Here is a 56,597-nt window from a genome sequence, read left to right on the forward strand (position 1 = left end):
CGTTCGTGATCACCGGCGCCTCAAAAACCGCCGATCTTCTCAGTTCGGTGTATCAACTTTCAATCGCTGGCCTGTGTCAATTTACAACCGCTGGTGACACAGGCGAGCTTGAGGCGTTCCGGTGCTTCCATGACGGCGATCAGCGCCTGTTCGAGTGTCGGCGCATGCCCGGACAGCGAGTGGTCGATCCCTCCGGCCGCGTCGAGCACCGCCGAGGCTGGAGACCATTCGCGCGACCAGGCGTATTGGTATTTGCTTTCGTCCTTGGCGAAACCGGTTTTTCTGATCTTCGCCTCTTCCCCGTCGATGGCCGCCGTCATGGTGTTGTGATCCGTCTCGTACCAGGTCGTTTCGCCGATCCAATCGAACACATGAACGGTCGGTTGATAAGCGAGGGCTGCTTCACTGGCCTCTGGAACCGTTTCAGCGACGCCGACATGCCTGACATAGACGCCCTCTGCGATCAAAAGCGAATATTCCCAATGGAACTTATCGTCATCCCCCCCGCGGATATTGAGAATTACGCCTTTCTTTGGGTGATGTGACATGTAATCGTGACTTTCCAAGTCATAGCCATTCCAAAGCGTGCCGTCGATGTCGTACTCGACGAACATGCCGTAACCGGCGTGAGGCTGCAGGGTCGAGAGGAATTTTTTCGTGCTCATGCTGCCACCTCCATCCCGCGCGCCATTTCATATTCACGAAGTTGTGCCGATCGTGCGCTGACTTGATCACATAGATCTCTATCTGGCGCTCTGCGAGATGCTGTAGCGATCAATTCAAGGGCAATGCGGCAGTTGGCGGTGTCGGCGGTCGAAAACAGGGCAGCGAGGTCAACATTGGTTCCGCCAGCCAGGTTGAGAACCAGATCCCGCAGATGCTTTCCGGTTTGCGTGTCCGCCATGATCTCCCTCCGGTACCGCAAAAACGGGCTCACGTCCTTCTGCTCCTCGAGGACGGCGGCGGCGCTCTCGGCGAGCTGGTTGAAGGTGGTAACGCACTCATGCGCTTCGTCGTTGCGGTTTTTGCCGAAGCATTCGGCGAGCGTGCCGTCGTCGATCAGCTTCTGCACCTTCTGGGCGGCGAGGCACAGCTTCATCACGTTGGTCAGCGTGTAGATGGATAAACACATGGTGATGCTCCTTTCTTAGCGTGGAAAAAATCGGTGGTCAGTTGCGTTTGAATACCCAGCACTTCACGGTGGATGGCTTGGCCGGCACGTTGACGGAGCGCTGGGTGTTATAGATGGCGTGGATGGCCGAATTGACCGGCTTCACGTCGATGAACTTGCGGAAGCGGCTGGTGCGCAGCAGCTTCTTGAGGACGTTGATGTCGGGCAGCTGCTGGCGGCGGTCGGTGGCGACCTGCACCAGGTGGTTGAGGTTGATGGCGATCTCGGTCTCGTTGCGGCTGTGGTTGAGCACCGGCATGTCCGGATCGTCGCCCTCGATGTAGTCGAAGATGTCCCAGAACTCCTGCACCAGCGGGTGATCGGCGTTGATGGCCATCTGGCGCTCGACGGTCATGCAGATGATCTCGCCCTGCACGTAGTCGATCTGCTCGGCATCAAGCGGCACGATCAGGGCAAGGGCGTCGATCTTCTTTTCGTGATCGAAGTAGTTTTCCTGTGAGTACCAGCCGGCGATCTTCTCGATATCGAAGCCACGCGCGGTTCGCAGATAGGCATCGGCGGCGGCGTTGGGCGCCTCCGGCGTTTTCTTGAAGCGGTTGCCCCAGTTCTCGAACAGGTCGGAATACAGCTCCTTGACGTGGATTTCGGCGCCGCACTTGGCAATGCGGCCGCAGCGCAGCACCCACGGATGCTCCTGGTGCGTGTACATCTCTTTCTTGCCGCACGTCGGGCAGACGCCGCCGCGCATCCAGACGGCACCGTCGGCACTGCGCTTTGGCTTGAACGAGTATTCGCGTTCGATGCGGGCGAGCACTTCGCGCTTAATTTCGAGATCCATTGAGACGGCCATTAAGAAAATTTGGGTAAAAAAATCCTGTCGCGCCGGTTTAATCGATTGCCGGTGCGGTGTGTCTTGCTGCTGGGAGTAGGGGGCTTGGCTACGGCCTAAACAACGGCCTCAGCCACAACGGCTCAGCCGGAGGGCGCCATGCGCGGATGGGGGAACGACATGCCAAGCTCCAGTTGAGCGTCGGCCGGCGGCTGGGCGGCCGGGGAACGCGGAGAGAGCGGGATAAACACCTTCGGATTCGGCATCATCGACGGGGCAATGGTGCGCAAGGCAGCGAGCTGGGCAATCCAGGTGTGCGCGCAGTCCGGGTTGTTGCACTGCACCTTGGCTTCGCGCACCGTCTCGGAAAGCTGCTTTGACGAGCGAACGGTGGATTCAGACCCGCAGTGCGGGCAGAGAACACGCCACTGATTGAAATGCACCTGACTCATGCCTCTTGCTCCTTGCTGTAAACCTGCGACAGCCGCGCCTCGGTGACCTTGAGCGCCTTGTTGACGCAGTGCAGGACGTTGCAAAGGGCGACGTGCGTGTGTTCCAGTTCGCCGGCATCAACGCCGTCGAGCATGTCCGCCACGGCGTTCTGAGCTCCGGCGGAAGAATTCACCAGCTCCTTGAACATGACGAGGACGCCGTAATCCTGCGCCTCTGGCTCTGCGGCCCGGCAAACCACGCCGAGCGGGGCGAACCACGTATTGAGCAGGGCCAGACGGCTATCGGTCGGCAAGGCCGCGAGGATCGACGGGATGAAGTTCGGCGGGCAGGGGTTGGTGTCTTTGGTGACATCATCCAGCCAGCGGAAAACGCGGTCGGCGTTCGTCTTGGCGCGGGAAAAGGCGTCCCGGCTTGGCGGGTCGAAGTCGATGCCCGTAACGGCTGGGCCGCCCAGGCGATTGTGCGCTTCAACAATCTGCATGACCGCCGTCTCACGGCTCCAGCCGTTCTGCTTGCGCCACGCCTCGACGGTGTCGCGCAGGGCGCCGGTGAAGGTTTTGTGCGATTCATTCCGCATGCTCGTCTCCGCCCTTGCCGTTAGGATTTCAACGTCAGGCCCGCATCGCGGACAACGATGGGGAGGCCTTTGAGGTAAGCCTGCCGGGCGAGCGCCGAGAGCGTGATATTCAGCTCGCCGGAGAGCCGTTCCGCTTCTTCGCGCTCTTCCGGCATCAGGCGGAGCGATATGGGCTTTTTGGTCCAAAGCCCGTCCGGGTTGCGTTGTCGTTGGCTTTTCATTACAAAGCACCTTTGCACAAAGTGTTACACACACAAATTATAGGGAAGGAATATTCCCATGTCGAGCATTTATGGTGAAGAAATATGCACAATGGGGGGGCGGCTCAGATTCGAGCGTGATCGATTGCGCCTTTCTCAAGCGGCTCTGGCGGTCAAAATTGATACATCTGACCGCACGGTAAAGAAGTACGAGAAGGACGTGACAACGCCCCGCGCCATCGAGCTTTCCCGCATGCGCGAGATCGGCATGGACGTGTGGTACATCCTGACCGGTAGCCGGGGCGCCACTGGCGTTTCGACGCTCGGTGTAAGGGAGAGCTGGCCGGCTTACACCCCGGCTGAACGGCTGGCCGATTTCATCGCGACTCTGACGCTCTCTGACAAAGACGCGACGATGTTGCGCGATCTGGCCCTGCGCCTTGCTGAAGGCAACGCGGCGGCATCGTGAAGAAAAGTTCACCATGATTGTCACCGCTCAAGGCTGGCGCGAGCTTCGAGCACCAGTTGTTCCATCAGTGCGTCGCTGGCGTGCATCTTGTCCACGAAAAGCTCCAACAGGTGGGCGTGCGCGATGGTCGTGGCGTTGATCTCGCCGGGGCCGGTTAAGCCGGCCTGATCGAGCAGATCGACCAGCAGCGAGAGTGCCGCCGTTGTCTTTTTCCGCTCATTGACGGCATCGGCCAAGGCGGTAATGTGTTGGTGGGTCACGATAGGCTCCTTATAAAAACCGAGAAAGGAGCCGAACTGTCGATCAAGCCGATGGTGTGATCCCATGCTTCGGCGGAGGATCGCGCCAGGGCGGAAAAGTGCAGCACCTTCCCCGTCTGACGAATTTTTATTGAAAACGCGCGCATGCTACTATTCGACATGTCGATACCCTTTCATTAGCGTGGATTGGTTTTTGACGTCGGCCCTGAGGTGCGGGAACACCTCAGGGCTTTCTTTTGTCTGGCTACACGCCTTCAAGCGCCAACTGCGATACATCCTTCCCGAGAAATTTCACATCCGGGACTGCTTGACCGAGCACTAGGCTGATTTCGTTCAAATCTGCCAACAGCGCTTTCTGCACGAACGAATCCTTTGTCCTCGCCAAGTCGTTCAGGATCGTGCGCCGCAGCTTCAACAGCTCGATGCCTTCCTTCCGAGAGAGTTGCTTGCGCCCCGCGTAGTGCCATACGAATTCGGCAACGGCCTGTTTCATCGCTTGCGATTTTGGCTGCCCGGACTCCATCACGATCAGCAAAAAGCCGATGGGGTGATAGACCGAAGTGTCGTAATTCTTGCCGTCAGTGGTGGTCAACTTGACCACCACTGAGTGGTCGTCGATGTACGAATTTCGCTCCAAAAGCTTGCTGATCGCCCTGACAGGATCGTCGTATTCAAGCCATTCGCCGATGGCGGCGCGGGTCGCATGCGGAACGCCATCGACCATGACGGTTTGCGACAGGGCAATGTCGCCCCAGACGAATGGTGTTACTTCGGCATTACTGGCCATCAGCTTTCTCCCCGTGACAAAGTTCGCCGCCCCCTTCACGAGTGCGGCTCTCCTCTAAACGAACAGTTATTTCGGCATTCAGGCTCCTGTGGTTATCAATGGCCTTGTGAGCTAACCAGTCCTTCAGTTCTTGTGTGACGCGCAACGCAATTTGCGGCGCGGTTCTTGCGCTTCTCATGTTGCCTCCTTTCTGTAAAGCACGGTGCTACTGTAGTACGGTGCTTTATATAAGTCAAGCACCGTGCTGATATACTTTCCAGATGGCCAGAAACGAACCTCAAGTCAATTTGCGCATGCCGGAGGCGTTGAAAACAGCGCTTGATGCAGCTGCTCTTGAAAACAAACGATCTCTTACTGCTGAGATCGTCGCTCGATTACAGGCATCGTTTGATGCCGAGCAGGCAGACATCTCTGTTACTGACTTAGCGAAACTTCTCGATGCCCAGGAGGCGCGCCTGAAGGCGTGGGCGCTCTCCATCGCCTCCCACACAGGCGGCGATATTTATAAGAAATAGCATCTCAACCGGACGGCATTTAGCACGTCGTCAAAGTGTTACACTTTCCATTTCAACCAAAACGCATAGTTGCGTTGCCATGGAAGGGGGAAGGTGAATGCTGTTCGGATCAGTTCAATGGGTTAAATCAAGCGTGGCCGGTGTTCTCACGGCGGCCGCGTTGCTGTGTGCTGCCTCGGTTTCGGCCATGACAATTCCGTGTCGTGTTGTCGGGGTGACCGACGGCGACACGCTTACTTGTCTGACGGAAGAGAAGCAGCAAATCAAGGTCCGGTTGGCGCAAATTGACGCGCCCGAGAAGGCTCAGCCGTTCGGGCAGCGTTCAAAGCAGGCCCTGTCCGATCTGGTGTTCCAGAAGGACGTGGTTCTGGAAAAGGAAACGACCGACAAATATGGGCGGATGGTCGCCAAGGTTTTGAAGGACGGCAAAGACGTCAATCTTGAGATGGTTCGTCAGGGCATGGCATGGGTGTATGACCAGTACGCGCATGACCGGGAGTACTTCGCCATTCAGCAGGTAGCCAAGTCTTCGAGGGCGGGCCTTTGGTCAGATGTCGATCCGGTGCGGCCGTCCGACTGGCGTCATGGCGGCGGAAGCGCCAGCCTACAAAAAGCTTCAGCAGCGGCCCCAGCGGTTCTCGCCAAGGCAAGCGGCAAGTTCTCCTGCAACGGGAAAAGCTACTGTCGGGAAATGACTTCCTGCGAAGAGGCCCAGTTCTATCTCAACTCGTGCGGGGTTAGCCGGCTTGATCGGGATCGGGACGGGGTGGCTTGTGAAACGCTTTGCCGGTGATAATTTAACTATGAACAAAAACTCTTTTTTCGGATTGCTAGGCGTTGCTGTTTTTCCTTTTTTTATCAAAATGTCTCTTGCCGCGACTCCTGCCGAGCAACTAGCAAAAGATTCCTACGACTTTGTCGATCGAATGGAATCGATGCTCGACGGCTCTATAAAGAGCGGGAGCAAGGAAGATTTCAACCGTTTCACCTATCAGCCGACGGTGTCCATGATGCAAAAATGGCCTAAACTTGGGGAGTCCGTTTCCCATGATAAGTACATTCGTTGTTACTTTGCTGTAACTGCCTTCCGAGTGTATTCCGAAGACCAGTTCAAAGCTGGCGGCAGGTTGCCAAAATCATCCACTATAAGTAAGGATTATTTCGAGCAGAAGAAGCTGTGCAAGGCGGCGCTGCCCAAATAATCGCCGCTTAAAACTTAAGCAGCCCGGCATCTTGTTGATGGCCGGGCTTTTTTTCGCCTTATCCACAGGGTTGTTCAGTTTATTTGTGGGAGCTTGTATTACACACAAACACACAAAAACGTTGATTTGTGTGTTTTGGTGTGTATAATTACACACAAGCAACCGGGAGACGTTAAGATGAATTCGACGAAACTAATCCGGATGCTGGAAGACGATGGATGGCAGCAAATACGCACCACTGGCAGCCACCACCACTTCAAACACGCGACGAAGAAAGGACTTGTGACGGTGCCTCACCCGAAGAAGGACTTGCCAGTCGGTACTGTGAACAGCATCTTGAAACAAGCCGGACTCAAATGAGTCCGGTTTTTTACCAGATGCATCTTGTGAATATTTGATTTTTTTAGTTCGGAGTTTGTATGCAATTACCCATCGCTATTCATAAGGACGATGGGAGCGTCTACGGGGTGACCGTGCCTGATGTGCCGGGATGCTACTCCTGTGGCGACACCGTCGAGGAGGCTATCAGTAACGCGAAAGAGGCGATTTATGCCCATATCGAGACGTTATTGGAGCTTGGAGATAAACCGGAAGTAAAGTGCAGTTCTTTGGAGACTCTTTTAAAGGATCCTGAGTTTTCAGGAGCAATCTGGGGGGTTGTTGATGTGGATCTTTCTCTGCTCGATCCGAAACCGGAGCGCGTAAATATCAGCCTTCCTCGTTTTGTCTTGGCAAAGATTGATGCTTACACAAAGGCAAAGCATGAGACGCGAAGCGGATTTCTTGCCCGTGCCGCGTTGAACGAACTCGCGCATCAGGCCTGATCTTTTCGGTATTACCCAAACCCGCTTCGGCGGGTTTTTTTAAATCACTCCTCTTCAGCCACTTCCGTCGCTTTGATTTCCAGTTCCAGCCCGGTGGTGAATCCGCTGTCGCTGAGGTTGTGGGTGACTTTACTCACGATCCAGTCGGTGCTGTCGATCGCCGGTTTCCAGCCGCTGACGGTGGCGGGCAGTTCGGGGAAGAGTTCGGGGCGGCCGCGTGCCAGGGTGATGGTGAAGGTGGCGACGCCGCGCTGCAGCTTGCGCCATTCCGCCCGGGCGGCGCGCAGGGCGTTGGACTTGTTGGCATAGACGTGGCGCAACGTCTTGATGTTGTCGGCGCTCTGGCTGACTTTCGGCGTCTCGTCCTTCGCTTCGGCTTTGCCGTCGTCGGTGCCTTCCCGGTAGGTGACTTCGCCTTCCTGCCCCAGATTGCGGTCGTTGAACTTGGCCTTGGTGCCGATGTAGGCCGCTTTCGCCGCCTTGTTCTTCTGCATCTTCTTCCACTCGAGCTTCGCGGCCTTGAGCGCGGCGTCGCGGCTTTTGTGGACTTTCTCCAGCGCCTTGTACTGGCCGGTGGTCGGCGTTGATTCAGCGGTCACCGGTTCGTTGTTTTCGGCCGAGTTTTCGTCCTTGCCCCACGTGACTTCGCCCTTTACCGCCAGCTGCACGTCGTTGTAGGTGGCTTTGACGCCGGTGTAGGTTTCCCGGTCGGCGATTGAAAAGTTGTGCTGGTCGCCGGATTCGCGGGTGATGGTGACGGTGGGCAGCACGACGCCACTGGCAGACAGTCCGCCGGCGGCGGGGATGAAGAGGAGCATGCCGTTCTTGACCGTGGCGATCGCGTCGAACTGCTTGGCCAGCCGCGTCATGAGATTGACGGCGCTCTCGTTGGTCTGGTCGATGTGCTCGATGTACTGGCCGGCGAGGGTGGCGTTGATCGCCGGGGTGAGGTCGTTCTCGTCGGCCAGCGTTTCGAGGATGTCGCCGAGGGTGACGTCGTGCCAGGAGCGTTCGCGCTGGGTGGTGAGTCCGGTGCGCAGGTCGGCGCTGCGCCCACGGATGGTCAGCGTGTCCGGCGTGCCGCTGTGGCTCACTTCGTCGATGGTGTAGCTGCCTTTATAGACGAGGCCGCTGTGTTTCCAGCCGATCCAGCAGCGCAGCGTGGCGCCGCGCGCGGGCAGGTCCAGCTTGCCGTCGGTGTCGTCGAGCGAGATGTCGATCTGATCCGCTTCGAATCCCCGGTTGTCGGTCAGCGAGAGGCTGATCAGCCGGCCCTGCAGGGTGTTGGTGATGTCGGTGCCGTCGACGTCGACCGAGTAGATCGGCTGCGGATGGACGAAGTTGGTGAGGTCGGAGAGACTCATGGATTACTTGAGGTTGAGCATCGAGAGGACTTTGTTGGAGAGCTGGCCCATCAGGCTTTTTTCGTCGTCGACGCGGGTGAGTTTGAGGCTGAATTCGATCTTGCGGGCGGCGCCATCAGGGAAGAAAACCGTGTCGGTGCGACTGATCTCCTCGATCACGAAGAGGCCGTAGAAGATTCCGGTGCCCTCGATGAGCGGCCATGCCTTGCCTTCTTCTGCCATGACTTCGAGCATGGCGAGGCTGAGCTTGCCGCCAGTGAGCTCAGGGTAAAGCACGCCGGAGAGGGTGATGGTTTCGTCACCAACGCCGAGAAACTGCCGCGCCGGGCGCTTCCCGATGCGGCTGACGGACGGATGCCGCCAGCTGACCTGCCGCTGCAGCTGCTGATAAGGGACGGTTTTCAGGCCAAAGACGAAGAGGCCGAGGGCCATCATCATGGAGACTTGCGGGAGTCCGTACATGCGTTACTCCGTATCGCGCAGCCGGCTGCGCCTTGAGGCGGCCTTGCGGGCCTCGATGCGCTCGATTTCCTTGGCGACCAAGGCGGCGATAGCTTGCGGGTCGGTGCCGGGGGCTGGGTTGATGGTGATCTGGTAAGTGTTTCCGCCGCCACTGTCGGTAGCGGCTTGGTTTTGGGCGTTGCCGCGAGGCGACTGGCTGACGGGGCGATCGTCAAAGGAGATCGGTTTTTTCTCCGACTCGACCTTCTCTTTGGTTTTTTCAGCGCCGGCCATTTGCTGCCGGATGGTCGAGAACGCTTCGCTGATTGCCGGGCTTTGGGGTAACTCGCCGAACAATCGCTCGATGATGGGGGAGGATTGGATCTGGGGCTGCGACGATAGAGCGGGGAGAGCCGGCGGCAGAAGGACGTCGGTAGGCATATCGACCGCCATCGCGGCGCTGCCCAGCGTCAGTCCGGCGCCGATGCCGGCGAGCTTCTTGGCCATGTTGCCGACGGCGCTGACCGGGCCGTCTTCGCTGCCGGACAGGCCTTGCTCCAAGCCTTGCATGGTGAAGCCGCCGAATTCGGCGAAGACCCTGGATGGGCTGTGGATCCCGAGTTTTTCCTTAAAGAAGCCGGTGACCGAGTCGGCGGCGGCGCCGATCGCGTCCTTGGCGGCTTGGATGCCGGAGACGATGCCGTTAACGAGGCCGTTCATGATCTGGCTGCCGAACTCGGTGAATTTGCCGGGCAGCTCGATGCCGAAGTAGCCCATCACGGCGGCGAAGGCCGAGTAGAACAGCCCGAGCGGGCTCCAATTGACGATCAGCGCGGAGATGCCGCCGATGCCGCCGCTGACGGCTTGCTGGATCTGCGACCAGATGCCGGTGAAAAATGCCTTGATCGGCTCCCAGTTGCGGTAGATCAAGTACGCGCCGACGGCGATGGCTGTGATGGCCAGCCCGATTGGGTTCATGAGCATGGCGCGGCCGACGGCGAAGATGCCGGTTTTGATCACGCCGAAGACGGAGGTGAGCATGGTCCCCATTCCACCTATGCTGATGCCAAGGGTGGTAATGACGAACTTGATCATGGCCAATGGACCGAGGATTGTTCCCGCCACGACAGCCAAACCTCCGAGGCCGACTAAAACAAGCCCTATCACTGAGACAACCTTCATGATGCCGGAAGCAAGGCCGGGGTGTTCTTTTGCCCAAGCTTGCGTGGCCTCGGCCGTTTTGCCAATCCATTCAGTTAATGCATGAAGTTCCGGTGCAATGGATTCGCCAAAAGCAACAAGCGCGTTGGTAAAGGTTCCACTGGCGGCGTCCCACAGGTTTTTGAGCGTGCCGAGTTGTTGATTGACGCGTTCCTGCAGGCTGGCTTGTCCAGCCATTTTTGCCTGCACTTCCTTGTAACCGTCAGCCCCTTTTTCGATCATGACTGTTAGCGCCTGCAGGGTTTCTGCATCGTCGCCGAACATGGTTTTCAGAGCCGACAAGCGCTGCTGTGTGCTGACTCCGCGCAGCTTTTGCAGCTGCTCGTACATCTTGTCCATTCCGCCGAATTCGCCTTTGCCGTTGCTGAAGTCGAGATTTACTCCCGTCCCAGATAAGGCGGAGTTACCGGGCGGGTCTGGTGCAGCGAGTGCGCAATCTGTTGAAGAGCCGGCAGATCGGGGCGACGTGGTATTTCGCCCGTGAGGGGTTGATCGATGCGCTGGAGACGGGAAGGAATCAGATTTTCCTCTCGGCTTCAAAGGCGCAGGCGCATGTGTTCAAGGGGTACATCAAGCAGTTCGCGGCGGATAAGGCGGAGGTGGATCTGCAGGGCGATCCGATTGTGTTGCCGAATGGGGCGACGCTGTATTTTCTTGGGACGAACACGCGGACGGCGCAGTCGTATCACGGCAATTTGTACATGGATGAGTATTTTTGGATTCCGAAGTTTCAGGAGTTCCGGAAGGTGGCGTCGGGCATGGCGATGCATAAGCATTGGCGGCTGACGTATTTTTCGACGCCGTCGGCTTTGGGCCATGAGGCGTATCCGTTCTGGGCGGGGGAGTTGTTCAACCGGAACCGGGCGAAGGCAGATCGGGTGAAGCTGGATGTGTCGCACGAGGCGCTGCGTGATGGGCGGCTTTGTGAGGATGGGCAGTGGCGGCAGATTGTGACGGTGCTCGATGCGATGGCCGGCGGGTGCGATCTGTTCGATATCGATCAGCTGCGGCTGGATTATTCGCCGGATGAGTTCGCGAATCTGTTGATGTGCCAGTTCATCGACGATGGGCAGAGCGTGTTTCCGCTGGCGGAGCTGCAGCGCTGCATGGTCGATTCGTGGGTGGTGTGGGATGACTTCAAGCCGTTTGCGTTGCGCCCGTTGGGCTGGCGGGAGGTTTGGGTCGGGTATGACCCGTCGCATACGGGGGATTCGGCGGCGCTGGTTGTTGTCGCGCCGCCGTTGGTGGCTGGCGGGAAGTTCCGGGTGCTGGATCGCGTCCAGTTCAAGGGGATGGATTTTGAGGAGCAGGCGGCGCGGATCAGGAGGGTCTGCGATTGCTACAACGTTACTTACATCGGGATCGATGCGACGGGGATTGGGCAGGGGGTCTTTCAGTTGGTGCGGCAGTTTTATCCGGCGGCAACGGCGTTTCAGTATTCGCCGGATGTGAAGGTGCGGCTGGTGTTGAAGGCGATGGATGTGATCGGCAAGGGGCGGTTGGAGTTCGATGCGGGCTGGACGGATCTGGCGGCGTCGTTCATTGCGATCAAGAAGACGACGACGCCAAGCGGGCGGCAGATTACGTTTGAGGCGGGGCGCTCGGAGGAGACGAGCCACGCGGATCTGGCGTGGGCGTGCATGCATGCGCTGGCGAATGAGCCGCTGGAGGGCCGGTCGGCCGCGAATAGTTCTTCTATGGAGATTTTTGGATGAGTAATTTTGAGGCGTTTTCGTTCGGTGATCCGGAGTCTGTTCTGGATCGGCGTGAGTTGATCGATTATCTGGAGTGCCCGCGGCTGTCGAAGTGGTATGAGCCGCCGATCTCGATGGATGGGCTGGCGCGGTCTTCGCGGTCGTCGGTGCATCATGCGTCGTCGATGCTGGTGAAGCGGAACATCCTGACGGCGTGCTATGAGCCGCATCCGTTGCTGTCGGTGACGGATTTCACGGCGTTCGTGCATGAGTTCCTGATTTTCGGGAACGCTTACATGGAGCGCCGGGATGCGATGGCGCGCAATCCGATCGCGCTAAAGCCGACGAAGGCGAAGTACACGCGGCGTGGGCTGGATCTGAATTCGTTCTGGTTTGTGCCGCGATGGGATCAGGAGCATGAGTTCCGGCGTGGGTCGGTGTTTCACCTGATGGAGCCGGATGTGAATCAGGATATTTATGGCTTGCCGGAGTACATCCCGGCGTTGCATTCGGCGTGGCTGAATGAGTCGGCGACGTTGTTCCGCCGGAAGTATTACAAGAACGGGAGCCACGCCGGGTTCATTCTGTATATGACGGACGCGGCTCAGAATCCGGACGATGTGGATGCGCTGCGCAAGGCGCTACGGGAGTCGAAGGGACCGGGCAATTTCCGCAATCTGTTCATGTACGCGCCGAACGGGAAAAAGGATGGGATTCAGTTGATTCCGGTGTCGGAGGTGGCGGCTAAAGACGAATTCCTGAACATCAAGAATGTGACGCGCGACGACCAGCTGGCGGCACACCGGGTGCCCCCTCAATTGATGGGGATCATTCCGCACAATACGGGCGGCTTCGGCGATGCGGAGAAGGCGGCCAAGGTGTTCGCGGTGAATGAGATTCTGCCGCTGCAGGAGCGGCTGAAAGAGGTGAATTCGTGGCTGGGCGAGGAGGTGATCCGCTTCCGGCCGTATGAGTTGGCGAAGGAGACTTCGTCGAGCTGACGAGAACAGCGCCACATCAAGCCGCCCAGACCACCCTCGGCGGCATTTTTTTGCCCACCCCTTGTCTAGTGCTTAAAAAATAGGCGGCGAACTCCATCCCAGCTTTCAGCGCGCGGTCGGGACCCCGCCTCGCCCGCCCGCTTTATGGGTAGGAAATCGTGCGCCTGCACAAGCTGCCACGATGCGCAGCAGTAGCTTGGAGCGATTCGACAGATCGCCATGAGTTTTTCATGCGAATCCATGCGGCCTGCGCATGCAGCAGGGGTTTGTACGCATCAACCCACTTCGATTTTACTTTTTCAGATTCGACTTCGGAAAAAGGTAACCTCAGTAATCAATGATTTTTACATTGTGTAAGTCGTTGATTTTTCAATTTCTTATTGGTTACCGGCAATAGGTAATTTGCGGTAATCAAAAAGGTAATATTTTTCTATCATATTGATTTGTAAGGATTCTTTTGTGAGGGATTATGACTCGTTAAAAGAGTAATCTGGTTACCTATCTATTACCTATAAATTACCTTTATGCAAATATCCCAACACCGCTCGGAACAAGGCTTTGCGCTGAATGTTGATCGACGTGTTACCAATGTTACCTTTTTCCGATGGCCGACTTTCTTTGACAAACGGCCTCGCGCATACGTGAGGCGTGCGCGTATTCACTGTTGTATCATTGCGCCTCTCAAATTCTTCCTCATGACGGTACATATGACGGTATCTGCACACCTCGAAAAGCCGAAAGCCCGTAGCGGCAAGCCGTGTGGCCTGCCGTTTATAATCGAGTGGGAGTAATCCGGTTCGCAAAGCGAATGAGCATGGGGGTTTAGGCGTCGATGACTTATCAAGTACTGGCACGCAAGTGGCGTCCGAGGACATTCGAGAGTCTTGTCGGACAGGAGCACGTTGTGCGCGCGTTGACGCATGCGTTGAACGAACAGCGCTTGCATCACGCCTACCTGTTTACCGGAACGCGTGGGGTCGGTAAAACGACACTGGCCCGGATCCTGGCTAAATCCCTCAACTGCGAGACAGGTATAACAGCCACGCCGTGCGGAAAGTGTTCTGCCTGTACCGAGATCGATGCCGGGCGCTTTGTTGACCTGCTTGAGGTTGATGCGGCGACAAACACAAGAGTCGATGAAATGCGGCAGCTTCTTGAAAATGCCGTGTATGCGCCGACGCGGGGCCGTTTCAAAGTGTATGTGATTGACGAAGTCCATATGCTTTCGAATTCGGCCTTCAATGCGATGCTGAAGACGCTTGAAGAGCCGCCGGAGCACGTCAAGTTCATCCTGGCGACAACGGATCCACAGAAAATTCCGGTTACCGTGCTTTCGCGTTGCCTGCAGTTCAACCTCAAGCAAATGACCCCACCGCTCATCGCGGCGCATCTCGAGCGAATTCTGAAAGTCGAATCGATCAGTGCCGAGCCCGGTGCACTCAATCTTTTGTCACGATCTGCCGCTGGCAGTATGCGCGACGCGCTGTCTCTTCTTGACCAGGCGATTGCCCACGGTTCTGGCCGGGTTGAAGAAGTCCTCGTCAGGGAAATGCTGGGCACGGTCGATCTCGATTACTTGTTTTCCATTCTCGATGCACTAATTGCCGGTGATGCGTCAGAAATGTTGCGCGTAGCCGATGACATGACGGTACGCAGCCTCTCTTTCGATGCCGCATTGCAGGAACTGGCGAGCTTGTTTACCCGCTTGCAGGTCGCGCAACTCGCACCAAAGGCGATTGCGGAAGATATTCCGGAGAGAGCGAAAATTCTGGAGGTCGCGTCAAAGTTCGATCCCGAATATGTACAGCTTGGTTATCAGATTGCTGTTCATGGTCGGAAGGAACTGCCTTTGGCTCCGGATGATCAATCGGGCTTCGTCATGACGCTTTTGCGTCTCTTTGCCTTCAGGCCCGCTGATGCCGCAATCAGCGACCGGGGGGTAAAAACGAATGCGATAGTCGGGATGGGGGCCAGACCTGCTGCTGACGCAAGTCGTTCGCCAACAACGCAGGGAAAAAGCTCGCAGACCCCGCCTCCCGATCAAAAGACTTCCCGTTTCGGCCAAGAGAGTCCAGCGGATTACGGCGGTACTTCAAGAGAACGAGCCGTCACGGAAGATGTTGAGGCCGAAGTTTCCCGTCCGTTGCCGGTGCCTGAGACCGATGCGTTTCCTGATGCAGCTCGAGAGGGGAAAGACTGGACCGAAATTATTTCGGTGTTGAACGTCGGCGGAATGGCGCGCGAGCTCGGGCAGCATTGCCAGTTAAAAACGCTAAACGAAACGCAAGTCGTGCTTAGTCTTGCGCCCGTTCATCGGCATCTGCAGATCAAGCCGGCGCAGGATAAATTGCAGCAGGCGCTTTCCGAATACTTTGGTCGATCGTTGCGACTGGTGATCGGGCTGGAAGAAATTTCTGGCGATACACCCGCTGCCGTTGCCCAGCGGCGACGGCAAGAGCGTCAGGACGAGGCCGTTGCATCGGTCGAGCAAGATCCTTTTGTGCGTGAAGTGATCGATATCTTTGATGCAACACTGATCGACTTATCCATTAAACCTGTTTAATTTACGTGAGGTAGACATGATTAAAGGCGGACTGGCCGGCTTGATGAAGCAAGCCCAGCAAATGCAGGAAAACATGAAAAAGGCCCAGGAGCAACTTGCACTGATTGAGGTTGAAGGTCAGTCCGGGGCTGGAATGGTCAAGGTTCAAATGACCTGCGGACACGAGGTTCGCCGCGTATCGATTGACGCGACCGTAATGGACGACAAGGAGATGCTCGAAGACCTGGTGGCGGCGGCGGTTAACGATGCGATGCGCCGTGTCGATGAGACAACAAAAGAGCGGATGGCAGGCTTTACTGCAGGGATGAATCTTCCGGCCGGCATGAAGCTGCCGTTCTGATGGCGTTACCGACAGGTCTTGATGCCCTGATCGAAGCGTTGCGCTGTCTGCCCGGGGTCGGCCCGAAATCAGCGCAGCGCATGGCCTATCATCTTCTGCAGCGAGATCGGCAAGGCGCTCAGCGTCTGGCCGATTCCATGCAGTATGCGCTGAATAATCTTCGCCATTGCCAGCGCTGTAACACCTTCACCGAAGCGGAGGTTTGCGAGCGATGTCTTTCGCCAAAACGTGATCACGGTCTGCTGTGCGTCGTTGAAACGCCGGTCGACATGAACATGATGGAGCAAACGCAAGCCTACTCGGGACTCTATTACGTTTTGATGGGACGTGTTTCACCATTGGACGGCGTCGGTCCGCGCGAATTGCAGCTTGAACGGTTGCTTGCCCGGGCAAGCGATGGCGTTGTCCGCGAGGTGATGTTGGCCACCAACTTTACCAACGAGGGCGAGGTGACGGCTCACTATCTGGGCGAAATGTTGAAAAGCCGTGGGATACGGGTCACGCGTATCGCTCGCGGTGTTCCCGTCGGTGGTGAACTTGAATATGTCGACCCGGGAACCTTGGCGCAAGCGGTTCGTGAGAGAAAAACTCTTACAGAATAAAGGCTTATTCTGTTTTCTTTGAATTTGGTGATCAAGGCCGCGTATAATCGCGGCTAATTTTTTCAAATTCGTTCCTGAGCGAGAACGAAGGCGCTTGCCGCAAGAGAAGGCCGTTGATGTCGGTGCTCTGCCAATTACGGGGAGATGCTCCGGTAATTGCCGAAGCAAGCTCATCGGAAGAGTGTTGGTCACGATTTAGTAATTACCTGTTATCAGGTTTCGGCGTTGCAACCTTGGATTTAGCAATCAGATTCGAGTAATCGTGTCGTCGACGTGTTTATTAGAGGGGTAGTGGATATGATGAATCTTTATTCGGGCACAACTTGCCCGTTGAGCCAGCGTTGCCGGATCGTTCTCTACGAAAAAGGCATGGATTTCGAAGTGATTGACGTCGACCTTTTCGCCAAGCCGGAAGATATTGCGGCGGTCAATCCTTATGGCCGGGTTCCGGTTCTGGTCGAGCGGGACCTGATCCTTTATGAGCCGAACATCATCAACGAATATATCGACGAGCGTTTTCCGCATCCGCAGTTGATGCCGCCGGATCCGATCATGCGCGCCCGTGCACGCCAGTTGCTGATCACAATGGAGCGCGAGGTCTTTTCCCATATCGACGCGCTTGAGAAGAACCTGAAGACGGCGGACAAGGCCCGTCAGACCATCCGCGACCGCTTGACCGAAATGGCGCCGGTGTTCGTCAAACAGAAGCACATGCTTGGCGAGGATTTCTCGATGCTTGATGTCGCCATCGCGCCGTTGCTGTGGCGTCTCGACCACTACGGCATTGAACTTCCGAAGTCGGCGGCTCCTCTGATGAAATACGCTGAGCGTATCTTTAGCCGCCAGGGCTTCATCGATGCGCTGACGCCGTCGGAAAAGGCGATGCGCCGGTAATCGGTGCCTCTTCGAATACCCGGTCTTCATGGCCGGGTATTTTCGGCCAAATCTGATTGTGATTTACTTCTTTGCCAGGGGTTGCCGTGACTAATCCGTCCGTGAGTTTGCCTTCGACCAAGCCGTACATGATTCGCGCCATCCACGAGTGGTGTTGCGACAACGGATTTACTCCCTATCTTGTCGCGGTTGCCGACGGACGGGCGCGCATCCCCCGTGAGCATGTGCGTGATGGACAGATTGTCCTTAATGTCAGTTACGATGCGACCGGCAGTTTGACGATTTCGAACGATTCCATTTCGTTCAAGGCAAGATTCAATGGCGCGGCGCGCGATATTTTTGTGCCAATTGGTGCCGTAGTCGCAATTTATGCCAAAGAGAACGGCGTCGGGATGGGCTTTGATCTGGAAGATGATGTGACGGAGAGCAATGAATCTGCTACCTCAGGTACAGACACAGAGCACGTCGAACCCGAGCCAACTGCTCCGGCACCGGCCGGCAGGCCAAAGCTCCAGCGAGTCAAGTAACCCCTGTTGTGAATGTCGAAGTGTGTCGGGTGTTTGTGGTTTTGCATTAGCATCGCGCCCGTCGCAAAAAGAAGTCCCTTCGTTAAGTGAAAAGATTCGTCGCCCGCTCATGAGGCGTTCCAATATTTTTCCGCACCAAAAGTAAGCACTTCCGCGTGTGCGATCTTGGCAGTCAATGCGCCAAGTCCTTGAAATGTCGGATTGGCACGCCTGTTGCTCATCCGCATTCTATCTGGCCATGACAAAGAAATTCTGCGTGGCACCAATTCGGTTTCGTTATGCCTGAATTCAGGAATCCCGTTGCTGGGGAATTCTGTCGGACCTTGCAGTGTCGACGTAAAGCCGAACCTTGAATTGTTGCCAATAGACGTGTGAAAACGATTGTCAGGCGGCAAACGCGGAGTAAGCATGAATTACGCACACTACATACGGGAACTTGGTCGTGGGAGCGAAGGCGCTCGCGACATGACGCTCGAAGAATCTCAACAGCTCTATGGGGCGATGCTCGATGGGGGGGTGCCTGACCTCGAATTGGGAGCTATCGTGACGGCCTTGCGCCTGAAGGGCGAAACCGTCGACGAGATGATCGGCTTCATGGCCGCGATCAACGAAAGGCAATATTCGTTGCGACCGCCCAAGGGACGCATCCGTCCCATTGTTATTCCGACCTATAACGGCTCGCGGCGTGGCTTGAATCTGACCCCGCTGCTGGCGTTGCTTCTCCGCCGCTTTGGAATTCCCGTCCTGATACACGGGTTGATTGAAGGGTATGGCCGGGTAACGACCGCCCAGATTCTGCGCGAATTCGATCAGATGCCATGCGTCAGCCGTCTTCAGGCCCAACAAGCATTGGACGATAATGGGCTGGCGTTTGTCCCTCTTTCGGTAATCTCGCCGGGACTTAACAGCCAACTGGCTCTGCGAAGCCGGCTTGGCTTGCGCAATAGCGCACATAGCCTCGTCAAGATGCTTGATCCATTTCGCGGTGAAGGGCTTTTGTTGGCAGCCGCCACGCACCCCGATTACATCAACTTGATGCGAGAAATCTGTAATGCGCTCGGAATGCGCGCATTGTTATCGCGCGCCACTGAAGGTGAGCCTTTTGCCAATCCGAAACGGCGCCCGCGTATCGAGTATTTGCACGATGGGGTTTCCGACGTGCTTTTCGAGGCTGAGCACGACAGTCTGAAAGCGCTTCCCAATTTGCTTGAGAATTGTGACGCGAAAGCGACGGCTGAGTGGATACGGAAAGTGCTGTCGGGGGAAATTGCGCTACCGTCGCCGCTGGCGAACCAGCTTGCCAGTTGCTTGTTTGCGAGCGGTTATGCGGATGATTTCAATCAGGCAAAGGCCATTGTTGCGGTGGAAGGCTCGGGTCTTACTGTTGTATAAGCTGCCGTTTCTCATTCTGATTGAAAATTACGCCGTACTTCTTGCGCCTCCTTTTGTCATGAAGGCCGTACTGCGGTCCCGCTATAATGGTGGGGTCGCGGCGTATGTCGCTCATCCGGAATAATAATATGGAGATTGCAGCGTTATTGTTTGACCCGTCTGCATGGGTTGCTTTCTTGACGCTTACCGCCCTGGAACTCGTCCTCGGCATCGATAACATCATTTTCATTTCAATTCTCGTCGATCGGCTCCCCGAAGACAAGCGCGACAAGGTGCGTAAAAGCGGCCTCTTTTTCGCGATGTTCATGCGGATCGGCCTGCTATTACTGCTCTCGTGGATCGTCGGCGCAAAAGAGCCTCTTTTCAGCGTTTTGGGGCGTGCCGTCGCGCCGCGCGATCTGATTCTGCTCGGTGGCGGGCTTTTCCTGCTTTGGAAAAGTACCCAGGAGATTCATCAGCTACTGGAAGGCGAAGAGGGAGGTGAACTCAGGGCCGTCAAGGCTACGGTGTTCTCGGTGATATCCCAGATTATCGTTATCGACCTCGTGTTTTCCCTCGATTCGATCATTACCGCCGTCGGAATGGTCGATAAGATTGCGGTCATGGTGATGGCCGTCGTAGCTTCCGTGGGATTGATGATGCTGTTTGCCAACAAGATTGGCCAGTTTGTCACCGATCATCCGACCATCAAGATGTTGGCGTTGTCGTTTCTGGTCGTTGTGGGCGTTACCTTGATTGTCGAGGGCTTTGGCCACCACGTACCGAAAGGGTATATCTATTTCGCCATGGGTTTTTCGTTGGCCGTGGAGATGCTAAATCTGCAAATGCATAAAAAGCGTCCCGTGCCGGTTCGCCTCCGTGAGCCTTATGGTCACAACATTCCGGACTGATTGGCCTTATTCGTTTTTGAGGAAGCCTCGATGGACTTGGTCCTGCTTGTTTTTCTGATTGTTCTCAATGGCCTGCTCGCCATGTCTGAAATGGCGATTGTGTCGGCCCGCAAAGCCAAATTGCAGAATCTGGCCGAGGATGGGAGTCCGGGAGCGAGAGCGGCGCTGGATTTGAGCAATGAACCTTCCGGCTTTTTGTCGACGATCCAGGTGGGAATCACAACGGTTGGAATCCTGAGTGGTGCGATCGGCGAAAATGCGCTGGTAACGCCGCTGTCTGCATGGCTGGGCGGTTTTTCCTTGCTCTCTCCCTACGCCAATGGGTTGTCCCTGACGGTCGTTGTGGTCGGTCTGACTTATTTCTCGGTTGTCGTTGGCGAATTGGTGCCCAAGCGTTTGGCGTTGCTCGCGCCGGAACTGATCGCCTCGCTCGCAGCACGGCCAATGAACGTGGTGGCGCGCCTGGCGCGCCCGTTGGTTTGGCTGTTGTCGTCGTCTTCCAGCCTCGTTCTGCGACTGATCGGTGCGCGTCGGCGAGAGGAGCCGCCGGTGACCAACGACGAGATTAATGTGCTGATGGAGCAGGGCGCCGAAGCCGGGGTATTCCACGAAAGCGAACAGGCCATCGTGTCGAATGTGCTCCGTCTTGACGAGCAGCGCATCGCGGCGATCATGACGCATCGCAACGATATCTATTCAATCGATCTTGGCGAACCAGAGAACGAAATTCGACGCCGCTTGTCAGATAGCCCGTTCACGCGGATCGTGGTTTGCCGTGACGGGCTTGAGCATATCGTCGGAATTCTGCGCACCGCGGATTTGCTCAAGCCGGCACTGACTGGCGAACAGCTTGATATCGAACCTTTCCTGCGCGCCCCGCTCTATGTCCCTGAGGGTGTTACTACAACCCACCTGCTGGAGAACTTCCGTAAATCGCGACAGCAATGTGCGTTGATTGTCGACGAGTACGGCGAATTGCAGGGTCTGGTAACGCTGACTGATGTGCTGACTTCGATTGTCGGTGATTTACCGTCTTTCGGTACGCCTGAAGAGCAGGATTTCGTCGAACGGGATGATGGTTCGTGGCTGATCGACGGTAGCGTCGCCATCGAACGCCTGAAGAGTGTCATGCAGATCGATGAGGAGTTGCCTGGCGAAGACGAGAATGCCTTCAATACCCTCGGCGGTCTGGTGATGTATGTTCTGGGCCGGATTCCTTCGGTAACGGATCGCTTTGATGCAGCGGGATGCCGCTTCGAGGTGGTTGATATGGACAAGAATCGGGTCGATAAGGTGTTGCTCGTCAGATTGACACCGCCGGCCGAAGAGTCCGGCGACGGGATAATTTAAATAGAAAGTTTTGCATGGATGCTGGTTTTTTCGTCGATTCGCAGTCGCATATTTCCGACATATCGAATGTGATCCGCCTGGCCGTTGCGCCGGTCTTTCTTCTGACCGCGATTGCCACGATGATCAACTCGATGAACACGCGTCTGGGGCGCATCATTGACCGGCGGCGTGTGATGCAGGAGCGGATCAAGAACTCAAGCGCTCCGCAGATGGATGAGCTGAAAGATGAAATGAAGACGCTGATTCATCGCAGTCGGCTGATCTATATGGCGATTCTTTTCGCGGTGTTGGCCGCCTTGCTGGTTTGCGTGGTGGTTGCGGGAGCTTTTGTCGGCGCCCTGATTTCCGTTGATTTGGCGAAATATGTCGCGGTGTCGTTTGTTCTCGCCATGAGTTCGATGATCGTTTCACTCAGCATGTTTCTGCGAGAGGTCTATTTAGGCGTCAGTTCCGGGGTGAATCTGAAGCGCTGATGCTGTATCGGCGTTCCCCGTTAATTCGAAATCCGGAGCGAAAGATGCTGGAGCGTTATTTCCAACTTTCCGAACACGGTACCAATGTGCGTACCGAGGTCATGGCGGGGCTGACAACCTTCCTCACCATGGCTTACATCATTTTCGTCAATCCGGATATTCTCTCCGCAGCCGGGATGCCGAAGGATTCCGTTTTTGTTGCGACCTGCCTGGCGGCAGCTCTCGGCTCCGGCATCATGGGTTTGTACGCAAACTACCCGATCGCCTTGGCGCCGGGCATGGGACTCAACGCCTATTTCGCATTTTCCGTTGTTCAGGGAATGGGCTTTACGTGGCAGGCGGCGCTCGGGGCGGTTTTCATTTCAGGAATTCTTTTCATCCTCGTCAGCCTGTTCAAGGTGCGCGAGGCCATCGTCAACTCGATTCCCCGCTCGCTCAAATTTGCCATCTCCGCCGGGATCGGTCTCTTTCTGGCCATCATTGGCCTCAAGAACGCCGGAATCATCACGGGGAACGCGGCAACGCTCGTTTCGCTCGGCGACCTGCATAATCCCGGAACCTTGCTGGCTGTCGCGGGTTTTATATTGATCGTTGCGCTTGAACAGCGCAAAGTTCCTGGCGCCATCATCATCGGCATTCTCTCGGTGACTGTTGTGTCCGTCGTCTTTGGATTGACGGCCTTTGGCGGCGTGGTTGCGCCCCCTCCATCGATTCTGCCAACGCTCTTCCAGATGGATATTGCCGGCGCCTTCCAAGCCGGGGTGATGACGGTCGTACTGACATTTTTCATGGTCGAGTTGTTCGATGCGTCGGGTACGCTGATCGGAGTGTGTCACCGCGCCGGACTGCTTGATGGCGAAGGTAAGCTTCCCCGTTTGAAGAAGGCGCTGCTTGCGGATTCGACCGCCATCGTCGCGGGGGCGATGATGGGGACCTCGTCGACGACCGCATATATCGAATCTGCGGCAGGTACCGCTGTTGGAGGACGAACCGGGCTGACTGCCGTTGTCGTTGCGCTACTGTTTCTTACGGCGCTGATTTTCGCCCCGCTCGCGGGAAGTGTTCCGGCGTTCGCCACAGCCCCGGCGTTATGCTATGTGGCGGTGTTGATGATTCGTGGCTTGGCCGAAATTGAATGGGATGATCTTACCGAAGCGGCGCCGGCGGTCGTGACCGCAATTACGATGCCTTTTACTTTTTCGATAGCACACGGCATCGCTTTTGGTTTTATTACCTATGCGGTGATCAAGATCCTGGCCGGACGGAGGCATGACCTAACGCCAATGGTCGCCGCCATCGCGGTGCTTTTTATTATGAAATTCGCTCTCCTGTGACAGGGATTGGGTGTCTGCACTTTTCCAGAGGATGAGGTAGAAGCACTTCTTCAGTGCGTTTTTCGCTTGTTACTCCTCACAAAGCCCGGAAATCGGCTCCTGTAAGTCGGCATAACTGTTGCTTAGTCTGTTTTAGTCTGCGCGAAGGGGTTCGTCCGGGGCGAAACGATCGTTGGCTTGAAATGTTCTCTGATAAAAATTTTCGCAAGGCGGGACATCGCCCGACGCTTTATGCCGCCTTTCTGTATTCCGATCTCGCCTTTATGGTCTGGGTCATGCTCGGCCCATTGGCCGTGCAAATTTCCGGCGAGCTCGGGCTGTCGCATGCGCAGAAGGGTTTGATGGTGGCGATGCCGGTGCTAACCGGGGCAGTCTTGCGGCTGATTATGGGTGTGCTGGTCGACCATCTCAAACCCAAAATGGCCGGTGCCATTGGGCAGATTGTTGTGATGTTGGCGCTTCTCGTCGCGTGGTTGTTTGGCGTCCGTGACTATGGACATACGTTGTTGCTGGGCGTTTTCCTTGGCGTAGCGGGCGCTTCTTTTGCCGTCGCACTTCCCCTTGCTTCGCGTTGGTATCCTCCCGAGTATCAAGGCCGCGCCCTCGGCATAGCGGCGGCGGGCCATTCGGGGACGGCAACTTCCGCTCTGGTTACACCGATGCTGGCCGCCGTGTATGGCTGGGAAAACGTGTTCGGGCTCGCACTGCTACCGCTGCTCGTTGTTTTCGTTTTCTACCTGGCCGTAGCCAAGGATGCACCAGAATGTCCGCCGCCCAAGTCGTTGACCGAGTATCTCAAGGTGCTGAAAGACAAGGATGCGTGGTGGTTCATGTTTTTTTACCTCGTCACCTTCGGCGGTTATGTCGGCCTGACATCTTCGCTGAGCATTTATTTCAACACCCAATATGACCTCGATCCAAAAATGGCCGGGCTTTATACCGCTGCCTGCGTGTTGGTTGGATCGATGGCACGACCGATTGGTGGCAGCGTTGCCGATCGGGTCGGCGGAATTCGCAGCCTTTCCGTGGTGTATGTCGTTGCCGCCCTTTTTTTGGCCATCGCGAGTTTTTCGTTGCCCGGCGCATGGATGGCGCTGACGGTGTTTATGGTCGCGATGGTGGCTCTCGGAATGGGCAATGGGGCGGTCTTTCAGCTTGTACCCCAACGCTTTCGCAAAGAGATCGGCGTTATGACCGGGTTGGTCGGAATGGCCGGCGGCTTGGGTGGCTTTTATCTCGCGTACTCGCTTGGCTATGTTCGGCAAATGACGGGAAGCTACCGGATCGGTTTGTTGGTCTTTTCCGTTCTTGCCCTGTTGGCGCTTGCCGGTCTATCGGGCGTCAAGACTCGCTGGCGTACCACTTGGGGAGCTTCCCACCTGACGGCCGCAAAGATTTGAAGAAAAACATTCAGGTCAGTTTTCCATTTTTTGACATTGGAGTTCCCCAAGATGCCGCTCAAGGTAGCCATTGGCCATTCCTCCTTAACCGGACCACGCGAGCGAAATGAAGATTTCTGCGGCATCGTTACTCCCGAAGGAGTAGAGCTTGAGAATAAGGGGCTGATTGCCGCCGTTGCCGATGGAATCGGTGGCCATCGAGGGGGGCGCGAAGCGGCTGAATACACCGTCAGGGGCTTGCTCGCGGATTACTACGCGACGCCGGATACGTGGAGCGTGCAGCGAGCGCTGGAGAAGGTGTTGGTGCCGCTGAATCGGTGGATCATGACGGAAGCCAGTCGGCAGGCTGACCTTGCCGGGATGGCGACGACACTCACCGTTCTTGTCTTGCGCGGGCGACGTTTTATCAGCGCTCATGTGGGTGACACTCGGCTGTATTTGCTGCGTGGCGGCACGCTGACGCAATTGACGACCGATCACGTCTGGGAGCACCCGGAACTCAAGAATGTACTTTCCCGTGCCGTCGGTCTGGATCGACGCTTCATGCTCGACTTCTTTGACGATGAAATGGAGGAGGGCGATTGCTTTTTGCTGTGTTCCGATGGCGTTTGGGGGGCGCTTGGCGACCGGAGAATGCGTGAGTGCCTGCTTGAGCATCCCGACGCCCAGGAAGCGGCCAGTGCCTTGGTCGGTCTGGCGCTCTCATCCGGCGGGCAGGACAACGCAAGTGCCGTTGTCGCCAGGATCGAGAAACTTCCATCCAAAAGCCTGCGTGATTCGCTTGAAGGGATCGCTCGTCTGCCCGTTCCACCGCGATTTAAGCCTGGGCAAGTGATCGATGGTTTACGCATCGAAGAAATTGTGCACGACTCTCGTGCGACGTTGCTCTATAAAGTGACGGATCAGGAATCCGGACAGACCCTGGTCATGAAAACCCTTTGCCCGGAAATGGCGGAGGATGCCGATGAAATCAAGGCGCTCATCATGGAGGAGTGGAGAGCGCGACGCATCGTTTCGCCATTTTTTGCCCAGATTATTCCGGCCGATCGGCGCAGTTGTCTCTACTACCTCCAGGCGTGGTATGAAGGGTCGACGCTGCAGCGCATGCTGGATAGCGATGTTTATTTTCCGGTTGCCGATGTGGTGCAGCACGGAATTCGTTTGATGCGAGGCTTGTCCGTCCTGCACCGCTTGGGTATTGCGCATCGCGACATAAAACCGGCCAACATCCATCTGGGGCAGGATGGCAACCTGCGGATTCTGGATCTGGGTGTTGCGGTCAGTCACTCAGAAGAGCAGGAGTGTCCGGGCAGCCCCGGGACGCCAAGCTACATGGCGCCCGAACTGCTCTCCGGCGTCCAAGCCAAGGTGCCTCATGATCTCTATGCGGCTGGTGTTGCGCTCTACCATCTTTTAACCCGTAAATATCCTTACGGAGAAATAGAGCCTTTTCAAAAGCCGCGCTTTGGAGAACCGGTCGCGCCCACACGTTATCGCCCGGATATTCCGGGGTGGCTTGAGAATGTCCTGCTCAAGGCGGTCGCGAAGGATCCTGCCCAGCGATTTTCATCGGCCGAGGAGTTTCTGAATGCCCTCGAATGCGGTGCCAACCGCCGGATTACCAGACCGCGCGCCACTCCGATTGCAATGCGTAATCCAACCCGAACGTGGCGCATGGTCGCCGCTGTATCGCTGGTTGTGAATCTGATATTTTTGTTGATTCTTGTTCGTTAGGAAGGGATTTAATGATGACTGATGCATCTAAAACCGCGCTGATTCTATTCGCGCATGGCTCCCGTGACCCGGAGTGGGCATCAACCCTGAAACGTGTCAGCGCGGCCGTAGAAGCGCAAGCTCCCCGGTTGCTGCTTAAACTCGCCTTTCTCGAACTGATGCCGCCCACTTTACGCGAGAGTTGTGAAGCCCTGATTGCCGACGGCGCGGAGCGCATCATCGTTTTACCGATGTTCATTGCTCAAGGAGGGCACCTTAAACAGGACTTGCCCGAGCAACTTGATGAATTGCGTGCTCTTTATCCACACATCAATTTTGAACAGGAACCTCCAGTTGGCGAGGCCGAAACGGTCATCCAAGCCATGGCGGCACACGTATTGGCGTTGGCGAAGTAAGCGCTAAATAACCAGGCAATCCATCATCAGCCGGCCGGAAGTCTGGAGACGGGGGAGCGTCGGAAGCAGGTTCAATCCTGTTTTGTCACGTAGTGTCCTGGCTCGGTTGACCAGTTCATCAAAAGCTACGTCGACGGTGTCGCCCCCCGTGGCAAAAGCGATAGCGTTGCCGCTGTCGCACGAGGGAAATACAACGGCGCGCCCGTCGAAGGCATCAGTGATCCTTTCCTTGCTTGCCACGAATCCGCGGCTACGTCCAAGCAGGTTGACCGCCATCAAGCCGTTATGCGTCAGTCTGGATCGACAAGCCTGATAGAAAGGCAGTGTGTCCAGCGTGCCGGCACGGCCATTTTTATCAAATCCGTCTATCAGTATGTAATCGAAGCTCTTGCCGCCGGCGAGCATGAAATCCGCCCCATCGCCAATGATGATTCGGAGACGATGTGGGTCGTCAGGCAGATTAAAGTGCAAGCGAGCAATGATTTCGACCTGAGGATCAATCTCGATAACCGTGATTCTGGTTTCTGGAAACTCATGGTAAATGAACTTCGCGAGCGATCCTGCGCCGAGACCAACCAGCAGCGCTTCGCGAGGCCAAGGGGCGTCACGCATTAACAACCCCGCCATCATCTCGCGTGTGTAGGCAAGCTCGAGAGCGTTTGGCCGCTGTATGCGCATCGCCCCTTGTATGAATCTCTCGCTGAAATTCAGATAGCGTATGCCGGCTTCTTCGCTGATGTCGATCTGGTTCTTTGCCATTAATTTTCAAGTTCAGATACAAGAACGGCCACACGATGTGTGGCCGTTCTTGTATAACTAAATTTGGTCGGGGCGGCGGGATTCGAACTCGCGACCCCTTGCACCCCATGCAAGTGCGCTACCAGGCTGCGCTACGCCCCGACGAAGCTCAATATTATAATCTACTTTTATTGCTTGTGTTGATTTAGTGTTGAAGAATTTCCACAATCTTTAGCAACTCGTTTTTCAGCGTTTCGAGCGATATTTCTTGGGACGAGCCGCTAGCCTGGCGAGTAGACTCATCCAATCGGTTTCTGGCCCCGTGTATCGTAAACCCCTGATTGTAAAGAAGTTCACGTATTCTTCTGACCAGCAATACTTCATGGTGTTGATAATAGCGACGGTTGCCGCGCCGTTTTACCGGCTTAAGCTGGGAGAACTCCTGCTCCCAGTATCGCAGAACGTGCGGTTTGACCCCGCAAAGTTCGCTGACTTCGCCAATAGTGAAATAGCGCTTTGCCGGAATAGGGGGGAGCGGCTGCTCTTTTGCAGAATCGTTAGAGTTTTGTTCCATTATAGTAGAGTTCCACTTCTCCCTTTAGCTTTTGGCTAGCATGAAAGGTTACAACGCGACGAGCCGTGATGGGAATTTCTTCTCCTGTCTTGGGGTTACGTCCGGGGCGTTGTGGTTTGTCGCGTAGCTGGAAATTACCGAAGCCCGAAAGCTTTACGCTATCGCCTTGCTCAAGCGTGTTGCGAATTTCTTCGAAAAAAGCCTCAACCATATCCTTGGCCTCGCGTTTGTTGAGGCCAACCTTCTCAAACAATAGATCGGCAAGCTCTGCTTTTGTAAGCGTCATGTTGTTATCCTGTTAGACGCGAAGGTTTGCATCGAAGGTATTTTGCAAGAATACGACCATGTTTTTTAGCGTGTCATCAACTTCAGCTTCTTGCAAAGTCCTTTGAGTATCTTGCATAACTATGCGAAGCGCAAGGCTTTTTTTCCCTGCTTCGATCCCTTTGCCAGCATAAACATCAAACAATCTGATCTCCTGAACATGGCTGGGGCGGTTTTCATTCAGTGCGTCCAGAAGGCTCTGGATTGCGATTTTATGATCTACGACAACGGCCAAATCGCGGATAGCAGGGGGTTGCCGCGAGACCTCAACATAAGTTGGCAGTTTTGCAAGTTTTACTGCTTCGAGATCAACTTCGAAGATGACGGGCGCAGACGGTAGGTCGTATTTTTGTTGCCATTCCGGATGAAGTTCGCCCACGAAGCCGACAGTTTTTCCTTGAAGGGTGACTTTTGCGCTTCGTCCTGGATGAAGAGCCGGGTGGCTGAATTTCTCAAAGCGGATCAAGGCGGGAGCCATTAACAACTCGAGTTCGCCCTTGATGTCGTAAAAGTCGACGTTACGGTCTATGACCCCCCACTGTTCCGGAAGGGCCGGCCCATAGGCAAGTGCGGCCAGCTTCCATGGCTGCCGGAAACCCTCAACCGGCGCTCCGGCGGGGTCCCTGAAAAAACAACGGCCGGTCTCGAAGAGACGTACGCGAGTCTGCTTTCGTTTAAGGTTCGTAACGACATTTGAAATTAATCCGCCGATCAGTGTTGAGCGCATTACGCTCATGTGGCTGGCAATCGGGTTGGCGAGACGGATGGCGGATGTGTTGCCGGAGAAATCGTCCTCCCAAGAGGCGTCAATGAAGGCGTAATTAATGACTTCCTGGAAGCCGCGGTCAGCCAGAGCCTGTCTAATACGGGGCAGCGGACGAGTATCCTCGGTTTGCGGAAGCATTGTGAGTGCTGCGCGCGGGGAGACCGCCTGAATGTTGTCATAGCCATGGAGGCGGGCGATTTCCTCGATCAGATCTTCTTCGATTTCAATATCAAAGCGATAGCTCGGCGGCGTTACGACAAAATCGCCTTCGTCGCGAACGAAGGGTAGCCCCAGCCGGGCGAAAAAATCCCCGATTTGTTCAGATGAGAAGGGGACTCCTAGTACCTTTACGACGCGCGACGTGCGCAGAGAAACTGGGGGGCGTACTGGAAGCTGTTCTTTGGCTTCGGTGATTGGACCTGCGTTGCCGCCGCAAATTTCAATTATGAGTTGCGTAGCTCGCTCAAGCGCCTGGCGTGTTCCTCCAAAGTCGACACCACGTTCGAATCGGTGCGAGGCGTCGGAGCCAAATCCATAACGCCGCGCGCGCCCTGCGATAGCCTTCGGGGCAAAGAAGGCCGATTCCAGAAATACTTCGGTTGTGTCAAGGTTGATGCCGGTGTCCTCGCCACCCATGATGCCCGCCATGGCCAATGGTCTTTTGTCGTCGGCAATCAAAAGAACATCAGCTTGCAGGCCGAGAGTTTGCTCGTTAAGCAGTTGAATTTGCTCTCCAGGTTCGGCGAGTCGAGCGTGAATTGCACCTGCCAATTTGGCGTTGTCGAATGCATGGAGGGGTTGGCCGAGTTCAAGCATCACATAGTTTGTGATATCGACAAGCGCGGAGATTGAGCGAATGCCGCTACGCTCAAGCCGACGTTTCATCCACTCGGGAGTGCTGGCCTTGGCATTGACGCCCGACACAATCCGGCCGCAGTACAGCGGACAGGCCTCGGGAGCTTCGAGAATTATCTCGCGCTTTGCGTCGATGGTGACTTTTGTGCTTTGGGCTTCGGGGTGATGCGCCTCTGCGCCGGTGAGTGCCGAAACTTCCCGGGCAATGCCGGTGAGCGATAGGCAATCAGCCCGGTTGGGGGTTAATTTCAACGTGAGCAGGCGGTCATTCAGGTCGAGGAATGAGCGGATGTCCAGACCAATCGACGCATCCGCGGGGAGTATCAAAAGCCCCGATGCTTCTTCGGCAATACCAAGTTCCTTTGCCGAGCAAAGCATTCCGGACGATTCGATGCCACGCACCTTTGCGACCTTGATGGTGAAGTTCCCCGGCAGTTTGGCACCTGGAAGTGCGCATGGCACTTTCAGGCCGGCGGCGACATTGGGGGCGCCACAGACAATCTGGAGCGGCTCATTTTGTCCTGCATCAACTCGACAAACGTTTAGCCGGTCCGCATCTGGGTGTTTATTGACTTCAAGGACCTGCGCAATAACGACGTTGTCAAACGCCGGCGCGACAGTGCTTTCTTCTTCAACCTCAAGTCCTGCCATCGTCAGGAGGTGAGAGAGTTCGTCGCCGGTAATGTTGGGGTTTACAAAGCTGCGAAGCCAAGATTCAGAGAATTTCATGGATGATCCGTATCACCAATAGCCATCAAACGAACTGCCGCAGGAAGCGCAGGTCACCGTCAAAGAAGAGGCGCAGGTCGTTGACCCCGTAGCGCAGCATCGTCAGTCGATCAGGCCCCATTCCGAAGGCAAAACCGATGTACTTTTCGGGATCAATATTGACGTGCCTGAGAACGTTCGGGTGGACCATGCCGCAACCAGCAATCTCGAGCCAACGTCCTTTCAGTGCTCCGCTCATGAATGCAACGTCAATTTCGGCTGACGGTTCGGTAAAAGGGAAGAAGGATGGGCGGAAACGAACCTGCAGGTCGTCGCTTTCAAAGAAGCGCCGGAGAAAATCTGCGATGACGCCTTTAAGGTCAGCAAAGCTGACGTTTTCACCGATCCATAACCCTTCGACCTGATGGAACATCGGCGAGTGGGTTGCGTCAGAGTCCACTCGATATACGCGGCCAGGTGCGATGATCCGGATTTCCGGCATCGTCTCGAGATGAGAAAACTTCTCGACATGCGCTTGCATATAGCGAACTTGAATTGGGCTGGTATGCGTACGCAGGAGGATGTCTTCTGCAACCTTGCCGTTTTCGTCAAGCAAGTAGAAAGTGTCGTGCATTGACCGGGCGGGGTGGTCTTCCGGTGTGTTCAATGCCGTAAAATTCTGAAAATCAGCTTCAATTTCAGGGCCGTCGGCGACTTCAAAGCCAATCGATCTGAATAGGCCTTCGATGCGTTCAAGGGTGCGTGTTACAGGGTGAAGCCCGCCGCGTATTTCGCCGCGTCCAGGGAGGGTGACGTCAAGTGCTTCGCTGGCTAGACGCGCATCAAGCGCAAGTCGACGAATGGCTTCGCGCCGCGCATTGAGCGCGTTCTCAATAGACTCTTTGGCGCGATTGATAGCCGCGCCTGCAGTTTTGCGCTCTTCGGGCGCCAACCTGGACAGCCCCTTGAGCAATTCGGTAATTTGTCCGCTTTTCCCTATAAACCGAGCTTTTATTTGTTCGAGGGTGTCGGGGTCGTCTGTTGCAGCAAATGCTGCTGCAGCTTCTTCTGCGATTTGATCAAGGTTCTGCATGCTTTTCAATTTTCAACAGAAAAAAAAGGAGGCCCGAGCCTCCTTTTTTAGCACTCGTCCAGTTAGACGCTCAGCTGAGCTTTAGCCTGTGTCGCCAAAGCGGCAAACGCCGGCTTGTCAAAAACTGCCAAATCGGCCAACACCTTACGGTCGACTTCAATCTGAGCCTTTTTCAGGCCGTTCATGAAGGTGCTGTACTTCAGGCCGAGTTCGCGGGCGGCAGCGTTGATACGAGCGATCCACAGCGCGCGGAACTGACGTTTGCGCTGGCGGCGGTCACGATAGGCGTATTGCCCTGCCTTCATCACCGCTTGTTTGGCGATGCGGTATACGTTCTTCCGGCGGCCGCGGTAACCCTTGGCTTGAGCGAGGACTTTTTTATGGCGCGCGCGCGCCGTTACACCACGTTTAACTCGGGGCATTTATATCTCCTTAAGCGTAAGGCATCATGGCGCGAACCATGGCCTTGTCGGAGTCATGCACTCCGGTCATGCCACGCAATTGACGCTTGGCCTTGGTTGTTTTCTTGGTCAGGATATGGCGCTTAAACGCTTGTCCGCGCTTAACCCGGCCATTTGCACTGACCTTGAAGCGCTTTTTCGCGCTGCTCTTGGTCTTCATCTTGGGCATTGAATGCTCCTGTTATTAACATGGCAACAGGTGTTTCCCGGCGGGAATTCTTTTTGACCTGGTGTCACTTTGGGTGCTGCAATTACTTCTTTTTTGCTGGCGCAAGAACCATCACCATTTGTCGGCCTTCCATTTTCGGCATTTGCTCAACAGAGGCAAATTCCTGAAGGTCGATTTTGATCCGCTCTATCTGGCGCATGCCAATTTCCTGGTGGGCCATCTCGCGACCACGAAAACGAAGCGTAACTTTTACTTTGTCGTTTTCCTGCAGAAAACGGATCATATTCCGAAGCTTGATCTGGTAATCGTTTTCATCCGTTCCTGGGCGCAACTTGACCTCTTTGACCTGCACCTGCTTTTGCTTGAGTTTTTGCTCGTGCTGTCGCTTCTGTTCCTGATATTTAAATTTGCCGTAATCCATGATTCGGCAAACAGGCGGCTGAGCCAGCGGGGCTATTTCAACCAGATCAACACCAGCCTCTTCGGCAAGATGAAGAGCTTGGCGGATGCTCATGATTCCTAGCGCTTCTCCCTCGATACCGACCAGGCGGATTTCCGGAGTAGTGATTTCTTCATTTGTGCGCTGAGACTTTTGCAGTGCGATGGTACTGCTCCTTATTAAAACAAAAATTAAGCCGTGCCACTTCGCGCCACGACTTCGCTCTGAAGTCGTTCGATCAGGCTCTCAAGGGGCATTTGCCCGAGATCCTGACCGCCGCGGGTACGCACGGCAACCAGATTTGCTGCCATTTCCTTGTCGCCAACTACAACTTGGTAAGGCAGCTTGTTCAAGCTATGTTCGCGTATTTTATAGGTAATTTTTTCGTTGCGCAAATCGCATTCAGCCCGAATTCCCGCGTCGCACAGGATTTGCGCAACCTTCCGGGCATATTCGCTCTGCTTTTCCGAAATATTCAGAACGACGGCTTGCGCCGGCGCCAGCCAAAGGGGGAGGGCGCCTGACCAGTTCTCGATCAGGATGCCAATGAAGCGTTCGAGAGAGCCAAGAATTGCGCGGTGCAACATCACCGGTGTGTGGCGCGCATTGTCCTCGCCAACAAACTCGGCTTCAAGCCTGACGGGCATCGAGAAGTCGACCTGGACTGTGCCGCACTGCCACGAACGGCCAATGGCGTCCTTGATGTGAAATTCGATTTTTGGGCCGTAGAAAGCGCCTTCGCCGGGCAATTCTTCCCATTCGAGTCCGGATGATCGGAGGGCTTCGCGCAGTGCGAGCTCTGCTTTATCCCAAACCTCGTCGGTGCCGACTCGTTTTTCTGGGCGCAGTGCCAATTTCACCGAGACGTCTTCAAAGCCAAAGTCGGCGTACACTTTGCGCACTAGGGCGTTGAAGGCCGTGACTTCAGTTTGAATCTGGTCTTCTGTACAGAAGATGTGACCATCGTCCTGTGTAAACCCTCGAACGCGCATGATTCCATGCAGGGCGCCGGAGGGCTCGTTACGGTGGCAAGATCCGAATTCGCCGTATCGCAGAGGAAGATCCCGGTAACTACGCAAGCCACTGTTGAAAATTTGAATATGGCCAGGACAGTTCATTGGCTTGATGGCAAAGTCGCGTTTCTCCGACTCTGTGGTGAACATGTTGTCCTTGTAGTTCTCCCAGTGGCCGGACTTTTCCCAGAGGCTCCGGTCGAGAATTTGCGGGCACTTCACCTCGAGGTAGCCGTTGTCCTGGTAGACGCGACGCATATATTGCTCAACCTGCTGCCATACAACCCAGCCTTTGGGGTGCCAGAAAATCATGCCCGGCGCTTCATCTTGCAGGTGGAACAGATCGAGTTGGCGGCCAAGACGGCGATGGTCGCGTTTTTCGGCTTCCTCGAGCATTGTGAGGTAGGCGTCTTGATCCTCTTTTTTTGCCCACGCCGTCCCGTAGATACGTTGCAGTTGTTCGTTGCGGTGGTCGCCTCGCCAATAAGCTCCGGCAACTTTCATCAGCTTGAATACTTTCAGCTTGCCGGTTGTCGGCACGTGCGGCCCGCGGCAAAGGTCAATAAAGTCGCCTTCGCGGTAAAGTGATACTTCCTGGTCTGGCGGAATCGCCTCAATGAGTTCGGCTTTATAGTGCTCGCCGATCGACTTGAAAAAGGCGGTGGCGTCGTCGCGTTTCCATACCTCGCGGGTAACGGGAATGTCCTTTTTTGCCAATTCCGACATCCGCTTTTCGATCGTGATGAGATCTTCCGGCGTGAACGGGCGCCTGAAAGCGAAATCGTAGTAAAAGCCGTTGTCCACAACTGGGCCAATGGTGACCTGGGCCTCGGGGAAGAGTTCTTTTACCGCATGGGCCAGAAGGTGGGCGGTCGAGTGTCGAATGACTTCGAGGCCCTCTGGGTCTTTGTCGGTGATGATGCTGAGTTGGGCATCGGATTCGATCGTAAAAGAAGCGTCGACCAGCTTGCCGTCGACCTTGCCGGCCAACGCGGCGCGCGCAAGTCCTGCGCCAATGCTTTGAGCGACTTCCGCAACGCTAACCGGTTGCGCGAATTCCCGTTGAGACCCATCAGGCAAAGTGATGACTGTCATGTTGCGACCCCGAAAATGAAAAAAGCCAGAGACGGGCTCTGGCTTTTTTGGAATTTTGGTAGGCGCGATTGGATTCGAACCAACGACCCCCACCATGTCAAGGTGGTGCTCTAACCAACTGAGCTACGCGCCTTCTTTGCCACCGAGCTGCTCGCGGCACCGAAGAAGCTGCGCATTCTACAGTAATTAGACGGAGAGTCAACTTGTTTTGCGTTTTTTTTATAAGGAATTCGACAATTCAGTCGTGGCAGTCATTCTTGGGGCAAAATCATCACCCCTTTCAGACCTTGCAATAGAGGAAGCGCAATCATGCCTCGCCCGATACAAGCTCATATCAATTCGTCAGCAATCCGACACAACTATCTCGTAGCCAAGCGATTTGCTGCGTCTGGAGCGAATGGAGCGAAAGCGTGGGCCGTGGTAAAAGCAAACGCCTATGGACATGGCTTGTTCCGGATCGCTAATGCCTTGCGCGATGTGGCCGATGGATTTGCTTTGCTGGAAATTGAAGCGGCCATCGCTTTGCGGGAGGCCGGATTTCAGCATCCCATCTTGCTCATGGAAGGCTTTTTCGATGCTGAGGATTTGGCCGCTTGCATCGCATATGGCTTCACCGCCTGTGTGCACCAGATGTATCAGTTGCAGATGATCCGAAAGGCCCAGCCTGCAGTACCAATGCCCATTTATCTCAAGCTCAATACAGGGATGAACCGCCTGGGGTTCGTGCCTGAGCAAATTCCTGCGCTGCGGAGCGAACTGGCGCAGAATCCGGCGATTGGATCGGTCACCTTAATGATGCATTTCGCCGAAGCGGATGGCGAGAGAGGGATTGATTGGCAGGTCAAAGAGTTCGCCCAAATGTGCACCGGGCTGGATCATCCCGTTTCTATGGCCAACTCAGCGGCCATTATTAACTTCCCGCAAACAGCACACGATTGGGTCCGGCCGGGCATCATGCTCTATGGCAGCAGTCCGTTTGCCGACGTTTCAGCGAAACAATTGGAGTTGACTCCCGTCATGACATTAACCAGTCGCATCCTCGCGGTGCAAAAAATTCAGCCTGGTGAACGCGTGGGTTATGGGGGCACATTTGTCGCTACAAGACCGACGAGGGTTGGCATTGTCGCCTGTGGCTACGCTGACGGTTACCCGCGCCATGCATCGACGGGCACCCCCATTTTGGTCAACGGAGTGCGAACACAGACTCTTGGCCGGGTATCGATGGACATGTTGGCTTGTGACCTTACGGATCTTCCGGAAGCGGATATCGGTGCTCCGGTCGTCTTGTGGGGAGAGGGCTTGTCGGCAGACGAAGTGGCGGCTGCGGCCGGAACGATCAGCTACGAGTTGTTTTGCGCCCTTGCGCCGCGTGTGCCGGTCGTCGAAATCTGAAAGCAGCCAGAATGGCCAAGACAAAAAACGTTTTTATTTGCGCTGATTGCGGAGCAGCTTCCCCGAAGTGGCAGGGGCAATGTCCAGGATGCGGTGCATGGAATACCCTCGTGGAAAGCGTTGCGGAGGTTGCCGCTTCCGGGCGTTTTGCTTCATTGGCCGGTTCGGCTCGGTTGCAGACTCTTTCGGAAATCGAGGCGCGCGAGGAAGACCGTTTGCCGACGGGTATCGGTGAATTCGACCGCGCTTTGGGGGGCGGCCTTGTTGCCGGGGGCGTCGTATTGATCGGCGGCGACCCGGGGATTGGCAAGAGTACGCTGCTGTTGCAGGCACTGACCTCGTTATCTGCAGGGAGTCGTGTCCTTTACGTGAGCGGCGAGGAATCGGGGCAACAGATTGCGCTGCGGGCACGGCGATTGTCACTCGATACGCAAAACCTCAAGCTTTTGGCCGAAATCAATCTCGAAAAGATTCTGGCGACGTTGCAGGCGGAAAAACCGCAAGTCGCGGTGATCGATTCGATCCAGACCCTTTGGTCCGAGCAGCTTAGTTCTGCCCCCGGGTCGGTGGCGCAAGTACGCGAATGTGCGGCGCAACTGACACGCCTGGCCAAACTCGCCGGGGTGACGGTCATCCTGGTCGGGCATGTGACGAAGGAGGGGGCGCTTGCCGGGCCACGCGTGCTCGAGCATATCGTCGACACGGTACTGTATTTCGAGGGGGATACGCACTCGAGTTTCAGGTTGATCCGGGCGGTCAAGAACCGTTACGGCGCGGTCAATGAAATTGGCGTTTTTGCGATGACTGACAAAGGACTCAAAGGTGTCAGCAATCCGTCGGCGATGTTTCTATCGCAACACGGCCAGAATGTCCCCGGTTCCTGCGTGCTGGTGACTCAAGAGGGAACGCGACCATTGCTGGTCGAAATTCAGGCGTTAGTCGATCAAGCGCATGGCAATCCGCGCCGCCTGACTGTGGGGCTGGATGCCCAGCGGCTCGCCATGCTTTTGGCCGTTCTTCATCGTCACGCCGGTATTTTGTGTTTCGATCAGGATGTATTCGTTAATGCCGTCGGTGGGGTCAAAATCACCGAACCTGCGGCGGATTTATCGGTGTTGCTATCGATCGTTTCTTCACTTAAAAACAAATCGTTACCAAATAAACTTATAGTTTTTGGTGAGGTTGGGCTGGCGGGTGAGATACGTCCGGCACCGCGCGGGCAGGAGCGACTCAAGGAAGCGGCCAAGCTCGGTTTTACCCGGGCCATCATTCCGGAGGCCAACAGGCCAAAGCAACCAATCGACGGAATGGAGGTCATTTCCGTAAAACGTATCGATGAAGCCTTCGACCGCTTGCGGGAATTGGAATAGGCCAACCGGAAGGGGCGAAAAGCGTCGCTCCTGGTTTCCTCGCAATGAGATGGCGCGCTAATTTGATCTGGGCGGTGATGGGAAAGGCAATTCAGCATGAACCATTTTTCATTCATCCTCAAAATGTTGCGTCGGGAAGGCTCGTCCGGCGAATTGCATCTGCTTGCCGCCGCGTTGGTGATTGCGGTGGCAGCCTTAACCGCTGTCGGTTTCTTTACTGACCGCGTTCGTCAAGCATTGACGCTTGAAGCCAACCAGTTGATTGGCGCCGATCTTGTGCTTACCTCCGATCATCCGTGGTCGACCACAATCTCCGACGAAGTAAAACGGCGTGGTCTTGAAAACACGGAGACTCGCACATTTCCCAGCATGGTAACGACGACGGGTGGGGGCGACCTTGCGCGGGCGCAACTTGCCGAGATCAAGGCCGTTTCCGAAGGTTATCCGTTACGCGGTAACTTGCGAATCGCTCCGCAACTCTATGCCCCCGATGCGGTTACGAAAGCTATCCCGCTACCTGGCGCGGTGTGGATCGATGAACGCCTGGCGGCAGCGCTTGAGGCCAGGGTTGGCGATGTTTTGTCCGTCGGTCGCTCGAATTTGCGGGTATCGGCCGTGCTGACGTTGGAACCGGATCGCGGCGTTAATTTCTTCAGTGTTGCCCCACGTCTGTTGATGAACTTGACGGATATCGAGGCCACCGCCCTGATTCAACCCGGAAGCCGCGTGTCGTATCGGCTGCTTGTTGCTGGAGAGTATAATGAAATCAAAAAATTACGATCGATAGTTTATAAATTGCTAGAGCATGGGGCGCGCGTTGAAGATTCAGAAACGGCCCGGCCTGAAATCCGCTCCGCCTTGGAGCGCGCACAACGTTTTCTCGGTTTAGCGGCTTTACTGACGGTCGTTCTGGCGGCCGTTGCCGTGTCGTTGGCCTCTCGACGCTATATGCAACGCCATCTCGATTCCTGCGCGATCATGCGTTGTCTTGGCGCCACGCAGGGGGCGTTGCTTGGCATCCATGCCGGCCAGTTCGTGGTTCTGGGCGTCGTTGCCTGCGTTGTGGGGGCGGGAATCGGCTACGTGGCACATTTTGCGCTTTATGCGTGGCTGGCGCATTTGTTGGCGACTCCCTTGCCGGGGCCGGGTTGGTTGCCGCTGCTCCAGGGAGTTCTGACCGGCTTGTTGCTCCTGATGGGCTTCTCCTTGCCGCCGCTCTTTCAATTGAAAAATGTATCGACGTTACGTGTGTTGCGGCGTGAACTTGTCTCCGGAACCCTCCCGTTTTTCCGACTCTTTGTCGGCTACGCGATCGGTTTGGCCGCGCTTGCCGGGTTGATGTTCTGGGTGGCGGGCGAATTGCGCCTCGGTTCCTACGTGGTTGGCGGGTTTTCTCTGGCGATGGTGGTTTTTGCCACGGTTGCGCGCCTGTCGATCCGCTTGCTGAACCTGTTTCGTCACGGATCGGGCAAGGCCAATGGGCACATTGGCTGGCGTTATGGGTTCGCCAGCCTCGAGCGGCGTTCGGGAGCGAGTGTCATCCAGATTGTTGCACTTTCCCTCGGCTTTATGGCCTTGTTGCTCCTGACCGTAACGCGGAATGATTTGCTGTCGGCCTGGCAGGCGGCGCTTCCCCCTGAAGCGCCAAACCGATTCGCGGTGAACATTCAGCCCGAACAGCTCGCGGGGGTTCGGCAGTTTTATGCTTCCTCCGGCCTCCACCCGGAGTTCTCTCCGATGGTGCGGGGGCGCCTGATCCGCGTGAACGGCATCGAGGTAAGCCCGAGTCAATATGACGACGATCGGGCAAAGCGCTTGGTGGAGAGGGAATTCAACCTTTCGTATCGCTTGGCGCTGCCAGAGGGAAATGCAGTCACTGCCGGACGCTGGTTTGGTGAAGTGGACGAAGGGCAGGGGATTGCCTCCGTCGAGGAGGGGTTGGCCAACCGACTTGGCTTGCGGGTTGGCGACCGGCTTGAATTCAACATCGCCGGAGACAGCGTCGAGGTTCGCATCGTTGGCTTGCGTAAGTTGAACTGGGATTCGATGCGTGTGAATTTCTTTGTGCTGACACCGCCCAAAGTGCTCGAACGCTACCCGGCAAGCTGGATCACCAGTTTTTACCTCGCTCCGGAGAGAACGGATTTTGTAAATCGCCTGATTCGCGAATTCCCAAACCTGACGGTAATCGACGTGGCGGCCATTGTTCGCCAGTTGCAGTCGATTCTGGATCAGGTTGCGCGGGCTGTTCAGTTTATTTTTCTTTTTACCTTGGCTGCTGGAATTGTCGTTCTCTATGCGGCGCTGGCTTCGGCCGCGGAAGAGCGCCGTTATGAATTGGCTGTTATGCGGGCGCTCGGGGCGCGCCGGGAGCAATTACGGCGAGCCTTGCTGGCCGAGTTCGCAGCGGTAGGGGCTCTGTCGGGGTTGATCGCGGCGCTCGGCGCCAGCGCCATCGGTCAAGCTCTGGCCAGCAAAGCATTTCAACTCGAGGTCGGGATCAATCTCTGGCTGATGCCGGCCGCCATGGCTGGCGGCGCGGTTGTCGTGATGGCGGCGGGGTGGTTTGCGGCGGCGCGGCTGATCAGCACGCCGCCGCTGGAGGCGTTACGCGTCGGTGTTTGAGGCGTTGCCGGCAAGGTCCGCCTCTGGCAGATCTTCGCGGCGGAGCATGAAGACGTAACGGTCGCCCGCCGCCGTGTCGAGCCAGACGAAGGGCAAGTCGGGGAAGGCGAGTTCCAGCTCATCCTTGTTGTGCCCGATTTCGACGACCAGAACGCCGCCTGGATTGAGGTGGCGTGCCGCCTCCTTGAGCAGGAGACGCGTGAAATCAAGCCCGTCTTTGCCGCTGGCCAGCGCCAGTTCGGGCTCGCGCCGGTATTCGTCAGGCAGGTGAGCCATCGACTCGGCATTGACGTAAGGCGGATTCGAAATAATGACGTCGTAGCGCTCATCCGGAACGGCAGCAAAAGCGTCGGACTGGATCAGGCGAACGCGATCGACGAGTTCATAGTCATCGACGTTTTTCCGGGCAACCGCCAAGGCGTCTGTCGAGATATCGATGGCGTCAACACTGGCCTCCGGAAAAGCTTCTGCAGCGAGGATGGCCAAGCAACCTGATCCGGTGCACAGATCGAGAACTCGGCCCACGGCCCACGGATCATTGACCCACGGGCTGAGATGTTCACGCAGAAGCTCGGCGATGTGCGAGCGGGGAACGATGACCCGTTCATCGACATAGAAGCGGAAGTCGCCAAGCCAGGCTTCATGGGTCAGGTAGGCCGCCGGGAGACGTTCGGTAATACGGCGCCGGATGATTTTGAGTGCTGCTGTGCGCTCGGTGCTGGTCAGGCGTGCATCCATGTAAGGATCGAGTTGATGCAGCGGCAAGTGCAGTGTCTGCAGCAACAGATAAGCCGCTTCATCCCAGGCGTTATCGGTGCCGTGGCCAAAAAAAACTTCGGCTTCGGTGAAACGGCTCACGGCAAAGCGCATCAGGTCGCGCAGCGTGGAGAGTTCGGCTTGAGCTTGTTCGAATAGGTCAGTGGTCACTGGTGTCGATGGGTAGTTACGGAAGAAGTTGTTCGAGAATGCGCCGATAGATCGATGAAAGCTGCGTTAGCGCGGCGATTTCGACGCATTCGTTGATTTTGTGGATGGTGGCGTTGACCGGTCCGATTTCGATGACTTGCGGGCAGAGCTCGGCAATGAAGCGGCCATCGGAAGTGCCCCCCGTGGTCGATAGTTCGGAGTCGATGCCAAGTTCTTCACGGATGGCGTTGAGCGATGCCTCGACCAGTTCGCCACCGCCGGTCAGGAACGGTTTGGCGCCGAGCGTCCAGGCAATTTCGTAGTCAAGTCCGTGCCTGTCCAGAATGGCACAAAGCTTGTGCTGCAACTCTCCTGGCGTACTGGCCGTCGAAAAACGGAAGTTGAAGAGGATATCGACATGTCCCGGAATGACGTTGTTCGCGCCGGTTCCGGCGTGGATGTTCGAGATTTGCCAGGTCGTTGGCGGAAAGAATTCATTGCCTTGGTCCCACGTGGTGGCCGCCAGTTCGGCAATGGCGGGCGCGGCCAGGTGAATCGGATTCTTGGCCAGATGCGGGTAAGCGATGTGTCCCTGAATTCCCTTGATCGTCAGCCTGGCCGAGAGCGAGCCACGACGGCCATTCTTGACCATGTCGCCGAGCTTGGAGACTGCCGTCGGTTCGCCGACCAGGCAGTAATCCATGCGTTCTCCGCGTGCCTGCAACGACTCGATCACGGCGACCGTGCCATCGACGGCATCGCCTTCCTCGTCGGAGGTCAGCAAGAACGCGATTGAGCCCGAATGATCGGGGTGCTGCGCAAGAAAGGCTTCCGTTGCCGTAACAAAGGCGGCGAGTGAACCTTTCATGTCGGCGGCGCCGCGTCCGTAAAGGAAACCGTCGTGCTGCGAGGGTGTAAAAGGTGGCGTCAGCCATTGCTCGGCTGGTCCCGGAGGAACGACGTCCGTGTGGCCCGCAAAGCAGAAGAGGGGAGCCGAATTGCCGCGACGCGCCCAGAGGTTGGTGACACCGCCGCGATTGATGTATTCGAACGTAAAGCCGAGGGGCTTGAGGCGCGCCTCTATGATTGCCATGCAGCCTTTGTCGTCGGGGGTAACCGAGGGGCAGGCAATCAGTTGTTCGGCGAGAGCGAGTGTAGGGTCAAGGGGCATGTTGTTCTTCAACGGGGGGCTCATCCAGGCTTAACGAGAATTCGGTGAACGACGTGCCATTTGGGTGGGTCTCGGCGAAGTCGAGCGGAACGTCCTCGGCGGGCGCGCTATTTTGCCCGGGGACGCCGATTTGCGAATTGTTGATCAGCCAAGAAAGGTTGGTGGGCGAGTCGGCATGGGCCAATGCTTCATCAAGCGTGATGATGCCCTCTTTGTAGAGCCGAAAAAGATCCTGTTCGAAAGTTTGTGACCCCGGCGCCAGGCTTTGCTCCATCGCTTCCTTGATGGCCTGAATTTCACCGCGCTCGATCAATTCCTGGATATGGCGCGTGTTCAGCAGGACTTCGGCTGCCGGGGTGCGTTTACCGTCCGGTTTCGTGACCAGGCGCTGCGAGATGATCGCTTTCAGGCTGGCCGAGAGATCGAGGTAGAGAGCTGTGCGGTTTTCGAGCGGGAAGAAATTGATGATCCGGTTCAGTGCGTGATAGCTGTTGTTGGCATGCAGGGTGGCCAGGCACAAATGCCCGGTCTGGGCATAAGCGATTGCTGCCTGCATCGTTTCCTTGTCGCGGATTTCACCGATCAGGATGCAGTCCGGCGCCTGACGCATGGCGTTTTTGAGCGCGTGTTCCCAGCCCAGCGTATCCATGCCAAGTTCGCGCTGGTTGACGATCGATTTTTTGTGCTTGAACAGGTATTCGATCGGATCTTCGATGGTCAGGATATGTCCGGTGCGGTTGGCGTTCCGGTAATCGAGCATCGAGGCGATGGTGGTCGATTTGCCGGAGCCGGTAGCACCGACGATCAGGACCAGCCCCCGTTTTTCCATGACGACATCGGCGAGAATCGGCGGCAGCATCAGCGTGTCCAGCGCTGGAATGTTGCCAAGAATGAAGCGGACGACAATCGAAATCGATCCGCGTTGGCGGAACAGGTTGATCCGGAAATTGCCAACGTTCGGAACGCCAAAGGAGAGGTTCATCTCCATCGTCGCTTCAAACGTCCTCGCCTGATCCGGCGTCAGGAGTTCATAGGCAATCTTTTCGATCATTGCCGGTGTCATCACCTGCTGATTGATCGGGTGAGAATTGCCCTGGATCTTGATGTGGATGGGGACGCCGGCGGAGATAAAAAGGTCTGAAGCCTGTTTTTCCGACATCAGCTGGAAGAGCTTATCCAGAATCATGTGTTCTCCGCCGGGAGGTGAGAATGAATGGGTGAATGAATACTAGCGATCAGTCGCCGCGCAGCAGATCGTTGATGCTGGTCTTGGCGCGAGTTTTGGCGTCGACCTTCTTGACGATCACGGCGCAGTAGAGACTGTGGCTGCCATCTTTGGCCGGCAGGTTGCCGGAAACAACGACCGAGCCCGGCGGAATGAAGCCATAGCTGACTTCGCCCGTCTCGCGGTCGTAAATCTTGGTCGATTGGCCGATATAGACGCCCATCGAGATCACCGAGCCTTCGCCGACGATAACGCCTTCGACGATTTCGGAGCGCGCACCGATGAAGCAGTTGTCTTCGATGATCGTCGGGTTGGCCTGCAGAGGCTCCAGCACGCCACCGATGCCGACGCCGCCCGACAGATGCACGTTCTTGCCGATCTGCGCGCACGAGCCGACCGTGGCCCACGTATCGACCATCGTGCCTTCGTCAACGTATGCGCCGATGTTCACGTAGGAAGGCATCAGGATGGCGTTTTTCGCGATATACGCCCCTTTGCGCACGACGGCCGGCGGAACGACGCGGAAGCCGCCGCGGACGAAATCCTGCTCGCTCCAGTCGGCAAACTTGGTGTCGACCTTGTCGTAGAAGTGCAGGTCGCCGCCTTGCTGAAGAACGTTGTCTCGAATGCGGAACGAGAGCAGGACGGCCTTCTTGATCCACTGGTGGGTGACCCACTCGCCGTTGATTTTTTCCGACACGCGCAGCGTCCCGGCGTCGAGCGAGCCGATGACCTGATTGATGGCGGCGATGGTATCAACGGGCGATTGCGGCGAGAGTTCGGCGCGGCGTTCCCAGAGTTCTTCGATGAGTGCTTGCAGAGGGTGCGTCATGAAATGTTCTTTCTGAAATTACAGTTGTTGGGTGAATTGACGGATGCGTTCGGCGGCATCGAGGCACTTTTCGAGCGGCGCGACGAGCGCGATCCGCACGTAGCCGGCGCCCGGATTGACGCCGTGCGCCTCGCGAGCGAGGAAGCTGCCCGGCAGGACATAGACATTGTAGTCGGCGACCAGACGACGGGCGAATTCGGTATCCGCGATGGGGGTTTTGGCCCACAGGTAGAAGCTGGCGTCGGGCATCGACACGCCGAGCACTTCGCCCAGCATGGGCGTCACGGAGGCGAATTTCTTGCAGTATTGCTCGCGATTGGCAACCACATGCGTTTCGTCCTGCCAAGCGGCGATGCTGGCTGTCTGGAAAGCCGGGCTCATCGCACAGCCGTGGTAGGTGCGATACAGCAGATACTGCTTGAGAATGGTCGCGTCACCTGCGACAAAGCCGGAGCGCATGCCCGGTACGTTGGAGCGCTTGGAAAGGCTGGACAGCATGACCAGCCGGTCGAAATTGCGGCCGAGCAGTTTCGCCGCCTGCAGACCACCGAGCGGCGGCTTGCCTTCTTCAAAGTAAATTTCCGAGTAGCACTCGTCGGAGGCGATCACAAAACCGTATTTGTCCGAGAGCGCGAACAGCTCTTTCCAGTCGTCGAGATCGAAAACCTTGCCGGTCGGATTGCCCGGTGAGCAAACGATCATCAGCTGGACGCGCCGCCATTCGTCTTCGGAAAGGCTGCTGTAATCGAAACCGAAGTTGGTTTCCGGCAGCGTATTCAGGAAGCGGACATCCGCCCCGGCAAGGAAGGCGCCGCCCTCGTAGATCTGGTAGAACGGGTTGGGGCTGACGACGATCGGCACGTAGCCCTTCGACGGATCGACGACCGTCTGCGTGAAGGAAAACAGCGCTTCGCGCGAACCGTTGACCGGGAGAATTTGCGTATCCGGATTGATGCCTTCCAGACCGTAGCGCTGCTCCATCCAGTCGGCAATGGCACGGCGCAAGGCCGGCTGGCCGATCGTGCTAGGATAGCTCGACAGTCCGCCGAGTCCGCCGATCAGGGCTTCCTTGATGAAGGCCGGTGTTTCATGCTGCGGTTCGCCGATGGAAAGCTTGACTTCGCTGTAAGCGGGATTGGGCGTTACGCCAGCCAGCAGCTGACGAAGTTTTTCAAACGGATAGGTTTGAAGCTTGGAGAGGTAGGGATTCACGTTGTCTGCAGTGATCGTGTAGGAAGCGTGGATTATAAAGGGCATCGCCGGCTTGCGGAACGCCGGGGCTCGCTGGAAGGGAAATTGCCGAAGAATGGGGAATACGCAACAAAAAACGGTCGCACCGGGAAACCGCACGCAAAAAACCGCGGTGCTCGCACTTCTGACCGGCGCCCTGGTGTGGGGACTGATCTGGTACCCCTACCGGATACTGCGCGACTTGGGGGTCGATGGCGTCAGCGGGACGATGGCGACGTATGCGGTGGCGTTCCTGCTTGGCCTCGTTTTCTTCCGCCGCGCGCTCACCGGCATCACCCCGTCCTGGAGCCTCTTCTGGCTGGCGCTGGCCGCCGGGGGCTGCAATATCGGTTACGTCATGGGCACCTTGCATGGGGAGGTGGTCCGGGTGCTGCTCCTCTTTTATCTTGCTCCGCTGTGGACCGTACTGCTCTCCCGGATTCTGCTCGGGGAGCGGCTGAATCGCTTCGGTGCCTTCGTGGTGGCGCTCTCGCTGGCTGGCGCGGCGACGATTCTTTGGCATCCTGAAGCGGGGCTGCCGATACCGACGCACGCGGCCGACTGGTTCGGGCTCGGCGCCGGGTTTTCATTTGCCCTGTTCAATGTCCTGTCCCGCTACGCGCACAACGTTACGATCGAAGTCAAATCGATGGTGGCCTTTGCCGGCGTCGTGATCGTCGGCGGGGCGCTCTTGCTGGCCGGTTATTCCCCGTCCGACGGGCTTGCCAGCAGCGCGGCATGGTTGCAGATCGGGTTGATTGGAAGCATCTTGGTCGTCGTCAATCTGGTTGTTCAGTTTGGATTGACCCACGTGGCCTCCAATCGGGCCATCGTCATCATGCTGACCGAGGTCGGTATTGCCGCTATGGCGGCCTGGCTGCTGGCCGGCGAAGCCTTTGGGCTGCGGGAAGCGTTGGGGGGGGCGATGATTGTTGCGGCCAGCGTCTTTTCCGCCAGGATGGAGGCGACGGAATAAGCGTCCGGCGTCGATGGGGCGGTTAGGGCGATTGCCGGTAGAAACGGCTGAGCAACCCGTAGATGTCGGGATACTCGCGGCGCAATAGTTCCGGCATGTCGAAAAAAGTCTCGGTCATCACGGCAAAGAATTCGGCGGGGTCTTCGGCCGCATAGTGGTCGAGCACAAGTTCGTCGCCGCGCCGTTCGGCTACATCGACGCGACGGCAAAAATCCTCGTAGGCTTCGGAAAATGTCGTTCCCCATTCCTTGCGCGACAGATCGTTCGCGGGCAATGGCGGAAAGCCGTCTGCCTCACCATTGCGCATGTCGATCTTGTGGGCGAATTCGTGAATGACGACGTTGTAGCCTTCGCCGGCCAGCTGCACGTCGTGCCAGGAGATAAGCAGCGGACCACCGCTCCATGCTTCGCCAGAGGCCACGTCGTCGTATTCATGAACGACGCCGAAGTCGTCTTCGACGCTCCTTGGGACGACGAATTCGTCTGGATAGACAATGATGCCGACCCAGTCGCGGTAATACGACAGCCCGAGATTGAGCACCAGCAGGCAGCCCTGCGCCGCGATCGACACACACATGGCGTCGGTGATTTGCAGGCCGCCGGCGCCGGAAAACTCCTTTTCCGCCAGAAATTTCTCGGTCAATTGCCGCAGCCGCATTTTTTCTTCGTCGCTCAGACGGTCAAGAAAAGGCAATGCCGCCAGCGTTTCATGCCATAGGCGATCGGGGAGCGGGGGGGGCTCGTTCTTCCCTTGCAACTGGCGCAGAAACTGTCGAAAGCTGAACATGATGGAAAAATGGAATGGGCCGAACCGCTACCGCCGGGATTTGCCGACAGAGGTCGTCAGGTAGATGCCGGTAAAGATGAGCGCAATCCCCGTTACATGATAAAGGTGCGGAATTTCATCGAGAAAGACCGCGGAAAGCAGGGTTCCGAAGACCGGCATCAGGTGAATGAACAGGCTGGCCTTGCTGGCGCCGACCTCGCCGACCGCGCGGTTATAGAAAACGTAGCCGACGAAACTCGGCAAGGTGCCGGTGTAGAGAATCCCGGACAGCGATTCCAGCGAGAGCCGGATGGCCCGTCCCTGTCCCATTTCCCACGCGTAGGCCGGCGCCAGAATCGCCAGCCCCACTGCTGAAAACGCCGCCAGCAGAAGCATCGGATCGACGCCTGACGGCCGCCATTGCAGGCCGATGGTATAGGCAGCCCAGACCAGGACGGCCAGCAGCATCCACAAATCGCCGATGTTGAGCGTCAGTTGCGCCAGCGTGGCCAATTCACCGCGGGCGACGATGATCGCAACCCCCGCGAGCGAAAGCAGCACCCCCAGCCATTCGATGGGGCGCAGATTTTTCTTCAGAAAAGCCCACGAAAGCGCGATCGTGGCGATCGGGATGAATGAGTTGAGCAGGAGGGCATTCGTCGCGGCCGTGTGCTGCAGGGCGAGATACGCAAATGTGTTGTAGCCGCCAACGCCTAGCGCCCCGAGCAACAGCACGGCGGGCCAGCGTCGCTTGAGCAGCGGCCATTGCTTGCGCAAATGCGGCAACGCCAGCGGCAAGACGAGCAGGAACGCTATCGCCCAGCGCCAGAAGGCCAGCGCGAACGGTGGGACGTCATTGCGGAGTGCGCGGCCTACGACCATGTTTCCGGACCAGAAAAGTGTGGTCAGCGTCAGTAACAGGTAAGGGTGGGCGTAGCGCGACGGAATCAAATTACGCATGGGGGGGCGGCGGGCGGGGATCAGTCGGATAATTCTGGAAAAAGGCGATTATCCGGGAAATACTGAAAGCGCGTCGAACAAGCCGGTCATTCGAGAAATGGGCGCTGCGTCCGAAACGGCACTTGAAACGCACGCAACATGCCCCATTTTCACGTCATCCAGAATTTTTCCCCGAGGAAGATCGCCATGCGACAAGACAAACTGACCACCAAGTTCCAGCAGGCGCTGGCCGATGCCCAGAGCCTTGCCGTCGGCCACGACAACCAGATGATCGAGCCGGTGCATCTGTTGCTTGCACTGCTACAGCAAGAAGACGGTGCTACGTCGTCCTTGATGGCGCAGTCCGGCGTCAACGTGCAAGCGCTCAAGACTTCGCTGGATCAAGCCGTCGACCGTCTGCCAAAAGTGGAGGGGCATGGCGGCGAGGTGCAGATCGGCCGCGACCTGATCAACCTGCTCAATCTCACCGATAAGGAGGCGCAAAAGCGCGGTGACCAGTTCATCGCCAGCGAGATGTTCCTGCTTGCCGTGTGCGAGGACAAGGGTGAAGCCGGGCGGCTGGCCACGCTGCACGGCTTGAACCGCAAGGCACTGGAGGCGGCGATCGTGGCCGTGCGTGGCGGGCAGGGCGTCGATTCGCAGGAGGCCGAGGGGCAGCGCGAATCGCTCAAGAAGTACTGCATTGACATGACCGAGCGCGCCCGCCAAGGCAAGCTCGACCCGGTGATCGGCCGCGACGACGAAATCCGCCGCACCATCCAGATCCTGCAGCGGCGCACCAAGAACAACCCGGTGCTGATCGGCGAACCGGGGGTCGGCAAGACGGCCATCGTCGAAGGGTTGGCGCAGCGCATCGTTAATGACGAAGTGCCGGAGTCGCTCAAGGGCAAGAAAGTGCTGAGCCTCGACATGGCGGCGCTGCTGGCCGGTGCCAAGTATCGTGGCGAGTTCGAGGAACGCCTGAAGGCTGTGCTCAAGGAAATCGCGCTGGATGAGGGACGGATCATCGTCTTCATCGACGAGCTGCACACCATGGTCGGCGCCGGCAAGGCCGAAGGGGCCATCGACGCGGGCAACATGCTGAAGCCGGCCTTGGCGCGTGGCGAACTGCACTGCGTCGGCGCGACGACGCTCGACGAGTACCGCAAGTACGTCGAAAAGGACGCCGCGCTGGAGCGTCGCTTCCAGAAAGTTCTTGTTGACGAACCGAGCGTCGAGAGCACGATCGCCATCCTGCGCGGCTTGCAGGAGAAGTACGAACTGCACCACGGCGTCGATATCACCGACCCGGCCATCGTCGCCGCGGCCGAGTTGTCGCACCGCTACATCACCGACCGCTTCCTGCCGGACAAGGCCATCGACCTGATCGACGAGGCGGCGGCGCGCATCAAGATGGAAATCGACTCGAAACCGGAAGTCATGGACAAGCTCGACCGGCGCATGATCCAGCTCAAGATCGAGCGCGAGGCGGTTAAGAAGGAAAAGGATGAAGCTTCGAAGAAACGTATGCAGCTGATCGAGGACGAACTGCTCAAGCTGCAGCGCGAATACAACGATCTTGAAGAAGTATGGAAGGCTGAAAAAGCTCAGGTCCAGGGCAGCGCGCACATCAAGGAAGAAATCGACAAGCTGCGGGCGCAGATGGCCGAACTGCAGCGCAAGGGCCAGTACGATAAGCTCGCCGAGCTGCAATACGGCAAGCTGCCGCAACTCGAAGCACAGTTGAAAGCCGCCGAAAAATCCGGTGACAGCGCCGAGAAAAACAAACTGCTGCGCACGCAGGTCGGCGTCGAGGAAATCGCCGAGGTCGTCTCACGGGCGACTGGCATCCCGGTTTCCAAGATGATGCAGGGCGAGCGCGAGAAGCTGCTGGCGATGGAAGAGCGCATCCACCAGCGCGTCGTCGGACAGGACGAGGCGGTCCGTCTCGTCTCCGACGCCATCCGCCGCTCGCGCGCCGGCCTTGCCGATCCGAACCGTCCCTACGGTTCCTTTCTCTTCCTCGGCCCGACCGGCGTCGGCAAGACCGAGCTGTGCAAGGCGTTGGCCGGTTTTCTGTTCGATTCCGAGGAACACCTGATCCGCATCGACATGAGCGAGTTCATGGAGAAACACTCGGTCGCTCGCCTGATCGGCGCGCCTCCCGGCTATGTCGGCTACGAGGAGGGCGGCTACCTGACCGAGGCGGTGCGCCGCAAACCGTACAGCGTGATCCTACTCGACGAGGTCGAGAAGGCTCATCCGGACGTGTTCAACGTGCTCCTGCAAGTGCTCGACGACGGCCGCATGACCGACGGGCAGGGGCGCACCGTCGACTTCAAGAACACCGTCGTCGTGATGACCTCCAACCTCGGCAGCCAGATGATCCAGCAGATGTCCGGCGACGACTATCAGGTGATCAAGCTGGCGGTGATGGGCGAGGTGAAGACCTACTTCCGGCCCGAGTTCATCAACCGCATCGACGAAGTGGTCGTCTTCCATGCGCTTGACGAGAAGCACATCAAGTCGATCGCGAAGATCCAGCTCGGTTATCTGGAAAAGCGTCTGGCGCAGATGGAAATGGGGCTGGAAGTCGACGACAGTGCGTTGTCCGAAATCGCTACGGCCGGTTTCGACCCGGTGTTTGGCGCCCGGCCGTTGAAGCGCGCCATCCAGGCGCAGATCGAGAATCCGCTGGCCAAGGCGATCCTCGAAGGGCGCTTCGCCGCAAAGGACACGATCCGTGTGTCTTGCACCGGCGGGATCATTCGATTCGATAAGGCGTAGTTCGTAGTCGTAGTCCGCCATACGAGAAATGCCCGGAGACTTTCGCGCTCCGGGCATTTTTTTCAGGGGACCTGAATCGCCCGGCGGAGCCGGGCTCCTACCGTGGCCGTCGGCATTGTAGGAGCGCAGCTTTGCTGCGCGAAACGAACGCTAAGAAAATCAGGGCGCGAAAATCAGTTCCGGCAACACCACTTCCCATTGTTCGCAACGACAGCGATCCTGGAATTTCGGATCGCTGTCGCGCTTGCGCCAGACCATGACTGCACGCACCTTGGCGGCGATGCAGCGCAATCCTCTGGGGGGCGAAAATTTACTGGAAAAACGGCCGACTTCCTGGCCTTCCAGAGTCAATAGGCGGAAGCCGCGTTCGCCGGCCTCAAGGCGTAGCGCGTCTCCGACATGCAAGGCGGCAAGGCGACGGTGGATCGAATCGCCGGCGCTTTTACGACCGGCAAAGCTGAGAACAATCTCCCCCAACGAGGGAAGGACGTAGCGGTGCTGCAAGCCCGGTGGCGAAGGCAGCCATTGCGTCGGCGGGCGACGCAGCAACGCCGGACTGTCCGGGAGACTATCAAGCAGTGGGTGATTGCCGTCCATCCGGGCCAGAGTCAGCGTTTGCCGGGCGCGGGTCATCGCCACGTAGTAGAGGCGGCGGGCGGCATCCGCATCTTCGCCGTTTTGTCGCTGCCATTCGCCGTCGAGCACGAAGACGTGATCGAATTCCAGTCCCTTGGCGCGGTGCGCGCTCAACAGCAGCAGGCCGGTTTGCCGCCGTCGGCTGGCGTGGCCCCATTCGGCCAGCCAGTCGCGGAAACAGGGCAGGGAGACTTCAGCATCCTGCGTTTCTTCGGCAAAGGCAGCGATGGCTTCCCGCAGGCTCTCCGACCATCCTCCGTCGTTCCGGCTGGCCAGCCAGTCTTGCAGTATCCCGGCTCTGATGAGAGGTCCTTGTGTTTCGGTAAAGGCAAGCAACGCCTGGGTTTCGCGCAGACGCCAAAGCGGCGGCGCATCCTCATCGGCCATGCTGACCGGGAGGCCAAGGTTTTCGCAGGCGGCACGCAATGGATCGAGGAATTTCCACTGGCGGGCGATGACTGCCGTTTTGCTCAGATCAAGACCAAGCGGCTGCAGACGCTGGAGTTCGGTGAGGACGGCAATGGCCTGTTGTTCGGCGGTTTTGCCGGCGGGCAGGATTTGCACCCGGCCTTGCGCCACGCTGTCGTGGCTTTGCCATTCACCGCCGGCCGGTGACTTGGAGCGTGCGTTGTTGATCCGGATCGGCTGCTCGTGTTTCATGCGCTCACGCGCGGGGACAATGAGCGCGTTTGAGATTTCGATGATGTTTGCGCTCGATCGGTAGTTCTCGATCAAGTACTGAGTTTTTGCTTGGTAATCGTCGCTGAAGCGCCGGATGAACTCGACCGAGGCGCCTGCGAACGCGTAGATGTTCTGATCGTCGTCGCCAACGGCAAACAGGTTGAGTTTTCCGTCTTCGTCGCTCCGTTTGCGCCCGGCCAGCGCCGAAATCAGGGCGTACTGGCCGGGGCCGATGTCCTGATATTCATCGACGAGTATCCAGCGGAAACCGGCAAGCAAACGATCGCGCTGCACATCGGCCTCTTCCGGGGGCAAGCCGCGGCCTTCGAGCAGGGCGGTGGCTTCTTCGAGGATGGCGTCGAAATCGTCATCGCGCTGTTCCTTGCGTTCGGCGAAACTGGCCCCGACCAGCCGCATGGCCAACGCGTGGCAGGTCATGACCGTGACGCCGCAGGCATCATCGCCGATCAGTTCACGCAAACGGCGGCGGATCTCCAGCGCGGCGTGCCGGTTGTAGGCCAGCGCCAGGATGGTGCGTGGATTCTCGCGGCGCATGCGGATCAGGTAAGCGACGCGGTGGACAAGAACACGCGTCTTGCCCGACCCGGGGCCGGCGAGAACGAGGACGTTGGTGTTTTCACGCTCGTCGGTGACGATGGCGCGCTGGTTCGGTTTGGCCAGCGTTTCGACAATGGATTCCCAGGATTCCGGCGTGGTTTGCCGTATCAGTTCATCTTCCCGGCCTGGCAGCCAGCGTTGGCAGAATTCGTCGCGCGGCATCCGGAAGTAATCCACGGCCAGTTGCATGGCGTCGGTGATGCGCTGAATGCCGCGTTCGGCATACTCCGCCATGATGTGAATCTGCCGGGTCAGTTCGTTGTAATGCAGTTGCAGGGGCTGGTAGCTGCTTTTCTCGAATTGCAGTTTCCAGTTGCTTTCGAGATGCAGGGTCATGGCGGTACGGAAAATCGCCAGCCCCTTGTTGAGGCGCAGGACTTCCTGTTCGTGCAGCCAGAGCAGGGCGCGTTCGACCAGCTTGCGCAAGTCCGGCGTTTCGCTGGCGATCACCGCATCGCCGGCAACGCTGGCGGTCAACTGGCCAAGCGTCGTTTCGGCCAGCAGATCGATACCGCGCGTGCCGCTGGGCAGGCAGGAGAGCCAGTGTTCAAGCATCCGGAGGGCGGCCGCGCGTCGCCGTTCGGCAATTTTTTCGAGTACTTTCCAAGAACGGTTCAGGGTGACATGCACCGTATCCGGGTCTGCGGAGCGCTTGAGTGCCAGGCTGCCGCGGCCATCCGGGTTATCCCGGCCATCGCCGGCCAGACCGCCGATGATCTGACGCAGCCGCTGTGGCAGTGCCTCCGAATGGCCCCGATCTTTCAGTTGTTGGGCCAGAAGACGCAAGGACAGCGGATAGCCGTCACCCGCCATGACATCGGGCGCTGTTTCCCGGAGTTGGGCAATCAAGGCTTTTTCCAGTGCGCAGGCCTCTTCGAGGCGTTTTCTTGACGAGCGTTCGACACCGGCATGGACGAAGGCGGTCATGCCGGTATCGTTGCTTGAAATGCCCAACTGGTCGAAAAGGTGCAGAGCCTCGCGCAAAGCATCCGAGTCGAAGCCGCTGCTCGCCATCAGCTCGTCGGTGGTGATGCCCTCATCGGCCGGCGCGCTCATCAGGATTTGCAGCAAGTTCAGGTATTTTTTCCGGTCGTTGCCGTCGGGGATGTGCGTTGCCAGTCGGGCATCGGCCTCGGCAAGACTCTTGATGCGCAGCGCGGACGGGAAAATCTGCACGCTGTTTTCTTCGCGGCGGACGAGACCCGCTTCTTCCAGCCAGGCGATGGCGGTGCGCACGCGCGTGTCGTCGGTCGCGATGTCGCGCTTGAAAGCGCCTTCCTCGTCTTCGTCGAGGATTTCGCCTGACGTGGCGACGAGGCTCTCGTCGCGGTTTTTCTTGCCTTTCAACTGGCGCAGGGCGCGCAACACGCTCTGGATGTCGCGCCGCGAAAGACGGGATGCGGCGGACATGCTGTGCTGGCGCTCGACATCGTTGCCGACATAAAGCAGCACGCAACGTGCCGCCGCCCGGTCGCGTCCCGCACGCCCGGCTTCCTGCAGGTAATTTTCCAGCGAGCCGGGGATGTCGGCGTGGACGACCAGCCGGACATCGGATTTGTCGATGCCCATGCCGAAGGCGTTGGTCGCGGCAATGACGCGCAGTTGGCCGGAAATGAAGGCTTTCTGGGTTTCCTTCTTGGTTTCCGGCGGCAACCTGGCATGGTAAGCCGCTGCGGCCAGTCCCTTGTCGCAAAGAAACCGGGCGAGGTCTTCTGTCTGTTTGCGCGTGGCGCAATAGGCAATGGCACCGCCGGATCTGTCCGGCGGCAGCTCCTCGGCGATCAGACGGGCAACGCGGTCGTATTTCTCCGTTGCGGTGGTCTGCATGACATCGAATTTCAGGTTCTTGCGCTCGGACCCACCGTCGAGCACACGCATTTCTATGCCCAATTTTTCCCGGAAATGGCCGACAACATCGGCGATAACCTCGGGCTTGGCGGTCGCCGTCAGGCATTGGATCAGCGGCAGTGTCTTGTCGGGCGAAGCTTCGTGGCTTTCCCGGATAAAACGGGCGACATAACGATAGTCGGGGCGGAAATCCTGTCCCCATTTCGACAGGCAGTGCGCTTCGTCAAAAATCCAGGCGCCGATTTCGCGTTGCGCCAGCATCTTGCGCACGCTGCGATTGCGCAGCTGTTCGGGAGCAATGAGCAGGATTCCGACGTTCCCCAAGCGGACACGTTCGAGCACATCGGCGCGCTCGGGCATCGACAGCAGGCCATTGATCGCCGCGCAACAGTCGATGCTGCGTTCGCGCAAGCCCTTGACCTGATCTTCCATCAGTGCCACCAGCGGCGAGATGACCACCGACAGTGCACCGGTGCGGGCAAAACGCGACAGGGCAGGAATCTGGTAGCACAGCGACTTGCCCGTGCCGGTCGGCAAAATGCCGAGGCTGTGTTCACCGCGCATGGCGCTTTCGACGATGACCTGCTGCAGCGGCAACCTGGTTTCCCGATCGACCGGTTCGGGGCGGAACCCGTAAGTCTTTCCGAACCAGTGTTGAAGTTGCTTGAGCGAATCGTGCTCGTGGCGGCACCACGCGCAGTCAGGATCGGAGCAGGGGATGTCTCGCAGTTGGCGGACCAGTTGTCCGGCTTCGGGAAATTGATGGCGGACCCAGGGCGGCATGACGGAATTGCCGCCGGCCACTGACAGCCAGGCCAGCGCGTAAGCGAGCGGCCAGGCGATCTGTGGCGCCGTATCGACGATTCGCGCAGCGGCCTGCGTGCAAGTCTTTCCGGCGAGCAGGCGGCGCAGGGCGGCTTTGGCGTTTTCCTCTGTGGGCCGTCGTCCCTCGCGCACCATCATGAAGAAGCGGTTCAGCCCGGAAACGCTTTGGTCGAGCGTCGTCAGCCAGTGCCATGCCAGCAGCAGGTCGGGCGAAGCGTGCTGCATCTGGCGCAGGGCCAGATCCTGGTCGCAGAACACTTGCAGGGCAAGTTCCGCATCGAGCAGCGGATCGTTCTTGCGATTGGCCAGCAACTGGCCATCCTGGTAATGCTTGACGAGGTGGTGGTAAGGATTTTTCGGAAAGGCCAGCGGGTTGAGCCGCAGGGTATCGATCACCGGTTTCCCAAGCAGGCGCAGATTCGGCTGGGCCGCGCGAAGTTGCGGCAGGTCGAAGGCGATCAGGTTGTGTCCGAGCAGGAAGGCTGCATCGTCGGCCAACCGGTCCAGCGCATCGAGGGCTGTTGCCAGTTCGCCGGGCGGAAACGTCAGGCGGTCACCGTTATCGCCGCGCAAGGCGGCCAGCTGATGAATGATCGCGCTACTGCGCCCGACCTCCAGGTCGATGCTCAGGCATTGGGGCCTGAGCTTTCGTTCTTCTTGAGGGGAGTCTTG

General features: G+C 57.3%; 54 protein-coding genes, 2 tRNA genes and 1 pseudogene (1 of these 57 running past the window's edge). 26 read left to right on the forward strand and 31 right to left on the reverse strand.

Annotation, left to right across the window (positions count from 1 at the left end; translation table 11 throughout):
* Positions 1-59: 59 nt before the first annotated feature.
* The 6 genes from GH659_RS11310 to GH659_RS11335 form a co-directional block, all read right to left on the reverse strand.
* On the reverse strand, positions 60-665 hold the full coding sequence (locus GH659_RS11310; protein ID WP_153111519.1) for a hypothetical protein: 606 nt from the start codon (positions 663-665) through the stop codon (positions 60-62).
* Positions 662-1,132: a hypothetical protein gene (locus GH659_RS11315; protein WP_153111520.1), complete on the reverse strand. Its 471-nt coding sequence runs from the start codon at positions 1,130-1,132 to the stop codon at positions 662-664. Before GH659_RS11315 ends, GH659_RS11310 begins: the two co-directional genes overlap by 4 nt.
* Before the next feature lie 37 nt (positions 1,133-1,169).
* On the reverse strand, positions 1,170-1,970 hold the full coding sequence (locus GH659_RS11320) for a hypothetical protein (RefSeq protein ID WP_153111521.1): 801 nt from the start codon (positions 1,968-1,970) through the stop codon (positions 1,170-1,172).
* Positions 1,971-2,104: 134 nt separating this feature from the next.
* Positions 2,105-2,413 (reverse strand): Ogr/Delta-like zinc finger protein, encoded by a 309-nt coding sequence (locus GH659_RS11325; RefSeq protein WP_153111522.1) that lies wholly within the window; start codon positions 2,411-2,413, stop codon positions 2,105-2,107.
* Positions 2,410-2,991 carry a hypothetical protein gene (locus GH659_RS11330; protein WP_153111523.1) on the reverse strand — a complete coding sequence of 194 codons (582 nt, stop codon included), beginning with the start codon at positions 2,989-2,991 and terminating at the stop codon, positions 2,410-2,412. The genes GH659_RS11325 and GH659_RS11330 overlap by 4 nt, the downstream gene beginning before the upstream one ends.
* Before the next feature lie 20 nt (positions 2,992-3,011).
* Positions 3,012-3,212: a hypothetical protein gene (locus tag GH659_RS11335; protein WP_153111524.1), complete on the reverse strand. Its 201-nt coding sequence runs from the start codon at positions 3,210-3,212 to the stop codon at positions 3,012-3,014.
* Positions 3,213-3,270: 58 nt separating this feature from the next.
* On the opposite strand from GH659_RS11335, the gene GH659_RS11340 reads away from it, so the two are divergent.
* A complete protein-coding gene (locus GH659_RS11340; protein WP_153111525.1) occupies positions 3,271-3,660 on the forward strand; it encodes a helix-turn-helix domain-containing protein in 390 nt (129 codons plus the stop codon).
* Between the two features lie 20 nt (positions 3,661-3,680).
* Here the strand turns inward: GH659_RS11340 and GH659_RS11345 are convergent, their stop codons facing one another.
* The 3 genes from GH659_RS11345 to GH659_RS11355 form a co-directional block, all read right to left on the reverse strand.
* Positions 3,681-3,920, reverse strand: a complete 240-nt coding sequence (locus GH659_RS11345) for a hypothetical protein (protein ID WP_153111526.1) — start codon at positions 3,918-3,920, stop codon at positions 3,681-3,683.
* A 244-nt stretch (positions 3,921-4,164) separates the two neighbouring features.
* Positions 4,165-4,707, reverse strand: a complete 543-nt coding sequence (locus tag GH659_RS11350) for a hypothetical protein (protein ID WP_153111527.1) — start codon at positions 4,705-4,707, stop codon at positions 4,165-4,167.
* Positions 4,697-4,885 (reverse strand): Arc family DNA-binding protein, encoded by a 189-nt coding sequence (locus GH659_RS11355; protein ID WP_153111528.1) that lies wholly within the window; start codon positions 4,883-4,885, stop codon positions 4,697-4,699. The genes GH659_RS11350 and GH659_RS11355 overlap by 11 nt, the downstream gene beginning before the upstream one ends.
* Before the next feature lie 82 nt (positions 4,886-4,967).
* Between GH659_RS11355 and GH659_RS11360 the strand changes: the two genes are divergently transcribed.
* The 5 genes from GH659_RS11360 to GH659_RS11380 all read left to right on the forward strand — a co-directional run bounded on the left by GH659_RS11360 (position 4,968) and on the right by GH659_RS11380 (position 7,248).
* Complete coding sequence (locus GH659_RS11360) at positions 4,968-5,222, forward strand: Arc family DNA-binding protein (RefSeq protein ID WP_153111529.1); 255 nt, start codon at positions 4,968-4,970, stop codon at positions 5,220-5,222.
* 187 nt (positions 5,223-5,409) lie between these two features.
* The gene (locus GH659_RS11365) at positions 5,410-6,015 is read left to right on the forward strand and encodes a thermonuclease family protein (RefSeq protein ID WP_246167820.1); all 606 of its coding nucleotides are present in this window, start codon (positions 5,410-5,412) and stop codon (positions 6,013-6,015) included.
* A complete protein-coding gene (locus GH659_RS11370) occupies positions 5,996-6,424 on the forward strand; it encodes a hypothetical protein (protein ID WP_153111531.1) in 429 nt (142 codons plus the stop codon). The genes GH659_RS11365 and GH659_RS11370 overlap by 20 nt, the downstream gene beginning before the upstream one ends.
* Before the next feature lie 177 nt (positions 6,425-6,601).
* Positions 6,602-6,784, forward strand: coding sequence for a type II toxin-antitoxin system HicA family toxin (locus GH659_RS11375; protein WP_153111532.1), 183 nt, complete (start codon positions 6,602-6,604; stop codon positions 6,782-6,784).
* A gap of 59 nt (positions 6,785-6,843) precedes the next feature.
* Positions 6,844-7,248 carry a type II toxin-antitoxin system HicB family antitoxin gene (locus GH659_RS11380; protein WP_153111533.1) on the forward strand — a complete coding sequence of 135 codons (405 nt, stop codon included), beginning with the start codon at positions 6,844-6,846 and terminating at the stop codon, positions 7,246-7,248.
* A 44-nt stretch (positions 7,249-7,292) separates the two neighbouring features.
* On the opposite strand, the gene GH659_RS11385 is transcribed toward GH659_RS11380, so the two are convergent.
* From GH659_RS11385 to GH659_RS11395, 3 genes and pseudogenes are all read right to left on the reverse strand, one after another.
* Positions 7,293-8,612 carry a phage late control D family protein gene (locus GH659_RS11385; protein ID WP_153111534.1) on the reverse strand — a complete coding sequence of 440 codons (1,320 nt, stop codon included), beginning with the start codon at positions 8,610-8,612 and terminating at the stop codon, positions 7,293-7,295.
* Between the two features lie 3 nt (positions 8,613-8,615).
* The gene (locus GH659_RS11390; RefSeq protein ID WP_246167821.1) at positions 8,616-9,074 is read right to left on the reverse strand and encodes a phage tail protein; all 459 of its coding nucleotides are present in this window, start codon (positions 9,072-9,074) and stop codon (positions 8,616-8,618) included.
* Positions 9,075-9,077: 3 nt separating this feature from the next.
* Positions 9,078-10,646 (reverse strand): annotated as a pseudogene (locus GH659_RS11395) (phage tail tape measure protein); the annotation flags it as partial.
* A gap of 20 nt (positions 10,647-10,666) precedes the next feature.
* On the opposite strand from GH659_RS11395, the gene GH659_RS11400 reads away from it, so the two are divergent.
* The 15 genes from GH659_RS11400 to GH659_RS11470 all read left to right on the forward strand — a co-directional run bounded on the left by GH659_RS11400 (position 10,667) and on the right by GH659_RS11470 (position 26,863).
* Positions 10,667-11,989 carry a terminase large subunit domain-containing protein gene (locus tag GH659_RS11400; RefSeq protein WP_153111535.1) on the forward strand — a complete coding sequence of 441 codons (1,323 nt, stop codon included), beginning with the start codon at positions 10,667-10,669 and terminating at the stop codon, positions 11,987-11,989.
* Positions 11,986-12,969, forward strand: a complete 984-nt coding sequence (locus tag GH659_RS11405) for a phage portal protein (RefSeq protein ID WP_153111536.1) — start codon at positions 11,986-11,988, stop codon at positions 12,967-12,969. The genes GH659_RS11400 and GH659_RS11405 overlap by 4 nt, the downstream gene beginning before the upstream one ends.
* Positions 12,970-13,801: 832 nt before the next feature.
* The gene (gene dnaX, locus GH659_RS11410; protein ID WP_153111537.1) at positions 13,802-15,532 is read left to right on the forward strand and encodes a DNA polymerase III subunit gamma/tau; all 1,731 of its coding nucleotides are present in this window, start codon (positions 13,802-13,804) and stop codon (positions 15,530-15,532) included.
* 16 nt (positions 15,533-15,548) lie between these two features.
* The gene (locus tag GH659_RS11415; RefSeq protein WP_153111538.1) at positions 15,549-15,872 is read left to right on the forward strand and encodes a YbaB/EbfC family nucleoid-associated protein; all 324 of its coding nucleotides are present in this window, start codon (positions 15,549-15,551) and stop codon (positions 15,870-15,872) included.
* A complete protein-coding gene (recR, locus tag GH659_RS11420) occupies positions 15,872-16,474 on the forward strand; it encodes a recombination mediator RecR (RefSeq protein ID WP_153111539.1) in 603 nt (200 codons plus the stop codon). The genes GH659_RS11415 and recR overlap by 1 nt, the downstream gene beginning before the upstream one ends.
* Positions 16,475-16,753: 279 nt before the next feature.
* Entirely contained in the window at positions 16,754-17,368 is a 615-nt protein-coding gene (locus GH659_RS11425; RefSeq protein ID WP_425499993.1) for a glutathione S-transferase N-terminal domain-containing protein, read from the forward strand.
* Between the two features lie 128 nt (positions 17,369-17,496).
* Entirely contained in the window at positions 17,497-17,895 is a 399-nt protein-coding gene (locus GH659_RS11430; RefSeq protein WP_246167822.1) for a ClpXP protease specificity-enhancing factor, read from the forward strand.
* Between the two features lie 408 nt (positions 17,896-18,303).
* Entirely contained in the window at positions 18,304-19,287 is a 984-nt protein-coding gene (ybiB, locus tag GH659_RS11435; protein WP_153111541.1) for a DNA-binding protein YbiB, read from the forward strand.
* A 128-nt stretch (positions 19,288-19,415) separates the two neighbouring features.
* A complete protein-coding gene (locus GH659_RS11440; protein WP_211364217.1) occupies positions 19,416-20,177 on the forward strand; it encodes a TerC family protein in 762 nt (253 codons plus the stop codon).
* Positions 20,178-20,207: 30 nt separating this feature from the next.
* Positions 20,208-21,527: a hemolysin family protein gene (locus tag GH659_RS11445; protein WP_153111542.1), complete on the forward strand. Its 1,320-nt coding sequence runs from the start codon at positions 20,208-20,210 to the stop codon at positions 21,525-21,527.
* 68 nt (positions 21,528-21,595) lie between these two features.
* On the forward strand, positions 21,596-22,000 hold the full coding sequence (locus tag GH659_RS11450; RefSeq protein ID WP_246167824.1) for a DUF2721 domain-containing protein: 405 nt from the start codon (positions 21,596-21,598) through the stop codon (positions 21,998-22,000).
* Positions 22,001-22,044: 44 nt separating this feature from the next.
* Positions 22,045-23,334, forward strand: coding sequence for an NCS2 family permease (locus GH659_RS11455; protein WP_153111544.1), 1,290 nt, complete (start codon positions 22,045-22,047; stop codon positions 23,332-23,334).
* A gap of 182 nt (positions 23,335-23,516) precedes the next feature.
* On the forward strand, positions 23,517-24,734 hold the full coding sequence (locus tag GH659_RS11460) for a nitrate/nitrite transporter (protein WP_153111545.1): 1,218 nt from the start codon (positions 23,517-23,519) through the stop codon (positions 24,732-24,734).
* A 51-nt stretch (positions 24,735-24,785) separates the two neighbouring features.
* A complete protein-coding gene (locus GH659_RS11465) occupies positions 24,786-26,468 on the forward strand; it encodes a bifunctional protein-serine/threonine kinase/phosphatase (protein WP_153111546.1) in 1,683 nt (560 codons plus the stop codon).
* Between the two features lie 11 nt (positions 26,469-26,479).
* Positions 26,480-26,863, forward strand: coding sequence for a sirohydrochlorin chelatase (locus tag GH659_RS11470; RefSeq protein WP_246167825.1), 384 nt, complete (start codon positions 26,480-26,482; stop codon positions 26,861-26,863).
* 3 nt (positions 26,864-26,866) lie between these two features.
* Here GH659_RS11470 and GH659_RS11475 read toward each other — a convergent pair whose 3' ends face one another.
* From GH659_RS11475 to GH659_RS11525, 11 genes are all read right to left on the reverse strand, one after another.
* Entirely contained in the window at positions 26,867-27,622 is a 756-nt protein-coding gene (locus tag GH659_RS11475) for a fused MFS/spermidine synthase (protein WP_153111547.1), read from the reverse strand.
* Positions 27,623-27,686: 64 nt separating this feature from the next.
* Positions 27,687-27,763: transfer RNA gene (locus GH659_RS11480), tRNA-Pro, on the reverse strand.
* Between the two features lie 43 nt (positions 27,764-27,806).
* A complete protein-coding gene (locus tag GH659_RS11485) occupies positions 27,807-28,175 on the reverse strand; it encodes a MerR family transcriptional regulator (RefSeq protein ID WP_153111548.1) in 369 nt (122 codons plus the stop codon).
* The gene (locus tag GH659_RS11490; RefSeq protein WP_153111549.1) at positions 28,159-28,461 is read right to left on the reverse strand and encodes an integration host factor subunit alpha; all 303 of its coding nucleotides are present in this window, start codon (positions 28,459-28,461) and stop codon (positions 28,159-28,161) included. Before GH659_RS11490 ends, GH659_RS11485 begins: the two co-directional genes overlap by 17 nt.
* Before the next feature lie 12 nt (positions 28,462-28,473).
* Positions 28,474-30,849 (reverse strand): phenylalanine--tRNA ligase subunit beta, encoded by a 2,376-nt coding sequence (gene pheT / locus GH659_RS11495; protein ID WP_153111550.1) that lies wholly within the window; start codon positions 30,847-30,849, stop codon positions 28,474-28,476.
* A gap of 25 nt (positions 30,850-30,874) precedes the next feature.
* A complete protein-coding gene (pheS, locus tag GH659_RS11500; RefSeq protein ID WP_153111551.1) occupies positions 30,875-31,921 on the reverse strand; it encodes a phenylalanine--tRNA ligase subunit alpha in 1,047 nt (348 codons plus the stop codon).
* 62 nt (positions 31,922-31,983) lie between these two features.
* On the reverse strand, positions 31,984-32,343 hold the full coding sequence (rplT, locus tag GH659_RS11505; protein WP_153111552.1) for a 50S ribosomal protein L20: 360 nt from the start codon (positions 32,341-32,343) through the stop codon (positions 31,984-31,986).
* 10 nt (positions 32,344-32,353) lie between these two features.
* The gene (gene rpmI, locus GH659_RS11510) at positions 32,354-32,551 is read right to left on the reverse strand and encodes a 50S ribosomal protein L35 (protein ID WP_153111553.1); all 198 of its coding nucleotides are present in this window, start codon (positions 32,549-32,551) and stop codon (positions 32,354-32,356) included.
* An 82-nt stretch (positions 32,552-32,633) separates the two neighbouring features.
* Entirely contained in the window at positions 32,634-33,182 is a 549-nt protein-coding gene (gene infC, locus GH659_RS11515; protein ID WP_425499994.1) for a translation initiation factor IF-3, read from the reverse strand.
* A complete protein-coding gene (gene thrS / locus GH659_RS11520) occupies positions 33,182-35,098 on the reverse strand; it encodes a threonine--tRNA ligase (RefSeq protein WP_153111555.1) in 1,917 nt (638 codons plus the stop codon). Before thrS ends, infC begins: the two co-directional genes overlap by 1 nt.
* A gap of 56 nt (positions 35,099-35,154) precedes the next feature.
* Positions 35,155-35,231: transfer RNA gene (locus GH659_RS11525), tRNA-Val, on the reverse strand.
* Between the two features lie 176 nt (positions 35,232-35,407).
* Between GH659_RS11525 and alr the strand changes: the two genes are divergently transcribed.
* The 3 genes from alr (at position 35,408) to GH659_RS11540 (ending at position 40,485) form a co-directional block, all read left to right on the forward strand.
* On the forward strand, positions 35,408-36,490 hold the full coding sequence (gene alr / locus GH659_RS11530) for an alanine racemase (RefSeq protein WP_153111556.1): 1,083 nt from the start codon (positions 35,408-35,410) through the stop codon (positions 36,488-36,490).
* Positions 36,491-36,501: 11 nt separating this feature from the next.
* A complete protein-coding gene (radA, locus tag GH659_RS11535) occupies positions 36,502-37,860 on the forward strand; it encodes a DNA repair protein RadA (protein ID WP_153111557.1) in 1,359 nt (452 codons plus the stop codon).
* Between the two features lie 96 nt (positions 37,861-37,956).
* Positions 37,957-40,485 carry an ABC transporter permease gene (locus GH659_RS11540; protein ID WP_153111558.1) on the forward strand — a complete coding sequence of 843 codons (2,529 nt, stop codon included), beginning with the start codon at positions 37,957-37,959 and terminating at the stop codon, positions 40,483-40,485.
* On the opposite strand, the gene prmB is transcribed toward GH659_RS11540, so the two are convergent.
* Genes prmB through dapC form a run of 5 tightly spaced genes read right to left on the reverse strand, consistent with a single transcriptional unit; the run spans position 40,468 to position 45,831 of the window.
* On the reverse strand, positions 40,468-41,412 hold the full coding sequence (gene prmB, locus GH659_RS11545; RefSeq protein WP_281349749.1) for a 50S ribosomal protein L3 N(5)-glutamine methyltransferase: 945 nt from the start codon (positions 41,410-41,412) through the stop codon (positions 40,468-40,470). The two genes, GH659_RS11540 and prmB, sit on opposite strands and share 18 nt — an antisense overlap.
* Positions 41,413-41,428: 16 nt before the next feature.
* Complete coding sequence (gene dapE, locus GH659_RS11550) at positions 41,429-42,562, reverse strand: succinyl-diaminopimelate desuccinylase (RefSeq protein WP_246167826.1); 1,134 nt, start codon at positions 42,560-42,562, stop codon at positions 41,429-41,431.
* The gene (locus tag GH659_RS11555; protein ID WP_153111560.1) at positions 42,552-43,748 is read right to left on the reverse strand and encodes a PilT/PilU family type 4a pilus ATPase; all 1,197 of its coding nucleotides are present in this window, start codon (positions 43,746-43,748) and stop codon (positions 42,552-42,554) included. Before GH659_RS11555 ends, dapE begins: the two co-directional genes overlap by 11 nt.
* A 49-nt stretch (positions 43,749-43,797) precedes the next feature.
* The gene (dapD, locus tag GH659_RS11560) at positions 43,798-44,619 is read right to left on the reverse strand and encodes a 2,3,4,5-tetrahydropyridine-2,6-dicarboxylate N-succinyltransferase (protein ID WP_153111561.1); all 822 of its coding nucleotides are present in this window, start codon (positions 44,617-44,619) and stop codon (positions 43,798-43,800) included.
* A gap of 18 nt (positions 44,620-44,637) precedes the next feature.
* Positions 44,638-45,831 (reverse strand): succinyldiaminopimelate transaminase, encoded by a 1,194-nt coding sequence (dapC, locus tag GH659_RS11565; RefSeq protein WP_153111581.1) that lies wholly within the window; start codon positions 45,829-45,831, stop codon positions 44,638-44,640.
* 94 nt (positions 45,832-45,925) lie between these two features.
* Between dapC and GH659_RS11570 the strand changes: the two genes are divergently transcribed.
* Positions 45,926-46,825, forward strand: a complete 900-nt coding sequence (locus tag GH659_RS11570; RefSeq protein ID WP_153111562.1) for a DMT family transporter — start codon at positions 45,926-45,928, stop codon at positions 46,823-46,825.
* 22 nt (positions 46,826-46,847) lie between these two features.
* Here the strand turns inward: GH659_RS11570 and GH659_RS11575 are convergent, their stop codons facing one another.
* Both GH659_RS11575 and GH659_RS11580 read right to left on the reverse strand, forming a co-directional pair.
* On the reverse strand, positions 46,848-47,612 hold the full coding sequence (locus tag GH659_RS11575) for a M90 family metallopeptidase (protein WP_153111563.1): 765 nt from the start codon (positions 47,610-47,612) through the stop codon (positions 46,848-46,850).
* A 27-nt stretch (positions 47,613-47,639) separates the two neighbouring features.
* Entirely contained in the window at positions 47,640-48,551 is a 912-nt protein-coding gene (locus GH659_RS11580; protein ID WP_153111564.1) for a DMT family transporter, read from the reverse strand.
* A gap of 186 nt (positions 48,552-48,737) precedes the next feature.
* On the opposite strand from GH659_RS11580, the gene clpB reads away from it, so the two are divergent.
* Positions 48,738-51,317 (forward strand): ATP-dependent chaperone ClpB, encoded by a 2,580-nt coding sequence (gene clpB / locus GH659_RS11585; RefSeq protein WP_153111565.1) that lies wholly within the window; start codon positions 48,738-48,740, stop codon positions 51,315-51,317.
* A gap of 159 nt (positions 51,318-51,476) precedes the next feature.
* Here the strand turns inward: clpB and GH659_RS11590 are convergent, their stop codons facing one another.
* Positions 51,477-56,597: the 3' portion of a RecQ family ATP-dependent DNA helicase gene (locus GH659_RS11590; protein ID WP_211364218.1), read on the reverse strand. 12 nt of this gene lie beyond the right edge of the window; the window shows 5,121 of its 5,133 coding nt (coding positions 13-5,133); its start codon lies beyond the right edge, outside the window; it ends in the stop codon at positions 51,477-51,479.

Origin of the sequence: Propionivibrio limicola, from assembly GCF_009469695.1 — a bacterium.
GTDB lineage: Bacteria > Pseudomonadota > Gammaproteobacteria > Burkholderiales > Rhodocyclaceae > Propionivibrio > Propionivibrio limicola.

Coding starts and splice junctions, on each gene's coding strand:
- GH659_RS11485 (WP_153111548.1), bottom strand. CDS start 28,175: ATGGAACAAAACTCTAACGATTCTGCAAAAGAGCAGCCGCTCCCCCCT.
- GH659_RS11320 (WP_153111521.1), bottom strand. CDS start 1,970: ATGGATCTCGAAATTAAGCGCGAAGTGCTCGCCCGCATCGAACGCGAA.
- GH659_RS11335 (WP_153111524.1), bottom strand. CDS start 3,212: ATGAAAAGCCAACGACAACGCAACCCGGACGGGCTTTGGACCAAAAAG.
- GH659_RS11575 (WP_153111563.1), bottom strand. CDS start 47,612: ATGTTCAGCTTTCGACAGTTTCTGCGCCAGTTGCAAGGGAAGAACGAG.
- GH659_RS11540 (WP_153111558.1), top strand. CDS start 37,957: ATGAACCATTTTTCATTCATCCTCAAAATGTTGCGTCGGGAAGGCTCG.
- GH659_RS11325 (WP_153111522.1), bottom strand. CDS start 2,413: ATGAGTCAGGTGCATTTCAATCAGTGGCGTGTTCTCTGCCCGCACTGC.
- GH659_RS11445 (WP_153111542.1), top strand. CDS start 20,208: ATGGACTTGGTCCTGCTTGTTTTTCTGATTGTTCTCAATGGCCTGCTC.
- rpmI (WP_153111553.1), bottom strand. CDS start 32,551: ATGCCCAAGATGAAGACCAAGAGCAGCGCGAAAAAGCGCTTCAAGGTC.
- GH659_RS11415 (WP_153111538.1), top strand. CDS start 15,549: ATGATTAAAGGCGGACTGGCCGGCTTGATGAAGCAAGCCCAGCAAATG.
- GH659_RS11455 (WP_153111544.1), top strand. CDS start 22,045: ATGCTGGAGCGTTATTTCCAACTTTCCGAACACGGTACCAATGTGCGT.
- GH659_RS11390 (WP_246167821.1), bottom strand. CDS start 9,074: ATGTACGGACTCCCGCAAGTCTCCATGATGATGGCCCTCGGCCTCTTC.
- clpB (WP_153111565.1), top strand. CDS start 48,738: ATGCGACAAGACAAACTGACCACCAAGTTCCAGCAGGCGCTGGCCGAT.
- GH659_RS11380 (WP_153111533.1), top strand. CDS start 6,844: ATGCAATTACCCATCGCTATTCATAAGGACGATGGGAGCGTCTACGGG.
- GH659_RS11580 (WP_153111564.1), bottom strand. CDS start 48,551: ATGCGTAATTTGATTCCGTCGCGCTACGCCCACCCTTACCTGTTACTG.
- GH659_RS11365 (WP_246167820.1), top strand. CDS start 5,410: ATGACAATTCCGTGTCGTGTTGTCGGGGTGACCGACGGCGACACGCTT.
- GH659_RS11440 (WP_211364217.1), top strand. CDS start 19,416: ATGGAGATTGCAGCGTTATTGTTTGACCCGTCTGCATGGGTTGCTTTC.
- GH659_RS11360 (WP_153111529.1), top strand. CDS start 4,968: ATGGCCAGAAACGAACCTCAAGTCAATTTGCGCATGCCGGAGGCGTTG.
- GH659_RS11570 (WP_153111562.1), top strand. CDS start 45,926: ATGGGGAATACGCAACAAAAAACGGTCGCACCGGGAAACCGCACGCAA.
- GH659_RS11475 (WP_153111547.1), bottom strand. CDS start 27,622: ATGGCAAAGAACCAGATCGACATCAGCGAAGAAGCCGGCATACGCTAT.
- radA (WP_153111557.1), top strand. CDS start 36,502: ATGGCCAAGACAAAAAACGTTTTTATTTGCGCTGATTGCGGAGCAGCT.
- GH659_RS11555 (WP_153111560.1), bottom strand. CDS start 43,748: ATGATTCTGGATAAGCTCTTCCAGCTGATGTCGGAAAAACAGGCTTCA.
- GH659_RS11490 (WP_153111549.1), bottom strand. CDS start 28,461: ATGACGCTTACAAAAGCAGAGCTTGCCGATCTATTGTTTGAGAAGGTT.
- alr (WP_153111556.1), top strand. CDS start 35,408: ATGCCTCGCCCGATACAAGCTCATATCAATTCGTCAGCAATCCGACAC.
- GH659_RS11330 (WP_153111523.1), bottom strand. CDS start 2,991: ATGCGGAATGAATCGCACAAAACCTTCACCGGCGCCCTGCGCGACACC.
- GH659_RS11310 (WP_153111519.1), bottom strand. CDS start 665: ATGAGCACGAAAAAATTCCTCTCGACCCTGCAGCCTCACGCCGGTTAC.
- pheS (WP_153111551.1), bottom strand. CDS start 31,921: ATGCAGAACCTTGATCAAATCGCAGAAGAAGCTGCAGCAGCATTTGCT.
- dapE (WP_246167826.1), bottom strand. CDS start 42,562: ATGCCCCTTGACCCTACACTCGCTCTCGCCGAACAACTGATTGCCTGC.
- GH659_RS11465 (WP_153111546.1), top strand. CDS start 24,786: ATGCCGCTCAAGGTAGCCATTGGCCATTCCTCCTTAACCGGACCACGC.
- rplT (WP_153111552.1), bottom strand. CDS start 32,343: ATGCCCCGAGTTAAACGTGGTGTAACGGCGCGCGCGCGCCATAAAAAA.
- dnaX (WP_153111537.1), top strand. CDS start 13,802: ATGACTTATCAAGTACTGGCACGCAAGTGGCGTCCGAGGACATTCGAG.
- GH659_RS11355 (WP_153111528.1), bottom strand. CDS start 4,885: ATGAGAAGCGCAAGAACCGCGCCGCAAATTGCGTTGCGCGTCACACAA.
- GH659_RS11315 (WP_153111520.1), bottom strand. CDS start 1,132: ATGTGTTTATCCATCTACACGCTGACCAACGTGATGAAGCTGTGCCTC.
- GH659_RS11340 (WP_153111525.1), top strand. CDS start 3,271: ATGTCGAGCATTTATGGTGAAGAAATATGCACAATGGGGGGGCGGCTC.
- GH659_RS11375 (WP_153111532.1), top strand. CDS start 6,602: ATGAATTCGACGAAACTAATCCGGATGCTGGAAGACGATGGATGGCAG.
- GH659_RS11460 (WP_153111545.1), top strand. CDS start 23,517: ATGTTCTCTGATAAAAATTTTCGCAAGGCGGGACATCGCCCGACGCTT.
- GH659_RS11385 (WP_153111534.1), bottom strand. CDS start 8,612: ATGAGTCTCTCCGACCTCACCAACTTCGTCCATCCGCAGCCGATCTAC.
- GH659_RS11430 (WP_246167822.1), top strand. CDS start 17,497: ATGATTCGCGCCATCCACGAGTGGTGTTGCGACAACGGATTTACTCCC.
- dapD (WP_153111561.1), bottom strand. CDS start 44,619: ATGACGCACCCTCTGCAAGCACTCATCGAAGAACTCTGGGAACGCCGC.
- GH659_RS11470 (WP_246167825.1), top strand. CDS start 26,480: ATGATGACTGATGCATCTAAAACCGCGCTGATTCTATTCGCGCATGGC.
- ybiB (WP_153111541.1), top strand. CDS start 18,304: ATGAATTACGCACACTACATACGGGAACTTGGTCGTGGGAGCGAAGGC.
- GH659_RS11350 (WP_153111527.1), bottom strand. CDS start 4,707: ATGGCCAGTAATGCCGAAGTAACACCATTCGTCTGGGGCGACATTGCC.
- GH659_RS11405 (WP_153111536.1), top strand. CDS start 11,986: ATGAGTAATTTTGAGGCGTTTTCGTTCGGTGATCCGGAGTCTGTTCTG.
- thrS (WP_153111555.1), bottom strand. CDS start 35,098: ATGACAGTCATCACTTTGCCTGATGGGTCTCAACGGGAATTCGCGCAA.
- recR (WP_153111539.1), top strand. CDS start 15,872: ATGGCGTTACCGACAGGTCTTGATGCCCTGATCGAAGCGTTGCGCTGT.
- pheT (WP_153111550.1), bottom strand. CDS start 30,849: ATGAAATTCTCTGAATCTTGGCTTCGCAGCTTTGTAAACCCCAACATT.